Source organism: Sphingomicrobium sp. (genome assembly GCA_036563485.1).
Taxonomy (GTDB): Bacteria; Pseudomonadota; Alphaproteobacteria; order Sphingomonadales; family Sphingomonadaceae; genus Sphingomicrobium.
Map to the genome: position 1 here is coordinate 1001540 of DATCMI010000001.1, position 54904 is coordinate 1056443.

At 66.1% G+C, this 54904-nt stretch carries 60 protein-coding genes and 2 tRNA genes (2 of these 62 cut by a window edge); 24 read left to right on the forward strand and 38 right to left on the reverse strand.

Annotated elements, in window-relative coordinates; genetic code table 11:
• Nucleotides 1–392, forward strand: partial view of a short-chain fatty acyl-CoA regulator family protein gene (locus tag VIL42_05245; protein HEY8592259.1) — the final stretch only. It extends 1027 nt beyond the left edge of the window; 392 of the gene's 1419 nt are visible here — the last part of the coding sequence; the start codon falls outside the window, past its left edge; the stop codon is at nucleotides 390–392.
• Here the strand turns inward: VIL42_05245 and VIL42_05250 are convergent.
• A complete protein-coding gene (locus VIL42_05250) occupies nucleotides 385–1299 on the reverse strand; it encodes a DUF5996 family protein (GenBank protein HEY8592260.1) in 915 nt (304 codons plus the stop codon). The two genes, VIL42_05245 and VIL42_05250, sit on opposite strands and share 8 nt — an antisense overlap.
• Before the next feature lie 60 nt (nucleotides 1300–1359).
• Between VIL42_05250 and pheS the strand changes: the two genes are divergently transcribed.
• Together pheS and pheT are read left to right on the forward strand one after the other, a co-directional pair.
• Nucleotides 1360–2418: a phenylalanine--tRNA ligase subunit alpha gene (gene pheS / locus VIL42_05255; protein HEY8592261.1), complete on the forward strand. Its 1059-nt coding sequence runs from the start codon at nucleotides 1360–1362 to the stop codon at nucleotides 2416–2418.
• Nucleotides 2415–4778 (forward strand): phenylalanine--tRNA ligase subunit beta, encoded by a 2364-nt coding sequence (gene pheT / locus VIL42_05260; protein ID HEY8592262.1) that lies wholly within the window; start codon nucleotides 2415–2417, stop codon nucleotides 4776–4778. The genes pheS and pheT overlap by 4 nt, the downstream gene beginning before the upstream one ends.
• Here the strand turns inward: pheT and VIL42_05265 are convergent.
• Genes VIL42_05265 through ftsE form a run of 4 tightly spaced genes read right to left on the reverse strand, consistent with a single transcriptional unit; the run spans nucleotide 4755 to nucleotide 7562 of the window.
• Nucleotides 4755–5456, reverse strand: a complete 702-nt coding sequence (locus VIL42_05265) for a lysophospholipid acyltransferase family protein (GenBank protein HEY8592263.1) — start codon at nucleotides 5454–5456, stop codon at nucleotides 4755–4757. The two genes, pheT and VIL42_05265, sit on opposite strands and share 24 nt — an antisense overlap.
• Nucleotides 5456–5992, reverse strand: coding sequence for a YdcF family protein (locus VIL42_05270; protein HEY8592264.1), 537 nt, complete (start codon nucleotides 5990–5992; stop codon nucleotides 5456–5458). The genes VIL42_05265 and VIL42_05270 overlap by 1 nt, the downstream gene beginning before the upstream one ends.
• Nucleotides 5989–6858, reverse strand: coding sequence for a hypothetical protein (locus VIL42_05275; protein ID HEY8592265.1), 870 nt, complete (start codon nucleotides 6856–6858; stop codon nucleotides 5989–5991). Before VIL42_05275 ends, VIL42_05270 begins: the two co-directional genes overlap by 4 nt.
• Entirely contained in the window at nucleotides 6858–7562 is a 705-nt protein-coding gene (gene ftsE, locus VIL42_05280; protein ID HEY8592266.1) for a cell division ATP-binding protein FtsE, read from the reverse strand. The genes VIL42_05275 and ftsE overlap by 1 nt, the downstream gene beginning before the upstream one ends.
• A gap of 108 nt (nucleotides 7563–7670) precedes the next feature.
• Here ftsE and VIL42_05285 point away from each other — a divergent pair, with 108 nt between their 5' ends.
• A complete protein-coding gene (locus VIL42_05285) occupies nucleotides 7671–8585 on the forward strand; it encodes a zinc-ribbon domain-containing protein (protein HEY8592267.1) in 915 nt (304 codons plus the stop codon).
• A gap of 4 nt (nucleotides 8586–8589) precedes the next feature.
• On the opposite strand, the gene VIL42_05290 is transcribed toward VIL42_05285, so the two are convergent.
• Nucleotides 8590–8823 carry a hypothetical protein gene (locus VIL42_05290; GenBank protein ID HEY8592268.1) on the reverse strand — a complete coding sequence of 78 codons (234 nt, stop codon included), beginning with the start codon at nucleotides 8821–8823 and terminating at the stop codon, nucleotides 8590–8592.
• A gap of 159 nt (nucleotides 8824–8982) precedes the next feature.
• Here VIL42_05290 and VIL42_05295 point away from each other — a divergent pair.
• Nucleotides 8983–9069 (forward strand) — tRNA-Leu (locus tag VIL42_05295).
• Between the two features lie 58 nt (nucleotides 9070–9127).
• Here the strand turns inward: VIL42_05295 and VIL42_05300 are convergent.
• The 5 genes from VIL42_05300 to VIL42_05320 all read right to left on the reverse strand — a co-directional run bounded on the left by VIL42_05300 (nucleotide 9128) and on the right by VIL42_05320 (nucleotide 14575).
• Complete coding sequence (locus tag VIL42_05300; protein HEY8592269.1) at nucleotides 9128–11830, reverse strand: SdrD B-like domain-containing protein; 2703 nt, start codon at nucleotides 11828–11830, stop codon at nucleotides 9128–9130.
• A gap of 33 nt (nucleotides 11831–11863) precedes the next feature.
• Nucleotides 11864–12691 (reverse strand): molecular chaperone, encoded by an 828-nt coding sequence (locus VIL42_05305; protein ID HEY8592270.1) that lies wholly within the window; start codon nucleotides 12689–12691, stop codon nucleotides 11864–11866.
• A 90-nt stretch (nucleotides 12692–12781) separates the two neighbouring features.
• On the reverse strand, nucleotides 12782–13294 hold the full coding sequence (locus VIL42_05310; GenBank protein ID HEY8592271.1) for a DUF4402 domain-containing protein: 513 nt from the start codon (nucleotides 13292–13294) through the stop codon (nucleotides 12782–12784).
• A 121-nt stretch (nucleotides 13295–13415) separates the two neighbouring features.
• Complete coding sequence (locus VIL42_05315; GenBank protein ID HEY8592272.1) at nucleotides 13416–13949, reverse strand: DUF4402 domain-containing protein; 534 nt, start codon at nucleotides 13947–13949, stop codon at nucleotides 13416–13418.
• A gap of 128 nt (nucleotides 13950–14077) precedes the next feature.
• Complete coding sequence (locus VIL42_05320; protein ID HEY8592273.1) at nucleotides 14078–14575, reverse strand: DUF4402 domain-containing protein; 498 nt, start codon at nucleotides 14573–14575, stop codon at nucleotides 14078–14080.
• 190 nt (nucleotides 14576–14765) lie between these two features.
• Here VIL42_05320 and VIL42_05325 point away from each other — a divergent pair, with 190 nt between their 5' ends.
• Complete coding sequence (locus VIL42_05325) at nucleotides 14766–16847, forward strand: PBP1A family penicillin-binding protein (protein ID HEY8592274.1); 2082 nt, start codon at nucleotides 14766–14768, stop codon at nucleotides 16845–16847.
• Here VIL42_05325 and VIL42_05330 read toward each other — a convergent pair.
• The 10 genes from VIL42_05330 to VIL42_05375 form a co-directional block, all read right to left on the reverse strand.
• Nucleotides 16803–17537, reverse strand: a complete 735-nt coding sequence (locus VIL42_05330) for a YgjP-like metallopeptidase domain-containing protein (protein HEY8592275.1) — start codon at nucleotides 17535–17537, stop codon at nucleotides 16803–16805. The genes VIL42_05325 and VIL42_05330 overlap by 45 nt on opposite strands.
• Nucleotides 17494–17931: a YcgN family cysteine cluster protein gene (locus tag VIL42_05335; GenBank protein HEY8592276.1), complete on the reverse strand. Its 438-nt coding sequence runs from the start codon at nucleotides 17929–17931 to the stop codon at nucleotides 17494–17496. Before VIL42_05335 ends, VIL42_05330 begins: the two co-directional genes overlap by 44 nt.
• Before the next feature lie 67 nt (nucleotides 17932–17998).
• Nucleotides 17999–18484: an MmcB family DNA repair protein gene (locus tag VIL42_05340; protein ID HEY8592277.1), complete on the reverse strand. Its 486-nt coding sequence runs from the start codon at nucleotides 18482–18484 to the stop codon at nucleotides 17999–18001.
• An 87-nt stretch (nucleotides 18485–18571) separates the two neighbouring features.
• Nucleotides 18572–19135 carry a cell wall hydrolase gene (locus VIL42_05345; protein ID HEY8592278.1) on the reverse strand — a complete coding sequence of 188 codons (564 nt, stop codon included), beginning with the start codon at nucleotides 19133–19135 and terminating at the stop codon, nucleotides 18572–18574.
• Between the two features lie 268 nt (nucleotides 19136–19403).
• Nucleotides 19404–19748, reverse strand: a complete 345-nt coding sequence (locus VIL42_05350; protein HEY8592279.1) for a DUF1491 family protein — start codon at nucleotides 19746–19748, stop codon at nucleotides 19404–19406.
• A 2-nt stretch (nucleotides 19749–19750) separates the two neighbouring features.
• On the reverse strand, nucleotides 19751–20245 hold the full coding sequence (locus VIL42_05355) for a PTS sugar transporter subunit IIA (GenBank protein ID HEY8592280.1): 495 nt from the start codon (nucleotides 20243–20245) through the stop codon (nucleotides 19751–19753).
• A 35-nt stretch (nucleotides 20246–20280) separates the two neighbouring features.
• A complete protein-coding gene (locus VIL42_05360; GenBank protein HEY8592281.1) occupies nucleotides 20281–20847 on the reverse strand; it encodes an HPF/RaiA family ribosome-associated protein in 567 nt (188 codons plus the stop codon).
• 53 nt (nucleotides 20848–20900) lie between these two features.
• Complete coding sequence (dnaQ, locus tag VIL42_05365) at nucleotides 20901–21599, reverse strand: DNA polymerase III subunit epsilon (protein HEY8592282.1); 699 nt, start codon at nucleotides 21597–21599, stop codon at nucleotides 20901–20903.
• 8 nt (nucleotides 21600–21607) lie between these two features.
• Nucleotides 21608–22201, reverse strand: coding sequence for a dephospho-CoA kinase (coaE, locus tag VIL42_05370; protein HEY8592283.1), 594 nt, complete (start codon nucleotides 22199–22201; stop codon nucleotides 21608–21610).
• Entirely contained in the window at nucleotides 22198–22770 is a 573-nt protein-coding gene (locus VIL42_05375) for a nucleoside triphosphate pyrophosphatase (GenBank protein ID HEY8592284.1), read from the reverse strand. The genes coaE and VIL42_05375 overlap by 4 nt, the downstream gene beginning before the upstream one ends.
• A 304-nt stretch (nucleotides 22771–23074) precedes the next feature.
• Here VIL42_05375 and hemE point away from each other — a divergent pair, with 304 nt between their 5' ends.
• The 9 genes from hemE to VIL42_05420 all read left to right on the forward strand — a co-directional run bounded on the left by hemE (nucleotide 23075) and on the right by VIL42_05420 (nucleotide 32100).
• Entirely contained in the window at nucleotides 23075–24127 is a 1053-nt protein-coding gene (hemE, locus tag VIL42_05380) for a uroporphyrinogen decarboxylase (protein HEY8592285.1), read from the forward strand.
• The gene (locus VIL42_05385; GenBank protein ID HEY8592286.1) at nucleotides 24124–24576 is read left to right on the forward strand and encodes a CopD family protein; all 453 of its coding nucleotides are present in this window, start codon (nucleotides 24124–24126) and stop codon (nucleotides 24574–24576) included. Before hemE ends, VIL42_05385 begins: the two co-directional genes overlap by 4 nt.
• Nucleotides 24577–24755: 179 nt before the next feature.
• Nucleotides 24756–26012: a transcription termination factor Rho gene (gene rho, locus VIL42_05390; GenBank protein HEY8592287.1), complete on the forward strand. Its 1257-nt coding sequence runs from the start codon at nucleotides 24756–24758 to the stop codon at nucleotides 26010–26012.
• A 54-nt stretch (nucleotides 26013–26066) separates the two neighbouring features.
• Nucleotides 26067–26795 carry a YjbE family putative metal transport protein gene (locus tag VIL42_05395; GenBank protein HEY8592288.1) on the forward strand — a complete coding sequence of 243 codons (729 nt, stop codon included), beginning with the start codon at nucleotides 26067–26069 and terminating at the stop codon, nucleotides 26793–26795.
• Between the two features lie 26 nt (nucleotides 26796–26821).
• The gene (gene mnmE / locus VIL42_05400) at nucleotides 26822–28102 is read left to right on the forward strand and encodes a tRNA uridine-5-carboxymethylaminomethyl(34) synthesis GTPase MnmE (GenBank protein HEY8592289.1); all 1281 of its coding nucleotides are present in this window, start codon (nucleotides 26822–26824) and stop codon (nucleotides 28100–28102) included.
• Between the two features lie 38 nt (nucleotides 28103–28140).
• Nucleotides 28141–29820: a tRNA uridine-5-carboxymethylaminomethyl(34) synthesis enzyme MnmG gene (gene mnmG, locus VIL42_05405; protein ID HEY8592290.1), complete on the forward strand. Its 1680-nt coding sequence runs from the start codon at nucleotides 28141–28143 to the stop codon at nucleotides 29818–29820.
• Entirely contained in the window at nucleotides 29817–30425 is a 609-nt protein-coding gene (rsmG, locus tag VIL42_05410; protein HEY8592291.1) for a 16S rRNA (guanine(527)-N(7))-methyltransferase RsmG, read from the forward strand. Before mnmG ends, rsmG begins: the two co-directional genes overlap by 4 nt.
• A complete protein-coding gene (locus tag VIL42_05415; protein HEY8592292.1) occupies nucleotides 30422–31204 on the forward strand; it encodes a ParA family protein in 783 nt (260 codons plus the stop codon). The genes rsmG and VIL42_05415 overlap by 4 nt, the downstream gene beginning before the upstream one ends.
• The gene (locus tag VIL42_05420; GenBank protein ID HEY8592293.1) at nucleotides 31201–32100 is read left to right on the forward strand and encodes a ParB/RepB/Spo0J family partition protein; all 900 of its coding nucleotides are present in this window, start codon (nucleotides 31201–31203) and stop codon (nucleotides 32098–32100) included. The genes VIL42_05415 and VIL42_05420 overlap by 4 nt, the downstream gene beginning before the upstream one ends.
• Before the next feature lie 3 nt (nucleotides 32101–32103).
• On the opposite strand, the gene holA is transcribed toward VIL42_05420, so the two are convergent.
• The 4 genes from holA to VIL42_05440 are packed head-to-tail and all read right to left on the reverse strand — an operon-like array spanning nucleotide 32104 to nucleotide 36582.
• Nucleotides 32104–33126: a DNA polymerase III subunit delta gene (gene holA / locus VIL42_05425; GenBank protein HEY8592294.1), complete on the reverse strand. Its 1023-nt coding sequence runs from the start codon at nucleotides 33124–33126 to the stop codon at nucleotides 32104–32106.
• Nucleotides 33123–33614, reverse strand: coding sequence for an LPS assembly lipoprotein LptE (lptE, locus tag VIL42_05430; protein ID HEY8592295.1), 492 nt, complete (start codon nucleotides 33612–33614; stop codon nucleotides 33123–33125). Before lptE ends, holA begins: the two co-directional genes overlap by 4 nt.
• Nucleotides 33611–36130 (reverse strand): leucine--tRNA ligase, encoded by a 2520-nt coding sequence (gene leuS / locus VIL42_05435; protein ID HEY8592296.1) that lies wholly within the window; start codon nucleotides 36128–36130, stop codon nucleotides 33611–33613. The genes lptE and leuS overlap by 4 nt, the downstream gene beginning before the upstream one ends.
• A 14-nt stretch (nucleotides 36131–36144) precedes the next feature.
• Nucleotides 36145–36582, reverse strand: a complete 438-nt coding sequence (locus tag VIL42_05440) for a DUF3576 domain-containing protein (GenBank protein ID HEY8592297.1) — start codon at nucleotides 36580–36582, stop codon at nucleotides 36145–36147.
• A gap of 188 nt (nucleotides 36583–36770) precedes the next feature.
• Between VIL42_05440 and VIL42_05445 the strand changes: the two genes are divergently transcribed.
• Nucleotides 36771–37493, forward strand: a complete 723-nt coding sequence (locus tag VIL42_05445) for a porin (protein HEY8592298.1) — start codon at nucleotides 36771–36773, stop codon at nucleotides 37491–37493.
• Here VIL42_05445 and VIL42_05450 read toward each other — a convergent pair.
• Nucleotides 37483–37938 (reverse strand): thiamine phosphate synthase, encoded by a 456-nt coding sequence (locus tag VIL42_05450; protein HEY8592299.1) that lies wholly within the window; start codon nucleotides 37936–37938, stop codon nucleotides 37483–37485. The genes VIL42_05445 and VIL42_05450 overlap by 11 nt on opposite strands.
• Before the next feature lie 23 nt (nucleotides 37939–37961).
• On the opposite strand from VIL42_05450, the gene VIL42_05455 reads away from it, so the two are divergent.
• Entirely contained in the window at nucleotides 37962–38615 is a 654-nt protein-coding gene (locus tag VIL42_05455; protein ID HEY8592300.1) for a YggS family pyridoxal phosphate-dependent enzyme, read from the forward strand.
• Nucleotides 38612–39283 carry an HAD family phosphatase gene (locus VIL42_05460; GenBank protein ID HEY8592301.1) on the forward strand — a complete coding sequence of 224 codons (672 nt, stop codon included), beginning with the start codon at nucleotides 38612–38614 and terminating at the stop codon, nucleotides 39281–39283. Before VIL42_05455 ends, VIL42_05460 begins: the two co-directional genes overlap by 4 nt.
• Here VIL42_05460 and ribA read toward each other — a convergent pair.
• The 4 genes from ribA to VIL42_05480 all read right to left on the reverse strand — a co-directional run bounded on the left by ribA (nucleotide 39280) and on the right by VIL42_05480 (nucleotide 44420).
• Nucleotides 39280–40341, reverse strand: a complete 1062-nt coding sequence (ribA, locus tag VIL42_05465) for a GTP cyclohydrolase II (GenBank protein ID HEY8592302.1) — start codon at nucleotides 40339–40341, stop codon at nucleotides 39280–39282. The two genes, VIL42_05460 and ribA, sit on opposite strands and share 4 nt — an antisense overlap.
• Nucleotides 40338–41132: an exodeoxyribonuclease III gene (locus VIL42_05470; GenBank protein HEY8592303.1), complete on the reverse strand. Its 795-nt coding sequence runs from the start codon at nucleotides 41130–41132 to the stop codon at nucleotides 40338–40340. The genes ribA and VIL42_05470 overlap by 4 nt, the downstream gene beginning before the upstream one ends.
• Before the next feature lie 271 nt (nucleotides 41133–41403).
• Nucleotides 41404–42012: an outer membrane lipoprotein carrier protein LolA gene (locus VIL42_05475; protein HEY8592304.1), complete on the reverse strand. Its 609-nt coding sequence runs from the start codon at nucleotides 42010–42012 to the stop codon at nucleotides 41404–41406.
• 86 nt (nucleotides 42013–42098) lie between these two features.
• Nucleotides 42099–44420 (reverse strand): DNA translocase FtsK 4TM domain-containing protein, encoded by a 2322-nt coding sequence (locus VIL42_05480; protein ID HEY8592305.1) that lies wholly within the window; start codon nucleotides 44418–44420, stop codon nucleotides 42099–42101.
• Between the two features lie 101 nt (nucleotides 44421–44521).
• Between VIL42_05480 and VIL42_05485 the strand changes: the two genes are divergently transcribed.
• Entirely contained in the window at nucleotides 44522–45736 is a 1215-nt protein-coding gene (locus VIL42_05485; protein ID HEY8592306.1) for a UbiH/UbiF/VisC/COQ6 family ubiquinone biosynthesis hydroxylase, read from the forward strand.
• A 3-nt stretch (nucleotides 45737–45739) separates the two neighbouring features.
• Here the strand turns inward: VIL42_05485 and VIL42_05490 are convergent, their stop codons facing one another.
• Both VIL42_05490 and VIL42_05495 read right to left on the reverse strand, forming a co-directional pair.
• On the reverse strand, nucleotides 45740–46366 hold the full coding sequence (locus VIL42_05490) for an LON peptidase substrate-binding domain-containing protein (GenBank protein HEY8592307.1): 627 nt from the start codon (nucleotides 46364–46366) through the stop codon (nucleotides 45740–45742).
• A gap of 5 nt (nucleotides 46367–46371) precedes the next feature.
• A complete protein-coding gene (locus VIL42_05495; GenBank protein HEY8592308.1) occupies nucleotides 46372–47277 on the reverse strand; it encodes a tetratricopeptide repeat protein in 906 nt (301 codons plus the stop codon).
• Nucleotides 47278–47451: 174 nt separating this feature from the next.
• Between VIL42_05495 and VIL42_05500 the strand changes: the two genes are divergently transcribed.
• Nucleotides 47452–47526, forward strand: a tRNA-Gly gene (locus VIL42_05500).
• A 201-nt stretch (nucleotides 47527–47727) separates the two neighbouring features.
• Here the strand turns inward: VIL42_05500 and rplT are convergent.
• The 6 genes from rplT to VIL42_05530 form a co-directional block, all read right to left on the reverse strand.
• On the reverse strand, nucleotides 47728–48117 hold the full coding sequence (rplT, locus tag VIL42_05505; GenBank protein ID HEY8592309.1) for a 50S ribosomal protein L20: 390 nt from the start codon (nucleotides 48115–48117) through the stop codon (nucleotides 47728–47730).
• Nucleotides 48118–48131: 14 nt separating this feature from the next.
• Nucleotides 48132–48335 (reverse strand): 50S ribosomal protein L35, encoded by a 204-nt coding sequence (gene rpmI / locus VIL42_05510; protein HEY8592310.1) that lies wholly within the window; start codon nucleotides 48333–48335, stop codon nucleotides 48132–48134.
• 131 nt (nucleotides 48336–48466) lie between these two features.
• Complete coding sequence (locus tag VIL42_05515; GenBank protein HEY8592311.1) at nucleotides 48467–49117, reverse strand: SDR family oxidoreductase; 651 nt, start codon at nucleotides 49115–49117, stop codon at nucleotides 48467–48469.
• A gap of 31 nt (nucleotides 49118–49148) precedes the next feature.
• On the reverse strand, nucleotides 49149–49724 hold the full coding sequence (locus tag VIL42_05520; GenBank protein HEY8592312.1) for an SOS response-associated peptidase family protein: 576 nt from the start codon (nucleotides 49722–49724) through the stop codon (nucleotides 49149–49151).
• Nucleotides 49725–49745: 21 nt separating this feature from the next.
• The gene (locus tag VIL42_05525) at nucleotides 49746–50402 is read right to left on the reverse strand and encodes a biosynthetic peptidoglycan transglycosylase (protein ID HEY8592313.1); all 657 of its coding nucleotides are present in this window, start codon (nucleotides 50400–50402) and stop codon (nucleotides 49746–49748) included.
• The gene (locus VIL42_05530; protein ID HEY8592314.1) at nucleotides 50402–51337 is read right to left on the reverse strand and encodes a ribose-phosphate pyrophosphokinase; all 936 of its coding nucleotides are present in this window, start codon (nucleotides 51335–51337) and stop codon (nucleotides 50402–50404) included. Before VIL42_05530 ends, VIL42_05525 begins: the two co-directional genes overlap by 1 nt.
• Before the next feature lie 117 nt (nucleotides 51338–51454).
• On the opposite strand from VIL42_05530, the gene VIL42_05535 reads away from it, so the two are divergent.
• The 4 genes in view from VIL42_05535 to ribD are tightly spaced (at most 38 nt apart) and all read left to right on the forward strand, a layout consistent with a single transcriptional unit that may run on beyond the window.
• On the forward strand, nucleotides 51455–53128 hold the full coding sequence (locus tag VIL42_05535) for an NAD+ synthase (protein ID HEY8592315.1): 1674 nt from the start codon (nucleotides 51455–51457) through the stop codon (nucleotides 53126–53128).
• A complete protein-coding gene (gltX, locus tag VIL42_05540; protein HEY8592316.1) occupies nucleotides 53125–54444 on the forward strand; it encodes a glutamate--tRNA ligase in 1320 nt (439 codons plus the stop codon). Before VIL42_05535 ends, gltX begins: the two co-directional genes overlap by 4 nt.
• Nucleotides 54445–54482: 38 nt before the next feature.
• On the forward strand, nucleotides 54483–54806 hold the full coding sequence (locus VIL42_05545; GenBank protein ID HEY8592317.1) for a hypothetical protein: 324 nt from the start codon (nucleotides 54483–54485) through the stop codon (nucleotides 54804–54806).
• A gap of 13 nt (nucleotides 54807–54819) precedes the next feature.
• Nucleotides 54820–54904, forward strand: partial view of a bifunctional diaminohydroxyphosphoribosylaminopyrimidine deaminase/5-amino-6-(5-phosphoribosylamino)uracil reductase RibD gene (ribD, locus tag VIL42_05550; protein ID HEY8592318.1) — the 5' end (the start) only. The gene runs 872 nt beyond the window's last position; the window shows 85 of its 957 coding nt (coding positions 1–85); the start codon lies at nucleotides 54820–54822; its stop codon lies beyond the right edge, outside the window.

Genomic DNA, 54904 nt, shown 5'->3' on the forward strand with positions numbered 1-54904 from the left:
TCCCCTTCTCCCATTTCGGCGGCACCTGTCCGCGCTGGCATCTTCATTCGGCCTTCCAGACCCCTGGGCAGACGCTCCGCCAGCTGATCGAGACTCCCGACGGACAGCGCTTCTTCACGATCAGCCGGACCATCGAGCGGCCGATCCGGCCGGACCTGCGCGACGAAGCGCTGCTGGCAATCGGGCTTGGATGTGACGTCAAGCATGCACATCGCATCGCGTATTCGGACGGCCTCGACCTGGTGAATACGCCGGCGACGCCGGTCGGGCCCGCCTGCGCCATTTGTCCGCGCCTGCAGTGCCCGTATCGGGCGACCGCGCCGGCCGGGCACATGCTCGCGGTGGAAGAAAACCGGAAGACGATTTCGCCTTATCCGTTCGTGCCTAGCTAGGCGGCAGCGGCTCCCGCTCGAGCGCTGCGCGATCCCACTGCGCAAGGTCCGCCGCGACGTCATAGGTCGATTGAAAGAACTCCATCAGCATCCGCTCCGGGTCGGCTGACGCCCGAACTTCCGCATAGGGCAGAACGAACTCGCCGAACGTCTCGTCGAAGCGGCCGTGCTTGATGTCGGCGGCGCGGAAACCCTCCGGTTCGGGATAGATGTAGCTGTAGAAGAAGGGCTCCGCGGCCGTGGCTCCACCCGCCCAGAATCCCGCGCTGCTGACTTCGTGGCTGTAGGCTTCGCGGGTGATCGCGTCGGGCAAGCCCGGGATGCCGCCTGGATGTTCCGGCGCCTTGCGTCCGGAGAAGCGGCTGACCGCCAGGTCGAAGCTTCCCCACCAGAAATGGACCGGGCTCGCCTTTCCGGTGAACCCGGCACGGAAATGATGAAAGGTCGGGAGCATGGCGCCGACGGCGCTGCGAAACCGCTCCGCCGCGCCGCGGTCGTAGACCCGCCGCGCATTGTCCTGCGCAAAGGGCGGCGCTTCCGGGATCTCGTTAGGCTTCCCGTCGAAACTGGACGGCAGGTCGTGCCGCTCCAGCATTGCGACCAAGCGCGCATGCAGGCGAGCCACGGTCCCGGCGTTGAGCGGCAACTCCTCCCGCCCGCCGTCGCTGATCCACAGGACGATCGCGTGGCGGCAGAGGTCGAGGGTCAAAGTGAACGTCCGCCCGCCGCTCGCCTGCGTCGGAATCGTGCCGAGCCCGCGCGCATTGGGCTGGAGCGCCGCATGCCAGCCGTGATTGACCCAGGGTGCGTGCGCGACGCGGATCTTGCCGATCATCTGTGACGCGAGGTGAAGCAGCGCCAGCGTCTCATGATCCCTGTCGACGCTGAGTTCGGGCCAGTCGCTCATCGGCGAGTGCGTAGCATGTCTTTGCAATTTTCGCGCGGGCGCGGCTAAGGCGCTGCGGCCATGTCCGACGCCCTTCTCGACCGCATCGCCGCCGCCGCCGATCTGGCTGAACTCGACTCCGTTCGCGTCGCGCTGCTCGGCAAGTCGGGCGAGATCACGGCGAAGCTGAAGTCGCTTGGGTCAATGGACCCGGACACGCGGGCCGCCGAAGCGCCGAAGATCCACGCTCTTCGCGAATCCGTCACGGCGGCGATCGCGGAACGGAAGGCCGGTCTTGAAGCCGCCGAACTCGATCGCAAGCTGGCGACCGAGAAGATCGACCTCTCGCTGCCGGCGCCGGAAAGCCCGTCCGGCACGGTCCACCCGGTCAGCCAGGTGCTGGACGAGCTCGCCGAAATCTTCGCCGACCTCGGCTTCTCCGTCGCCGAGGGGCCGGAGATCGAAAGCCAATGGTATAATTTCACCGCGCTCAACATGCCGGAGAGCCACCCGGCGCGCGCCATGCACGACACCTTCTACCTCGAAGCGTCCGACGGCGAGGAGCCGAAGGTGCTGCGGACGCATACCTCCCCGGTGCAGATCCGCGGCATGCAGGAACATGGCGCGCCGATCCGCATCATTGCGCCGGGGCGGGTCTACCGGTCCGACAGCGACGCGACCCACACGCCGATGTTCCACCAGATCGAAGGGCTGGTGATCGGCAAGGGCATTCACCTCGGCCATCTCAAATGGACGCTCGAGACCTTCCTCAAGGCATTCTTCGAGCGCGACGACGTCGTGATCCGCATGTTCCCCAGCTACTTCCCCTTCACCGAGCCGTCGGCGGACGTGCAGGTCGGCTGGGGCTGGGAGAAGGGCCGCCGGGTAATCGGCGGCTCCGAAAACTGGATGGAAGTTTTGGGCTCCGGGATGGTTCACCCGCGGGTGATCGCGGCCGCCGGGCTCGATCCCGACGAATGGCAGGGCTTCGCCTTCGGCACCGGCGTCGATCGGCTGGCGATGCTCAAATATGGGATGAACGACCTGCGCGCGTTCTTCGACGGCGATATCCGCTGGCTGAAGCATTACGGATTCCGCTCGCTCCAGGTGCCCACCCTTTCGGCAGGAGTGGGCGCATGAAGTTCACCCTTTCCTGGCTGAAGGATCATCTCGAAACGACCGCGAGCGTCGATGAGATCGCGCATGCGCTGACCTGGCTCGGGCTCGAGGTCGAGGAAATCGTCAACCCGGCAGAAGCGCTGGCGCCATTCCGCGTCGCCAAAGTGCTGACTGCGGAGAAGCACCCGCAGGCCGACAAGCTGCAGGTGCTCACCGTGGACGCCGGCGAAGGTCCGGTCCAGGTGGTCTGCGGCGCGCCCAACGCACGGGCGGGCATGCTCGGCGTTTTCGGCCCGCCTGGCGCTTATGTCCCCGGAAGCGACCTGACGCTGAAGGTGGCGGCGATCCGCGGCGTCGAGAGCCGCGGCATGATGTGCTCGGTGCGCGAGCTTCAGCTCGGCGAGGAGCATGACGGCATCATCGAACTCGCCGCCGATGCGCCGGTCGGCGCGAAGTTCACCGATTATGCGCAGCTCGACGACCCGGTGCTCGACATCGCCGTGCTTCCGAACCGGCCCGATTGCCTTGGCGTTCGCGGCATCGCGCGCGACCTCGCGGCCAAGGGCTTGGGCCAGCTGAAGCCACTCCCCGTGGCCGCGATCTCGCCAATGGGCCCCAACCCGATCTCGATCAGAATCGAAGAGGACAGCGGTTGCGCGGCCTTTGGCGGCCGCCTGATCCGCGGCGTCAAGAACGGGCCCAGCCCCAAGTGGCTGCAGCAGCGGCTTAAGGCCGTCGGGCTGCGGCCGATTTCGGCCCTGGTCGACATCACCAACTTCTTCTCGATCGACCGGGCGCGGCCGCTCCACGTCTATGATGCGGCCAAGCTGAACGGCGGGATCGTCGCCCGGCGCGGCCGCGAGGGCGAGCGCTTCCTGGCGCTCAACGACCATGAATATGAGGTCACGCCGAAGGACTGCGTGATCGCCGACAGCTTCTCGGTGCTCGGCTTCGGCGGCGTCATAGGCGGCGAAGATAGCGGCGTGACCGACGCGACCACGGACGTGTTCCTCGAGTGCGCCTGGTTCGATCCGGAGCAGGTCGCCGGGACCGGCAGGCGGCACATGATCAACACCGATGCGCGCGCCCGCTTTGAACGCGGCGTGGATCCGACGGCGCTCGCGGAGATGATCGAGGCGGCGACCGCGATGATCATCGACTTGTGCGGCGGCGAAGCGACGGAGGCGACGATCGCCAGCACCAGCCGGTGGGCCGAGGTGGTTGCGCCCCGCAGCATAGAGCTTCGGCCGGAGCGCGTGCGCGATCTCGCCGGCCTCGACATCCCGGCCGCCGAGCAGCACGAGATCCTTTCGCGCCTCGGCTTCGCCGTGAACGGCGATCAGGTGGTTCCCCCGGGCTGGCGTCCAGACATCGACGGCGAGGCCGACTTGGTCGAGGAAGTCGCCCGCTTGTACGGCTACGAAAAAGTGCCCTCGACGCCGCTCGATCGCGCACCCGGCGTCGCGACACCGACCGCGACGCGAGCGCAATTGGTGGAGCGGCGCGTCCGCCGCGCGGCGGCATCGCGCGGGCTCGACGAGGCGATCACCTGGAGCTTCATCTCGCAATCGGAAGCGGAGGCGTTCGGCGGCGCAGCCTGGACGCTCGCCAACCCGATCAGCGAGGACATGAAGGTCATGCGCCCGTCGCTGCTGCCGGGGCTTATCGCGGCCGCACGCCGGAACCTCGATCGCGGCGCCTCATCGGTCCGGCTGTTCGAAATCGGCCGCCGCTATCTTGCCGAAGGCGAGCATCCGACCCTGGGGCTGATCCTTGCCGGCGAGAAGCGCGCGCGGGGCTGGCAATCTGGCAAGTCGCAGAGCTTCGATGCCTTCGACGCCAAGGCGGAAGTGCTGGCGCTGCTCGACGCCGCCGGTGCGCCGGTCGACAACCTCCAGGTTTTCCCCGACGCGGGTCCGACGTGGCACCCCGGCCGCTCGGCGACGCTGCGGCTGGGGCCGAAGACCGTGGTTGCGGCGTTCGGCGAGCTTCATCCGGCGCTTCAGAAGAGCATCGATGCACCTGCCGGAGCAGTCGCGGCCGAAATCTATCTCGACGCCATTCCGGCCGGCCGATCTGCAGGACGGACGCGCGGCGCCTTCACGCCGCCTGGCCTGCAGCCCGTGACCCGCGACTTCGCGTTCATCGTTCCCGCTGAAACAAGCGCGGACACGCTGCTCCGCGCCATCCGCGGTGCCGACAAGGCCGCGATCACCGGTGTCCGGCTCTTCGACAGGTTCGAAGCGCCGGAAGGCCTCAGCCTTGCGTTTGAAGTGACGCTGCAACCGGCCGAGAAGAGCTTCACCGACGAGCAGATCGGCGAAATCTCGCGGCGCATCGTCGCCGCGGCCGAGAAGCTAGGCGCCCGGCTCCGCTCCTGACACGAGGAGGTTGATCGCGGTGTGGACGCGCGCCTCGACTTCCTTCCGCGGAAGCCCTGCTGGGATCACCTCGCCGATCTTGAAGTTGATGGTGCCGCCCTGGTGCACGAAGCCGCGGCCCCACAACCGCCCGCTGTCCATCGCGACCGGCACGACGGGCAGGTTGAGCGCACGATACAGCGCGGCAAACCCTGATTTCAGCGGCGGCGTCTCGCCGTGGGGCACCCTGGTGCCTTCCGGATAGATGATGATCCCGCGCCCGCTGGCCACGGCCTTGCGCCCTTGCTCGACCAGCGCGCGCAGCGCCTTGGTGCCCGCCTCTCGATCGACGGCGATGATGCCGTAACGGCGAGTCATCCAGCCGAAGAGGGGGATGTTGGCCAGTTCCCGCTTGATGACGATCACCGGCACGTTGGTGAGGCGCACCATCTCCAGCGTCTCGAACATCGATTCGTGCTTCACGGCGACCAGGTAGGCTCCGGCCGGAACCTGCCCCTCGACTCGAACACGGATGCCGAGGACCCTGCGTGCCAGCCAGTTGTTGAGGTCGGCCCAGGCGCGCACGGCCGCCAGCATCGGCCGTTGCGCAAATAGCCCGCCGCCCAGGCCAATAATGCAGAGCAGGATCGTGGCCGGATAGAAGACCACAGCGTAGATAAGCGACCGGAGCGCCGCCATCAGATGTCCGCCCACACTGCGACGCGGCGCAGCAGATATTTGTTGTACTCGGCGAACAGGATCAGGAAGCTCGGCTCCGTCCGGACCCCGTCGGGCACGATCCTGTATCTATCGCCAAGCACGCGGCGAAATTCGTAGCGGGCACGGCGCATGTGCCAGTCGCTGGTGATCAGCCGCAGCGACTTGAACCGGTGCCTTGCCAGCCAGCGGCCCGCTTCTTCGGCGTTCGAGCGCGTGTCCACCGACTCGCTGCCGAGGTCGACGCAGCATTTGAGGAGAGCGCCGCTGCGCGGGATCCGCCGCGCGAGGTCGCCCTTGGTCACCGCGGGGTCCGCGCCCGCGACGAGCAGCCGGCCCGCCCTACCCTCGCGCAGAACGTCGATTGCATGTTCGATGCGGCCGCTGCCGCCGGTTAGGACGACTGCGGCGTCCGTGTTCTGAACCTTCGCGCCCGCCGGGCGGCCGAGGGTGAAGGCGAACAGCACGAAGCCGATCACGTAAAGCAGAACCAAAGCGGAGCCGAAGCGGGCGATCATAAGGCTTGGCGCAGTGCCGCGAGAACAGCCCTTCGGGCAACCCATGTCGCAAGGGCCGCAAGCGCGAACGGCAGGGCGAGGAGCATCAGCAGGTCGAGCGCGAACAGACGCGCACCGCCGGTGAGATCCCCGACAAACGAGGCCCCGCTCGCCAGCAGCAGGAGGACGATCGCTCCCGCTGCGGCACCCGCCAAGGCACCGATCAGCGCGTCGATGGCGATCTTGCGCTGGAACAGGTGCGTGAGCTGGAGGTCGGTCGCGCCGATCCCGTGCATGACTTCGATGGTGAAGCGGTGAGTGTCGAGGGCGCCGCGGGCGGCCAGCACGACTGCGGCTGCGGCCGCGGCGCTGAGGAGCAGCACCAGGCCGAACGCCAGCCATTGAAGCGCGGTCATCGATCGCAGCAAAGGCGCGACGCGTTCGCGATGGGCGCTGATCCGCGCGTCGGGGGCGACGCTGCGCAGCCGGTTCTGGATCGCCGCAATGTCAATCTCAGGGCCCGCGTCGAAGTTCACCATCCCGGGCACCGGCAAATCGGCGCTATTCGCCGCCGCTCCCAGCCAACGCTCGAGCGTCCGGCGCATTTCCCGCTCCGGCACGGCTTCGACCGCAGTGACGCCCGGAGCGCTCTTCAATGCTGCGACCACCTGCGGCAGGGCCCCTTCCCGGTGTGGTACTTCGACCGAATAGCGGCTCTCGATTGCGCGCGAGAGCGAGCCTGCGGTGTTCGCGAGCGCGAGACCCGTGGCGGCGATCAGCATGATCGAAAAGCTCATGATCGCGATGACCCAGGCCGTCGGACCGCGGAATCGGCTGGTGCCGAGCAGCCGGCGATCGGACGGCGAGGAGAACAGCCAGCCGAGCATCAGCCGCGCCCCGGCGGTGGGTTTCGGAGCATGCCGGTCGGGTCGACCACCCCGCCATTCTCGATACGAATCAGTTGCGCCCCCGGTGTCGCCTTGATGAGCCCAACGTCGTGCGTAGCGACCACGACCGTCGTGCCGAGCCGGTTCAGCGCCGTGAACAGGTGCATCAGCCGCTGCGCCATCTCCGCATCGACATTGCCGGTCGGCTCGTCGGCCACCAGCAGCTCCGGCCGGTTGATCACGGCGCGGGCAATGGCGACGCGCTGCTGCTCACCGCCGGAAAGCGTCGGCGGACGGGCGCTCGCGCGATCGGCCAGGCCCACCCACGCAAGCATTTCCCGTACCGGCCCTTCGACCTCTTCGTCGCTCGCGCCGCCGATCCGCAGCGGCAGGGCTACATTGTCGAAGGCGGAAAGGTGCCGGACCAGCCGGAAATCTTGGAACACCACCCCGATCCGGCGGCGGAACGGCGGCAGCGCCTCGCGCGGCGCTTCGCTGAGCTCTTCGCCGAACAGCCGGATGCGCCCACGCGTCGGCCGCTGTGCCAGGTAGAGGAGCTTCAGCAGCGAGGTCTTGCCGGCGCCGGAGGGCCCGGTGAGGAAATAGAAGCCCCCGTTCGCGAGGCGGAAGTCTAGATCACGCAGAACTTCGGCGCCCGTGCCGTAGCGCAGGCCGACGCTGTCGAATTCCGCAATCGCAGCCAGCTGACGTTCCCTCCCCGCTTGCCCTTGCAAAGCCGCTTGCCTTGCAAAGGCCCATCCGTTGCTGTTTAGCTTGCGCGCACCGTCTCGGAAGAGGGCTTTTGTAACGCGATGATCCTCACCTGTCCGAACTGCGACACGCAATATGTGGTGAAGGACGGCGCGATCCCGCCGGGCGGCAGGCAAGTTCGATGCGCCGCGTGCAAGCATAGCTGGCACCAGGATCCCGAAGAAACCGCTTCTGCCGAAGATATTGGGACGTCCGAGCAAGAACCAGAAGCGTTCGCACCCACGAGCGAAGAGATCGCGCCCGAGGAGCAGCCCGTCGCCGAGGAACAGGTTTCCGAGGAGCGCGAGGACGAGGACGAGAGCTTCGTCGAGGCGACCCTGATCGAACCGCGGTCCGGCCCCGAGGCGGAGGAGCGCGCGTTCGAAGCCGCCCAAGCCGAAGCTCCGCCGGCCGACGAACCCCAGTCCGAAACGTCGACCTACGCCGCCGCGCCGTTTGATATGCGCAAAGCCGAGGAGTCCGACTGGAGCGAGCCGGCCCATGGCGAAGCACAGGACGACGAGTTCAGCCCGTTCGCAGCGACGCCGGAGCCGCAGCGGAAGGGGCGCAATACACTGCTGGCCACCCTCATCATCGTCCTGGTGGTTGTCGCGGCCGCTGCCGCCTTCTGGTTTCTGGCACCCGCCGATTTGAAGGCGAAGCTCGGCATTGGCGCCGCCGGTGCCACGCCGCTCGCGCTCGTCACCACGCATATGGACCGCCAAAGACTAGCGAGCGGCAACGAGACGCTGACCATTAATGGACGGGTGATCAATCCGACCGGCAAGGAGCAGTCCGTTCCGCCGCTCCAGGCGCAGCTCAAGACCAAGGCTGGAGAGGTCGTCTACAGCTGGACGATTGCCCCGCCGGCGCGTTCGCTACCTGCGGGCGCCAGCGCCAGCTTCTACAGCACCGAAGTGGATGTTCCCGCTGGCGGCGACGAGCTGACGATCACGCTCGGCACCAAGGAAAGCTAAAAGCTTACTCGAACTCGATCAGGCGGGCCGGCCGGACCAGTCCGTCTTCCGTCCGTACCTTGCGGTCGCGCGCTTTAGGCGCTTGCGGGTTCTCGTCACCGAACTTCAAGCGCACACCAGAGATAATCCGCACCGATGCGGTCGCCTGTGCGACGGCACCGGACGGTGCCCAGCGCGGCGGCTGGACGGGCGCGGAAAGCGCGGCAGCGGAGGCGACGAGCCAGAGCATGGCGATCACCGTAACGCTTTCCGTTCATAATGGTAAACGGCGCGTTAGGGTTTGTCCCGAAATGGACCGATCTTGCCTGTGTGCGCGCGGCATTGCGCGGGTGCGGGGGCTTTGCTAGGGCGCGCGCCTTGCCAGTGCCGGCGAACCTAAGCCGGCTAAACATGACGTGCGGTCGTGGCGGAACTGGTAGACGCGCAACGTTGAGGTCGTTGTGTCCGAAAGGACGTGGAAGTTCGAGTCTTCTCGACCGCACCATCAAAAGTCAGGGCCAGTCCGGCGGATTGGCTGAACTTTTGATCAGAGCTCCCGACATCTAGCGCAGCGAGCCGGGCCCCGCGCCACTAGTCGCTTGCGCGATTTGCGCGACGGGCGTCGGCTTGACGCTTCCAAGCCTCACGACCGACGTCTTCGCATCGATGGTGAACTGGATCCCCAGCTCGGGGCGGATTTTCGCGGCCGTCGCGGAAGCCGCCGCGACCCGCACGCTGTAATTGCCGTATGCCACCCGTTCGAACAGGAAGAAGCCGTCGTAGTCGGTGCGCGCAGTCGCGATGACTTTTCCGGTCGCGTCGACCAGCTCCAGGTCGACGCCCTCGAACCCGGTGCCGCCGCTCTTGACCAAGGCTCCCTCGACGTCGCCGCCACCGACCAGCGCGATCTGCACCTCGGCAGGAATTCCGGGCCGCGGAACGACGACCTGGAGCGCCTTTTGGGGCACGAGCATCGGGTCTGACAGGCTGGTGAGGTCGACGCCGACGGCGACCGCCTGGTAGGCGGTAAGCCCACCGACGATCGTCGTGCCGTCGCGCCCTGTTGCGCGCTCCGCCTGATGCGTACCGGTGGTAATCAGCGCGCCTTTCTCCCCCGGTTCGCCGGCATCGCGAACGCCATTGTCGTTGAGGTCGCGGTACACGACGGCGCGGACTTCGCCGGCCTGCGCAAGCGGCTGGCGCGACAAGTGAAATCCGTGGCGCGGATCGAGCGAAAAGCTCAAGTTGAGGCCGACGGCGACTGAACCGTCGGTCGCGGCTTCGCCGGTCAAGGCGATGGCCATGCTGTCGAGCCGCCGGATGTGGGAGACGCTCGCCCGCGCGCGGCGGGCCGGGCCATCGTAGGCCAGAGCCCCTTCCCAATTCACTTTGTCGCTTGCAGCCCAGTAGGCCTGGAGTTCGGCGGTGCGGAAGCGCGCCTCGGGCGACACGTCGAATGCCGTCGCGCCGCGAACGCGGACGCCGCCGCCGAAATAGCCGCTGCCGATCAGGTTCAGGCTGGTCGTAGCTGGCAGGCTCTTGCCGCCGGGCACGAGTTGCTTGCTGTACTGGACGCCGGCGGCAAGGTTGAAGCGGTTTAGGCTAGCGGACAGGCGCGTCGCGGCTTCGAGCGTCTTGCTACCGTCCGTGCGATCGCTGAGATGCACGTCAGCGTGCGCCGGAAGCACGGCTCGCCCGATTTTCAGCGGCGCGTCGAGCGCGAGCCGATAGTCCCTGAGGCTCCGGACCGCGCCGCCCTGAAAATGAAAATCTTTTGCAATGAGCGCCTGGGCATTGACGTTGACGCCGCCCAGCTTGCCGATCAGCTGGGCGCGCGCGGCGATGCCGCCGCCGGACTCCCGCGCCGCGCTGACCTCCGCCATCGCGAGCCCGATCGAACGCCGGACCGACCCTTCAACGAAGGTCACGCGCTGATCGTCGATGAGCATTACCCGTGCGAGCGCGGCGACCGACGTGCGCGTGTCGATCCCGTGCTCGAGTGCAACAGTGGCCTGGCTCTTCGCCACGCCTGCCCGGTCGGGCGGCTTCTCGATCATGAAGATGTCGTGCCCGGGCTGGCTGACTCCCGCCCAATACCAGGTCTTGCCGGGCGGCGCATTGTCCTGCCCGACATTGACCAGCTCTTCGCGGGTCCGGGTCTGCCCCTGAGGTCCGTAGAGAACGATCCTGATCCGGTTCTCACCGTAAAGAAGCTGAACATCTTCAAAGGCATAGCGCTGCCCTGACCCGGCCTTCGCGAAGGCGAGAAGCTCATCGTTGCGGTAAAGCTCGGCCTCCCAGCCGGCGGGCAGGTCGCCCTCGAAGCGAGTGCGGTCGAACGCCGTCTGGGTTGTCAGTGGCCGGTTGGTGATGACGGCGCCGCGGCCGAGCGCGGCCGAGCCGGTCAGCTTGCTGTCGAAGCCTTCGACATCGCCGGCGCCGAAGTGGGTCGCTTTGGCAGGGCCCAGCAATTGCGCTTCCGGATCCGAGCGATAGGCGCGCAGGCGCACATTGGTCGGCATCCCCTTCTGGTTGGTCGAAACCTGCGCGTCATACGACAGGCGCGCAATCTCGCCAGCCGCGTACACCGAGGACTGGCGGTCCACGCGAATTCCGTCCTTGGCTCGGTAGGTGACGCCCGCGCTAACCACGAAGTCGAGCGCGGGAGCGCGCCACATGCGATAAGGGACCCTAACCTGCGGCAGAGCCGCAAGATCGAACTTCGCCTTGCCGATGCGTGCGGCGCGGGCTTGCCGCTCCATCGCCAGCTCCACCGGCAGCTTTTCCGCCGCTTCAAGAAGCAGGACGGACCCGGCGGTCATCGGCTTTACTGATATCCCGAACCAGCGTGAGAGGGCGCTCGCCTGAACGCACCAGCCTTCAGGCGTTTCGCGGATCGTCCCGCCGGCGATCGGCTCGCTTCTGGAGCCGAATGTCGCAGTCTGCGCCGCGAGGTCGATTGAAATCCGGTTGGCTTCCTTGAACGCCCAACCGCTCGCCCGTTTCGTACCCAGGTCAACGCGGACCGGCACGTCCAGGGTTGTCAAAAAGTCGCCTAAGACGACACATGTGCCTTCGGGCGCCTGATAGGCGCGCACACCATCGCCAAGCCGAAGCTGGCGAATGGTAACCTCGAGCAGGAACTGGTCGTCGGGGTCCGCGGTCCAGGCGGGCGCTTGGGCGGAAGGCGCAGAAGCGCCGACGCCGCCGGCGCACAGCGCCACCAGCATCGCGGCCTTCCGCCACCATTTCCGGCCGCCCAGCACGGCTTGGATCCTGTTTCGGTCCCGTCCTTGCCTCTAGCGCAGCACCGCCTGGGTCTCGGCGATCTTCTCGGAACCGTCGTTGAAGGTCTCCAGATATTGGACCGTCACGGGGCCGGAGACATCGCCTTTGAACTCGGTGCTGACGGGGATGGTCACCTTGCGCTGGCCAACGTCGGTGTAGACGGCGACGGCCCGCTGGATGGCCACCGGATCCTTGACGCCGGCTTTGAGCACCCGGACCTCGCCAAAGGTCGAGCGGGTGCCCGTCCGGCTGAGCTCGAGCGCGATGGCCGGCTTGCCATCATCCTTTTGAAGCTTGACGTCCGTGATCGCCGCCTTGGCCTGGAGGTTGCCGAGGCGGACGATGACCGGGATGGTGACGCCGTAAACGGGGATAAGCTGCAGGCGCAGTCCCTTGGCCTGCTCGTCTTCCGGCTTGGCGACGGCGGTCGGCGGCGGAACCGCGCGGAACAGCAGGTGCACTCGATATTCGCCGTCGGGCAGGCCCGCCGGAGGACGCGCGGAGATGCGGATCGCCTGCGGCTGGTTCGGCGGCAGAGTCACGCGGCGCGGGGCATAGACGATCATGTCGGCCGCGGCCTTTTCCTGCGGCGTCGGCTCCGTCACCTCGACGAGATTGCCGTCCGGAGTCATCCGGCGGAATTCGACCGATACGCGATAGGTCGCCGGCTCGGTCCCGATATTGTTGAGAACGACTTCGGCGCCCTTGCGTCCGTCCAGCACCAGTCGCGTCGGCGCGACCAGAAGGTCACCGACGCCGGCATGGGCAATGGAGGAGGAGCTGACGATGGCTGCGCCGGCGATCGCCGCGCGGACGATCTTGTTGTTAAGAAAAGGCATTCCGGAAGGTCCCCACTTTCGCTCCCGCGCAGGGAGCTACCGAGGGGATGTTTTGCTCCAGAATGGTTTATTTTCGGTCAACCATAACGCTCATTGGTATTCGGCAATGACGTCGAAGGTGCCCGTATAGTCGCCGCCCGCCGTCGTCGAACTGAGGGTGATGGACCCTCCGAGCTCGAAATTGTTTCCCGGCGCGCCCGACGAGGTCAGTGCGACCGAGGCCGGAGCGTCGACGACCATCTTCAGCGTTTGCGAAGGATCGGTGCTGTTGACGAGAGTCACATCCGGCGCGGTGATGCGGACCACCATCTTGTTCGTGCCCGTCACATTGTATTGGGCAACCCTGGTTGCGCCCGAACAGATCACATTCGCATTTGCGCAGGTGAGCGCGCCGGTCCGTGACAGTGACACCGTCGCTCCCGTCCAGCTGCCTGGCTTCAAGGTGATGGTGCCGAGATCGAGGTTCTGAAGCGACGTGAGAGTCAGCGGCTTGATGATATTTGCCTGAACCGCGGCGCTCTGGGTTGCTGCACGCGCGGGCTCGGCGCGCTGCCCGGCAAGGCACGCGACAGCGATCAGCAGCAATCGGGCATGGCTGGCCATGGTCCCGGTTTTCCACCGGAATGGTTTATTTTCCGTCAACCATGAACGGCAACGAAAAAGGGGCCGCGGTGAGGCGGCCCCTTCGAACGTCGTGCGGGCAGAACCCGCCGATGGTCACGGCTTATTGGTAGGCGGCAGTGACGTTGAAATTGCCGGTGTAGACGCCGTCCGGAGTCGTGTTGGCAACCGTGACTTCGCCGCCGATGTTGAAGGTGCCGGCGCCGGTCGTCGCATCCAGGGTGACAGTCGTCGGGTAATATGCAGCGCCGCCCGAGTCAGTCGTCTTAAGCGTCAGCGTCACGGAACCTGGACCAGTCATGGTGACGTCCGGAGCGCTGATCGTGACCACCTGGCCCTTCGTGCCGGTGAGGTCGTACTTCGCGACGGTCGTCGTGCCCGAGCAGGTGACATTGGCCGCACAGGTGCGGACATTCCCGCTGCTCAGCTTGACGGTTGCACTGTAGGTGCCCGTGCCGGAAAGCACGATGTCGCCGAGGTTGAGGTTCGCGCTGCTGACGAGCGTCAGCGGACGAAGGATGCGGACCTTGGCCGTAGCGTCGGTGCCGGAGGTCACGGCAGCAGCAGCCGGGGTCGCAGCAAAGGCCAGCGCCGCGGCCGTCGCGGCGAGCGACGTCATGCGAAGAAGCTTGTTCATCTTATATTCCCCACTGGTTCAGTTCGCGGCTCCCGGCACTGAGCGCGGTTTACCGTGACGACGCTATTAACCCTGCCCGCTTACATCTTCCCTCAAGGGCATGGTTAATGGCGGCTTAGGGATTGGCCTCACTGATATTCGACGGTGATCGGCATCTCGCCGCGATAATTGCCCTCGGCGTCACCGCTGATTGTCACCCGGCCGCCGAAGCGAAAGCTGAGCTTGCCGGCGGAGTCGAGCTTGGGCAGCGCCGGCAGGTCGGTCATCACTTCGTCGACGCTGATCCGCCCGCCGCTGGTCGAATAAAGGTCGATGCGGCGCGGCATCTCGACACGGACCGCACGCGACGGTTCGCCGCGGACCACTGCACTGCCGACCATCGCGCGTGCGCTCATCAAGGCCACCGCGCCCTCGACGCGGTTGCTGCCGTCGGGCCGGACGACCGCTGCGCCACTGCCGGCTGCAGCAAGAACCAGGCGGTCGAAGTTGAGGTTCGTCTCGATCTCGAGCGTCAGCCCATCCGCATCGCTGCCGCCGTCGCGAGTCGTACTCGGCTGGTCGCACAGGCGGCATTGCGCCGGCGCCGGAGCCACGCTTCCGCCGCCGGCGGCAAGTGCCGCAACCATAAGGGCAAGGAGTCTCGAAGCGCCCATCGACGAGCGGAATAGGGGACGCAGCCTAAAACAGGGTTAACGGCGCGATAACGCCCGCCGCTTGCCGGGCTGCAGCAGCCCTATTGTCGGGTGGGGCGCAGCTTTCTATCCCAGCAGCCCAATGGCTCGCAATCGCTCCGCTCCGTCGAGAGGCTTCTCGTTCATGGGTCTGGTCAAATGGGCGGCCTATGCGGCGTTGCTCGGGATCCTCGGCCTGGTCGTCGCCGTCGCGGTCGCGACCGCTTACCTGCCGAGCTACGGACAGCTGACGCAGCGTTCCGATCTTGGGCAGATGATCCGCGTCCGCGCAGCGAACGGCCAGGTGCTGCTGTCCCTAGGCCCGAGCTTCGGGCGCTGGCTCCGCTACGACCAGATCCCGCCGGAGATGCGGGCGGCGATGATCTCCACCGAGGACCGGCGTTTCCGCAGCCATATCGGCGTCGATCCGCTCGGGATCGGCCGCGCGCTCGGGTCGGCGGTCACCAAGGGCCATCGCGTCCGCGCGACTTCGACCATCACGCAGCAGCTGGCGCGGAACATCTTTCTGACCAACAACCGCAGCTTCGTCCGCAAGATCAAGGAAGCCATCCTGGCGATCGCGCTCGAGCGGAAGTTCGGCAAGGACCAAATCCTCGAACTCTATCTCAACCGCGTCTATTTCGGCGGCGGCGCCTACGGGATCGACGCGGCGTCGCGGAAGTTCTTCGGCCATGGCGCGGATCGCCTAAGCCTCGGCGAAGCAGCGATCATCGCGGGGCTCGTCAAGGCGCCGTCAAACTATTCGCCGACCGCCGATCTCGAGGCCGCCCGCTCGCGCTCTGGCGTCGTCCTGCAGACGATGGTCCGCAACGGCTTCATCAGCGCCGACCAGGCCGCCGCAGTCGATCCCGCGGACGTCAAGATCCAGCAGACCACGAACAACAATAGCGTTCGCTACTTTACCGACTGGGCGCTGCCGCAGCTCGAGACATTGATCGATCAGACCAGCGACCCGATCGACGTCTGGACGACACTCGATCCTGCGCTTCAAGTCGCCGCCGACAAAGCAATCCGTGCGAATGCACCGAGCGGCGCGCAGGGCGCGCTCGTGTCGCTCGACCGCGACGGCGCTGTCCGGGCGATGGTCGGCGGCAAGGATTATGTCGCCTCCATCTACAATCGGGCGACCCAGGCGGAGCGGCAACCAGGATCGGCCTTCAAGCTGTTCGTCTATTTGTCAGCGCTCGAATCGGGCATGAAACCGACCGACACCATCGCCGACGAGCCGGTGACGATCGACGGCTGGACGCCGCGCAACTCGACCCGGACCAACCTCGGCCCGGTGACGCTGCGCGAAGCCTTCTCGCGGTCGATCAACACGATCAGCGCCAAGATCGGCCAGCAGGTCGGCTTCGGCACCATCGCCGATATGGCGCGCCGGTTCGGCATCACCACCCCGATCTCGACCTACCCGTCGATGGTGCTCGGATCGAGCGACGTCCGGCTGATCGAAATAACCCGGGCCTTCGCGTCCGTTGCAAACAAGGGTACGGCGGTGACGCCCTACGGCATCCGCAGGGTCGTCACGGCGGACGGGCGCCTGCTCTACCAGCATGATTCGGACGAGGGCCGGGTGCTCGTGGCGCCTTGGGTGGCGGCGGAAATGACCGACCTTCTGCAGTCGGCGGTCCTCTCCGGAACCGGACGTGCAGCGCAGATCGGCCGGCCCGTCGCCGGCAAGACCGGCACCACCTCCTCGAACAAGGACGGCTGGTTCATCGGCTTCTCGAGCGGGCTGACGACCGGCGTGTGGATGGGACGCGACGATGCGAAGCCGATCGGCGGCCTCCAGGGAGGTACGGCGCCGGCGCGCGCATTCCACGATTTCATGACCGTCGCCGTCGCCAAGCGGCCGGTCGAGCAGTTCGAAACGCGCGTCCCGCTGCCGGACTGGCAGCTGACGCCCGAGGAGCAGCTGTTCGGTGACCCAGGATTTGACCTTAACGGCGTTGGCGCGATGGTGGACGAGAACGGCTTGCCGATCGGTGGGCAGCCGGTCGGCGACCCGAATTACGAGCCGAGCCAACCGATGATCCGCCCGGACGGCACCGGCGACCCGAGCCAGCAGGAGCTCGACCAGGCCTTCCCGCCGCAGCAGCCGTCTCAGCGTCTACCTCAACCCCAGCCGCGGCAGCCTCCGCCGCCGGGGCCGGCCGGGCGCTCACCCCCGCCCGATCAGGCGCAGCCGGGGGCCAATCCGGCGTAGCTCCGACTTGGCGGCGGCGACGCCTTGGCCGAACAGCCGCGCTTCCAGGGTCTTGAACTCAGGGCCGTGATTCATGTGCACAAGGTGTGCGACCTCGTGCGCGGCGACGTAGCGTCGCACCTCCGGCGGGGCGAAGATCAGGCGCCAGCTCATCCGGATCCGCCGTTGCGACGAGCAGCTCCCCCAGCGCGTCGCCGCGTCTCCAACCGTCACGGAGCTCGGCCGAACGCCCGCCTTGAGAGCGAATTCGGCAATGTCGTCCGACATCAATATTCGCGCCCGCCGCTTCAGGAATGCCTCTATACGCGAGGCGAGGCTGGTTTCAGGCCCGCCGCAATGGAGCTCGTTTCCGGCAAGGCGCGGCGTCCGCGGCCAGTCCTCGCGCCAGACAATCGCGACCTCACGGCCCTCGAGCGGGATCGAGCGCCCGGGTGCGAAGGGTTCGCCCGGCAAGGCGCGCGCCATTTGCATGTCGATCCATGCGCGCTGGTCGAGCGCCCAGGCGAGCGCGGACCGGCGGCTGTGGCGCCACGGGCAGGTCAGCTTCAGCGTGCCGGAGGCTTCGTCAAAGCGCAGCCGCAACCGCCGCGCCCCTTTCACGCGCCTGATGTCGATCGGTGCCGGAAGTGCCGATTCCAGGTCGGCTTCAGAGCGGCCGGTCGACCACATGATATTCGAGTTCGCCGGCATCTTCCTCGCTGACCGTCCATCCGCGTGTCGACTGGCCGGCCTCGTGCACGGTCTCGCTGCTGCCGGAGATCAGATAGTGCCATTCCGGCAGCGGCTTGTCTTCGGCCCGCAGCCGGTAGGCGCAGGTTTCGGGAAGCCACTCGAGCTTACCGAGGTTGCTCCGGTCGAGCTTCACGCAGTCGGTGACCCGCTTCATCCGGTGCTTGTAGTCCAGGCAGCGGCCATTCCGCCGGTCGAGCAGCTTGCACGCGACATTGGTCGCGTAGAGGATTCCCGTCTCTTCATCCTCCAGCTTGTGGACACAGCAGCGGCCGCAGCTATCGCACAACGCCTCCCACTCGCCGCGGTCGAGGCTCGTAAGCGGCTTTTCCCAGAATGGCTGACGGGCGTTCATGACTGGCAGCAGATGCGCCCGCGACGCGGGGCAATCAAGGGCCGGTGGATGGCCGTAAGCTGTTGAATTAGCTGAAATCGCCCAGCGATGGGTCGATCTGCGCCGATAAGCGGCGAGCGGCGCGACGGGCGAAGCGGAGCAATTCCGCCTTTCGCCGCGCGGGCGCCAGCGGGCGGTGAGCGGCAGCGCGAACCACGGCCGCATCATAACGGTCGGCGACGATCAGCCCGGCATCGCCGGGAAGGAACCTTTCTTCATCGAGAAGCGGCGCCAGGTGCGGCGGCACCGCCCAGAAGAAGCGGTCGCAATATTCGAGATAGTCCGTCCACTTGCTGTCACCGAGCAGGTCGGACTTGGCGACCTTGATCTCGACGATCGTCAGTCCGCCCTTTGCATCGATTGCCATCAGGTCGGCGCGGCGGCCGTTCGGCAGCGGGACTTCGCAGATGGCGAACAGGTCCTGGCGGCAGAACAGCCGGGTGACGCCGCGCGCGACCTCACCGGCGACCGGCGGCGCATCGGTGAAGCAAAGAGACTCGGGCTGGCTGGCCATCCGCTCCTGCTAGAACAGAACGGCAACAAAAGAAAAGGCGGACGAGGTTGCCCTCGCCCGCCGCCCGCCCGCTTTCGAAAATGATTTTTAGCGGAAGAAGATGTGGTTGCCGATCGACGCGACGCGCTTCAGGCGCCAACCCGGCGACACGTAGCGCGCGTGGAAGAACAGAGCGTTGCCGACTTCCGAATCCTTGAGGTCCTGGTCGACGATCTTCGCGATCGCGACGGCGGTCTGCCACTGGCGGCTCGCCCGCGGCACCTTCGGCAACGTCTTGCCGTGCACGAACGAGAATTGCCCGCGCTGGAACAGCACGCCGCAATAGCTCGACGGGAAGCGCCCGCCGCTTTCGGCGCGATTGGCGATCACCTGACCGACGGCGAGCTGGCCGGCGAGCGGTTCGCTCTTGGATTCGAAATAGATGCCGGTCGCAAGGCATTCGATCTCGCGGCTGCCCGCTTCGGAGCTGCGCAGATCTTCAACCATCGAGGCGAGTGTCTGCTTGCGATCGACCTGCGGCTCGTCGGCGGCTTCAGGCTCAACCACTGCTTCCTGCGGAGCGGGAGGCTGGGCAAGCTGCGGTTGGCCGTTGGGATCGAGCAATTGCTGCACCGGAACCTTGCCAAGGGTCGCGTTAGCAACCGAGACCAAAGGTTCGCTTGAAGGACCGGCCTTGGCCGGCGCAATCAAAGAGGCGGTAAGCGCAGCACAAATCAGCAGCGCCGAACGAATAGAAGCCAAAACTGAAGCCGTATCTCTGCGGTGAACCGCCGTATTTTCGAGCGCCTGTACTTTGCACTACTTCCGCGTGCGCTCGCGGTGATTCCCCGTCTCGCGTGGCATTCCTGGCTATAACTGCCGAGGTAATGCCCCCCGCTCGTGTTGTCGTCAGCGGGTGTCGGGCAGCAACTCTGCCGGGTCAACCCGACGAGGTCGTTTCAGCGATGAACCGTTCGGCGTCCGCGATATCCAGTTCGATTGCCCACAAATCCGCGTCGAAGCGTGCCCGGCGCGCGAGGAAGTCGCTCACATCGGCGGAACTCGCCGATTCGCCCGGCCCGACGCTCTCCCAGCGGTAAGCGCCATCGCTTAACGAGAGCACCCGCTCAAGACACCGGACATGAGCGCCGCGGCTCGCGACGAACAGAAGGATCGACCCCCGCTCGGCATCGCCTTTTCGCAGCACGGTTGCGAAATCGCCCCCCGTAGCAGCGCGCCGGAGGATCGCGCTCACTTCAACGTGCGCGGGGAGGCGCTCGTCCACCCTTAGGCGGCGTCGCGCTCGTCGGCGGCCAGCAGCACCGCAGCCAGTGCGTCCCGACTGCGCGCGCCCCGCATCTTCTCGAGCGTTGCGGCATTGCGCGTGATCCGGCTGATCGCCGCCAGCGCCTTCAGGTGCTCGGCGCCGGAGTCGGGTGGCGAGAGGAGCAGGAACACCAGGTCGACTGGCCGCCCGTCGATCGCCTTATAGTCGAGCGGCTCAGCCACCCGCGCAAACAGGCAGTAGATTTGCTTCAGCCCCTCGACCTTGCCGTGGGGGATCGCAACGCCCTGGCCAAAGCCGGTCGAGCCGAGTTGTTCGCGTTCGACGAGGCTGGCGAGGATCTCCGCCGCATCAAGGCCGAGCCGCTGTGCCGCGACATTGGCGAGCTGCTGGAGAAGCGTCTTCTTGTTCCCGCCCGGCAGCGCTGGCTTGATCGCGTCGAAATCCAGGAAGTCGGAAAGGTGCATGACAAGGACTCGGGTGACCGCGGCAGCCACATGCCCGCCGCTCTGTTTGAATGCTTTGCCGGGGCTCAGGCGTCGTGCGGTTCGACCCAGCCGATGTTCCCGTCTTCGCGGCGGTAGATCATGTTGTACTCCCCCGTCGCGCTGTTCTTGAACAGCAGCGCCGTGGTGTTCCTGAGATCCATCAGCATGACGGCGTCCGAGACGCTCGATTCCGGGATGTCCACGCGGGTCTCGGCAATGATTGCCGGCGCGTCGGCTGCCTCGGCTTCTTCGGGCCCGGGCGAGAAGATCCGGTAGCCGGCATTCTCGACCACGGGACGCGCGCCGTCGTCGACCTTGTGGTCCTTCAACCGGCTCATGTAGCGGCGAAGCTGCTTTTCGATGCGGTCGGCCGCGCCATTGAACGCCATTTCAGGCTCACGGGCGCTGTGAGAGGCCTTGAGGACGACGCCGTTCACAATGGGGGCGACGATGTTGCACGAAAAGCCATTGTCTCCGCCCGGCTCGAACGTGACGTTCGCGCCAATGGCCCGGGAGAAATACTTTTCGGTGATTTCAGCCATGCGGCGTTGCGCGAGGTCATGCACCGAATCGCTGGTGTCGACCTGATGATCTGCAACGCGAATGTCCACTTGGCCTGCTCCTTCCGTAATCGGGGCCGCTTAGGACCGCCGAAAAGCTGGCGTCAACTGACCCCGGCGAAGCGTGCCCAAAGCGGATTGACGAACTGAGCCATAAACGCGCGGTGCCGTTCTAGTTCCTCATCGGCAGGCGCATGGGGGCGCGGGATTCTCGGTTCGCGGACCGTTACCGAGCCGGAAGATTCCTGCACCTTGACCTGCTCGGTGTCGGCAACGAGCCCGAGCCCGATCTGCCGCCCGCCGGTCAGCTCGACATAGACTTGCGCGAGGAGCTGCGCGTCGAGCAGTGCGCCGTGCTTGACGCGGTGGCTGCGGTCCACGCCGAAGCGCATGCACAAGGCGTCGAGGCTATGCTTCGCGCCAGGGTGCTTGCTGCGCGCGAGCACCAAGGTGTCGACCATCCGGCTGATGCAGACGCTCGGCCGGCCGCAGCGCTCGAGCTCATGGTTGAGGAACCCGAAATCGAAGCTGGCATTGTGCGCGACGAGCGGCGAATCCTCGAGGAAGTCGAGCAGCTCTTCCGCCTTTTCGGAGAAACGCGGCTTGTCCGACAGGAAGATCGTCGACAGCCCATGCACGGCTTCCGCCTCGAACGGCATGTCGCGCTCGGGGTTGAAGTAGGCGTGGAAGTGCCGGCCTGTCTCGACACGGTTGAAGATCTCGACGCAGCCGATCTCGACCATCCGGTCGCCGGCCAGCGGGCTCAACCCCGTAGTTTCCGTATCGAAGACGATTTCCCGCACGGCCGAAATTATCCTCCTTTGAGGATTCCGAGACAAGCGAGAATGTCGCGCACCTGGCCCTCAGTTGTGGATAGGTCGCACCCTGTATCGACGACAAAATCCGCGCGCCCGCGCTTCTCCGCATCCGGCATCTGGCGGGCGAGAATGGCCTCGAGCTTGTCCGGGCTCATGCCGGGCCGCTGGAGGACCCGAGCGCGCTGCACCTCGGCAGGCGCGGATACCACAACGATCTTGTCGAACTCGCCTTCCCCGCCAGTCTCGAACAGCAAAGGAATGTCGAACAACAGAGCCGGCGCATCGGCATGTACATCAATAAAACGGCGCCGCGCCTTCTGAACGGCAGGATGAACCGCGCTTTCGAGCAGCTGCAATTTCTCCGGATCGCCAAGTACCGCCGCCGCCAGAGCATCGCGGTCGAGAACGCCGTCCGTCACTGTCCCCGCAAAAAGCTCGCCAATCTGTTGGAGCAGAGGCGAGCCGTCGGACTGCAGCTTGCGCACCTCAGCATCGGCATCGAACACCGGCACTCCAGCGGCTTCGAACATCTTCGCCACCGTCGACTTGCCCATGCCGATCGAGCCGGTGAGACCGATCTTGATCATGCGGCGATCAACCCGCGGTCGCGCAAGGCGCCGAGCAAAGGCAGAAGCGGCATGCCCAGGATGGTGAAATAGCTGCCGTCGATGCGGTCGAACAATTGCACCCCGCGGCCCTCCATCCGGAACACGCCGACGCAATAGCCGACCTCCGGCCATTCGGCGTCGAGATAGGCGCCGATGAAGGCGTCGCTCAGCGGCCGCACCGATAATTCCGCCGTGTCTGCGATGCTCCATTCAACAGTGCCACCGCGGGCAAGAGCGACAGCGCTCGTCAACCGCATGGTCTTGCCGGAAAAGAAACGCAGGTGCTCCGCCGCCTCATCCCGGTCGTGCGGCTTGTTGAACTGGCGGCCCTCAACCGCAACCACACTGTCGCTGCCGATCACCCAGGCTTCTCCTGCGACGCTGCTCGCCTTGGCCTTGGCAAGCTCGAGCGCGATGGTGGCCGGATCATCGAGGCGCTGCTTGAGGACGTCTTCGTCCACGTCAGGTTTCACAGCTTCATAGCGGACGCCGGCAGCATCGAGCATCTGGCGGCGAATGGCGCTGGTGGAAGCGAGGATCAGGCTCAAGGAACAACCTTGTGGAAAAAGGGCAAAGGAATCGTAGCGCGAGGCTGGGGAGCGCCTCAACCAATGATTCCGCGCACGCCCGCCGAGCTTTGTTCAACGATTAATCCACGGGGACGAAAACTGCCCCCAGCCTGTGAATCATGGGAGCAGCTCAGCGCGACTCGCGGACTTCTCAGGGGAGGGTGGCACAAGGCCCTTGTTGGCAATTTCGGGAGCCGCGCCTAAACCCCGCGCTTCACCGCCCAATCACATCATCAATCTTCTTCTATAAATATATAAAAGAAGAGAAGAGGAGTGGCTTTCCATGCCTTCCGAGCTTCCGAACACGCCTGCGGCCAAGCCCCTGCTGGCGGTCCTCAAAGGCGAGCGGGTCGGCCCGCCGCCCATGTGGATGATGCGCCAGGCCGGGCGCTATCTGCCGGAATATCGGGCGCTGCGGGCGGAGAAGGGAAGCTTCCTCAACCTCGTCTACGCTCCGGACGCCGCGGCGGAGATCACGCTTCAGCCGCTCAAGCGTTTCCCGGAGCTCGACGCCGCCATCCTCTTCTCCGATATTCTGATCGTTCCCTTCGCGGTCGGTCAGAACCTGACCTTCATCGCCGGCGAGGGGCCGCGGCTGACACCGCCGCTGGGCTCAGCGGCACTCAACGACCTGACGCCGGTGCTCGCGCGGCTGGAGCCGATCTATGAAACCGTGCGCAAGGTGAAGGCGCAGCTTGCCGCCGAAAAGACGCTGATCGGCTTTGCGGGCAGTCCCTGGACCGTTGCGACCTACATGATCGCCGGCGAGGGCAGCCGCGACCAGGCCGACGCGCGACGCATGGCCTATGCCGACCCGCAGCGTTTCGGCGAGATCATCGGCCGGATCGAGGAAGTCACGCTCGACTATCTGTCGCGGCAGATCGACGCCGGCGCGGAGGCAGTGCAGCTGTTCGATAGCTGGGCAGGCAGTTTGTCGCCGAGCCAGTTCGAGCAATGGGTGATTGCGCCGACCGCAAGGCTGACGGCGGCGCTTCACGAGCGGCACCCGGGCGTGCCCGTAATCGGCTTTCCCAAGGGCGCCGGTGGCAAGCTCCCCGCTTACGCACGCGAGACCGGCGTCGATGCCATAGGTGTCGACGAGACGGTCGACCCGGCCTGGGCTGCGCGCGAACTTCCGGCTGGGCTGCCCGTCCAGGGGAACCTGGACCCATTGGCGCTGATTGCCGGCGGTGAGACTTTGGACAGCGCAGTCGATCGCGTCCTTGACGCCTTCGCCGGACGCCCGCACATCTTCAACCTGGGGCACGGAATCCTGCAGGACACGCCGATCGCGCATGTCGAGCAGCTGATCCGGCGGGTGAAAGGCAAAGAGTGAGCGATTTCGTCGGCTGGCTGGGCGCCGCTTATCTGTGGGTCAAGGCCGCGCATCTGACCTTCGTCATCTTCTGGATGGCGGGCCTGTTCCTGCTTCCCCGCTTCTACGTCTACCATCAGGAGACCGGCGTCGGATCGCCGGAGGACCGCGCCTGGATCGAACGGGAATCGCGAGTCCGGTCGATCATCCTGACGCCCGCGATGATCCTGGTTTGGGTGCTCGGGCTGATGCTCGCCTTTCACATCGATGCGTTCAGCCAAGGCTGGTTCCACGCCAAGCTTGCGCTGGTCGTCGCCTTGAGCGCCTATCAGGGCTGGCTTGGCGCCTATGGCAAGAAACTGGCTCGGGGGGAGCGGCCGCTCTCCGGCAAGGCGGTGCGGATGATCAACGAAGTGCCGGGCATCGCCGCGGCGATCATCGTCGTCCTGGTGATCGTCAAACCGTTCTAGTTCCGCGTCCCGATGCGCAGTGCTGATTGACAGCGGCGCCGGCCAGACATACCTCGAATCCCACGCGGCCGCGGTGAGTTCATGCGCCGGCCACGCTTCCCATTAGCGGCGTCCTGCCGCCTCCGGCTTTGACGACAGTTTGTAAGCTCGAGCACCAAATCCCAAGAAAAGACTGTTCCATGCACTTGAAAGAATTGAAGAAGAAAGCCCCCGCCGAGCTCGTCGCAATGGCCGAGGAGATGGGCGTCGAGGGTGCATCGACCCTGCGCAAGCAGGACTTGATGTTCTCGATCCTCAAGGTCCAGGCCGAAAACGGCGCCGAGATCATGGGGTCGGGCACCATTGAGGTGCTGAACGATGGCTTCGGCTTCCTGCGTTCGCCCGAGGCCAACTATCTCGCTGGGCCAGACGACATCTATGTCGCGCCGCAGATGGTGCGCCGCTTTGGCCTCCGCACCGGCGATACGGTCGAAGGCGAGATCCGGGGGCCCAAGGAAGGCGAGCGTTATTTCGCGCTGACCCGCGTCACCACGATCAATTTCGACGATCCCGACCAGGTTCGTCATCGCGTCAATTTCGACAATCTGACGCCGCTCTATCCGGACGAGAAGCTCAAGCTCGACACGCTTGACCCGACCATCAAGGACAAGTCGGCGCGGGTGATCGATATCGTCTCGCCGCTCGGCAAGGGCCAGCGCGCGCTGATCGTCGCGCCGCCGCGCACCGGCAAGACGGTGCTCCTGCAGAACATCGCTCGGGCGATCACCGACAACAATCCGGAGGTCATCCTGATCGTCCTGCTCATCGACGAGCGGCCGGAAGAAGTCACCGACATGCAGCGCTCGGTCAATGGCGAGGTCATCTCCTCGACCTTCGACGAGCCGGCGCAGCGCCACGTCCAGGTCGCCGAAATGGTGATCGAAAAGGCCAAGCGCCTGGTCGAGCACAAGAAGGACGTCGTGATCCTCCTCGACTCGATCACGCGTCTCGGCCGCGCCTACAACACGGTGGTGCCGAGCTCCGGCAAGGTGCTGACCGGCGGCGTCGACGCCAATGCGCTGCAGCGTCCGAAGCGCTTCTTCGGCGCGGCCCGCAATATCGAAGAGGGCGGTTCGCTTTCGATTATCGCCACGGCGCTGATCGACACCGGCTCGAAGATGGACGAGGTCATCTTCGAAGAGTTCAAGGGCACCGGTAACAGCGAAATCGTGCTCGACCGCAAGGTCAGCGATAAGCGCATCTTCCCGTCGCTCGACGTGGGCAAGTCCGGCACCCGCAAGGAAGAGCTGCTGGTCGACCAGAACGTCCTTACCAAGATGTGGGTGCTACGCCGCATCCTGATGCAGATGGGCACCGTCGACGCGATGCAGTTCCTTCTCGACAAGATGAAGGACGCTAAGTCGAACGAGGACTTCTTCGCCAGCATGAATCAGTAGGCGTTTGACGGTTCAGGTCAGAAGAGCCGTGGCTGAAAGGGACACCCAGCGTTGATCATCGACCTCCTCATGGCCGCCGCGCCTGCCGCCGCATCTGAAGGCTTCGGCGGGGTCGGCGGCATGTGGGACGCGATCGTTCGGGACTTTTCGAACATCACGGAGCCGGCGGCGTTCGCCGCCTTCGTCCAGGTACTGATGATCGACCTGGTGCTCGCTGGAGACAATGCGATCGTCGTCGGAGCGCTCGCTGCGGGCCTGTCGGCCGCGGAACGGCGCAAGGTCATCTTCATCGGCGTGATCGCAGCGCTTGTACTGCGAATCATCTTCGCCCTCGTCGTCACCCAGCTCCTGCAGGTGGTCGGCCTGATCATGGTCGGCGGCCTGCTGTTGCTGTGGGTGGCTTGGAAGATGTGGCGCGACCTTCATCACGGCAATGAGAGCGCCGGCTCGCCCGAGATTGAGGGCGATGAGCATAGCGGCGTTAGGTCAGCGAAGAGCTTTGCGGGCGCGGTGTGGGCGGTCGCGGTCGCCGACGTTTCGATGAGCTTGGACAATGTCCTCGCCGTAGCGGGTGCTGCACGCGAGCACCCGGGCATCCTCATCGTCGGCCTGATCTTCGCCGTCGCACTGATGGGTATCGCTGCAAACGTGATCGCCAAATATATCGAGCGCTACCGGTGGATCGCCTACGTAGGCCTGGTCGTGATCGTCTATGTGGCTGGCAAGATGATCTACGACGGCTGGGTCGATCCGCGGGTCGGCATCGGCACGCTCTTCGCCTAGCGGCTGCGCTGCCGTAGAGGGCAGCGGTGGCTGAAAGCACCATCTTCGCTTTGTCCAGCGGGCGCCCGCCAGCGGCCGTGGCGATTATCCGCGTGAGCGGCCCTGGAGCTCACGACGCAGGCCGAGCCCTTGCAGGGACGCTACCGGAGCCGAGGACTGCTGCCGTGCGGGAACTGCGGCATCCTGGCAACGGAGAGCTCCTGGACGAAGCACTGGTGCTGCGGTTCGACGCGCCGGCGAGCGCGACTGGCGAAGATGTCGTGGAATTGCAGTGCCATGGCGGCCGCGCAGTCGTGGACGCCGTGCTTGACGCCTTGGCGTCACTTCCTGGACTGCGGGCCGCGCAACCGGGCGAATTCACGCGACGCGCTTTCGCTAGCGGCCGGATCGATCTTACCGAAGCGGAAGGGCTCGCCGACCTCCTCGAGGCCGAGACCGAAACGCAGCGCAAGGCAGCGCTTGCGCTTGCCGAGGGCGGACTGCGCAAGCAGGTCGCCGAGTGGCAGGAGCGGCTGCTTGGTCTGTCCGCGGCGGCAGAGCGGGCGATCGACTATGATGACGAGGATGAAGCGCCTGATCCTGCGCTCGCTCGCGGCTGCGGCGCTCTTGCGCAGGAGCTCGAAGCGTGGCTCGCAAAGCCCCCCGCCGAGCGGCTGAAAGACGGCATCCGGGTCGTGGTCGCCGGTCCGCCGAATGCCGGGAAGTCCAGCCTTCTCAATGCGATAGCCGGGGAAGAGCGAGCGATCGTCACGCCGATTGCAGGAACGACGCGGGACCACATCGAGGTCCCGCTCAGCCTCGCTGGCGTTCCGTTGATACTTACCGACACAGCAGGGCTTCGCGAGGCGGACGACCAGGTCGAGGCGATCGGCGTTGCCCGCGCGGAGGCATTGATCGATGCAGCCGACATCCTTTTGTGGCTGGGGGCGCCGGAGGATGCCCCTGCTCACCCGAGGTGCCTTCTGGTTCACTCCAAGGCCGATCTGCCGGAGCGCGCGGATGCGCCGACGGGGTCGTTTCAGCTTTCCTCGATGACCGGGTCCGGGATCGATCGCCTTTTGGAGCAGGTGGTCCACCTCGCCCGCTCGCTTCTACCGACGGAGGGGGCGGTCGCGCTGAACCGCCGCCAGTCCGAACAGCTCCGCATCGCGGCAGTGTCCCTAGCGAGTGCCGCCTCCGCAGCTGAGGCGATCATCATCGCTGAGGAGCTCCGGTCCGCGCGAGCCGCCTTCGATCGCGTGACGGGCCGTGCCGGGGTGGAGGATGTCCTCGACGCGCTCTTCTCCCGCTTTTGCCTGGGCAAGTAGCGTTTCACGTGAAACGCTGATGGTGTAAGGCGCTGGCCATGCACGACGTTCTGGTGATCGGCGCCGGCCATGCCGGGTGCGAAGCTGCGGCTGCGGCCGCACGCCGTGGCGCGCGTGTGGCGCTGCTGACGTTCCGGCGTCAGGATCTCGGACAGATGTCCTGTAACCCGTCGATTGGCGGCGTCGGCAAGGGGCACCTCGTACGCGAGCTCGATGTCTTCGACGGCATTATGGCGCGCGCCGCAGATCGGGCCGCCATTCAGCGGCGCATGCTCAACCGCAGCAAGGGCCCGGCCGTGTGGGGCCCGCGCGTCCAGGCCGACCGGAAGCTTTACCAGCGCGCGGTGGCTGACTCGATGGAGGAGAGCGGTGTCGACGTCGTCATCGCCGAGGCCATCGGGCTCATCATCGCTGGCGGGCGAGTCACCGGCGTCAGGACAAGTGTCGGCGATCTGTCCTGCCGCGCCGTTGTGGTCGCGACGGGCACATTCCTCGATGCGCGCATGTTCGTCGGGGAGCGCGTTCTTGAGGGCGGACGGCAGGGCGAGCGCTCTGCGGTCCCACTCGCGTCGCAGGTCCGCGAGATTGGACTCGGCCAGGGCCGTCTCAAGACCGGGACGCCGCCGCGTCTGGACGGACGCACCATCGATTGGTCGCGTCTTGTCGAGCAGCCCAGCGATGCGGACGCCTGGACGATGTCATCGCTCGACGATGGCGTCCGGCTCCCACAGCTTCGCTGTGCGATCACGCGCACAAGCGAGAAGGCGCATGACATCATCCGCGCGAACTTTGATCGTTCGCCGCTGTTTGCGGGCGCGATCGAAGGCCGAGGGCCGCGTTATTGCCCCTCAATCGAGGACAAGGTGAAGCGGTTCGGCGATCGGGACGGTCACCAGATCTTTCTCGAGCCGGAGGGTCTCGACGATGCGCTCGTCTATCCCAACGGCATCTCGACTTCGCTCCCCGCGGATGTCCAGCAGGCGTTCGTACAAGCGATCCCGGGCCTCGAACGAGCAGTGATCGCTCGGCCGGGCTATGCGGTCGAATATGAATATGTCGACCCGCGCAGGCTCAACCAAAGCCTGGAAGTGCGGGACATCCCGGGCTTGTTCCTTGCTGGCCAGATCAACGGTACTACCGGCTATGAGGAAGCCGCAGCTCAAGGGCTGGTGGCGGGCCTCAATGCGTCGGCGGCCGCACTAAGCCTGGATGAGGTTCGCTTCGACCGCCGTAGCTCGTACATCGGGGTCATGGTCGACGATCTGACGCTGCAAGGTGTCAGTGAGCCGTACCGCATGATGACGGCGCGCGCCGAGTATCGGCTCGTGTTGCGAGCCGATAATTCAACAACGCGGTTGGGCCAGACCGCTTTGGCTGCGGGCTGTATCGGCGATCGCAGAGCAGTGCACATACAGGCGCACCTGGATGCTCGGACGAGGTCCGGTTGGGCCGAAACGGCCGAAGGTCAGGCAGACATGCTCTATGCGCCTTACGTAGAGCGCCAGCAGCGCGAGTGGGACGCCATTCGACGCGACGCGCGCATATGGATACCGCCCCAGTTCGACTATCGATCAGTCCCTGGCCTATCGACGGAGATGGTCGAACGATTGGTAGCTGCGGGTCCGGAGACGCTGGACCAGGTCTCGCGCGTCCCAGGGATTACTCCGGCGGCAGTAGCTGCCGTCTATGTAGCCGCAAGTCGTCGCGCAGCCGCATGATCGAGCGACTCGAGCAGGTCACAGGGCGGCCTGTTTCACGTGAAACAATCGAACGGCTCGAGGCCTATGTTGCGCTGTTGCGGGACGAGAGCCGCCGCCAAAACTTGGTTTCTGCGGCGACGCTCGACCAAATCTGGGAACGCCACATTGTCGACTCTGCGCAGCTCGTTCGGTTCGCAGAGGAGCCACAGGCTTCGTGGATCGACATTGGATCGGGAGCAGGCCTGCCGGGCGTTGTGATCGCCTGCATGGTTGAAGGTCCCGTCACTCTTGTCGAGCCGCGCCGCCTGCGCGCCGATTTTCTCCACAAGGCCTGCGAATCGCTCCGCATCGACGCCAATGTGATCTGCGGCAAGGCCGAGCGCGTCGAGGGAAAGTTCGACGTGATCACCGGACGCGCTGTCGCGGTACTCGCTCGCTTTCTTGAGATATCCCAGCATCTGTCCACAGGAAAAAGCCTGTGGGTGCTGCCCAAGGGACGAAGTGCCCAGACCGAACTGGCCGACGCCCGGCGCGCGTGGCAAGGTGTGTTTCACGTGGAACCAAGTGTCACCGACGCCGAGTCCTTCATCGTTGTCGGTACGGGGGTGAGGGCGAAACAATGATCCGCATCGCGGTTGCGAACCAAAAGGGCGGGGTCGGCAAGACCACGACCTGCATCAACCTCGCCACGGCACTCGCCGCAATCGGTTGGCGCGTCCTCCTGGTCGATCTCGATCCGCAGGGAAATGCCTCAACCGGGGTTGGTATCTCTGCCTCACATCGCACGCTGTCGAGCTATGATGTCTTGATCGGCAGGGCGTCGGCCTCAGAAGCGGCGGTGGCGACGCGTGTCCCGCGGCTCGACCTACTCCCGGCCACTGTCGACCTGTCCGGCGCGGAGGTGGAGATGGTCTCCCTCGAAGATCGCGCCCACCGCCTGGACAAAGCCTTGGCGGCGGCGGGGCCGCAGCGCTGGGACATCTGCCTGATCGACTGCCCGCCATCGCTCGGACTGCTTACCGTCAATGCGCTTGTCGCTGCACGGCACTTGCTCGTGCCCCTGCAGTGCGAATTCTTCGCGCTCGAGGGGCTTAGCCAGCTCCTTCAGACCGTCGAACGTATTCGCACCGCCTTCAACCCGGAACTGAGCATCCTCGGCGTAGCGCTGACGATGTTTGATCGCCGTAATAATCTCTCGCAGGCTGTTGCCGAAGATGTGCGGGCGTGCCTGGGCGCGGCAGTGTTCGATACAATTGTGCCACGGAACGTGCGTTTGTCGGAGGCGCCGAGCCATGGCCTGCCGGCGCTGATCTACGACCTCAAATGCCCCGGCTCCGAAGCTTATGTCCGCTTGGCGCGGGAGTTGATCGGGCGCCTGCCGCAGATCGCGGAGGCGGCATGAGCGCCGAGCGGCCGGCGAAAGGCCTCGGCATGGGTCTCTCGGCCCTGCTCGGTGAAGCCACGCGCAGTCCGGCTGCGGAGAGCGGCGCCGACGAAGGCTCGGGTGTCCGCGAAGTCGAGCTTTCGCGCATTCACCGCAATCCCGAGCAGCCGCGCACCCATTTCAGCGAGGAGGCGCTCGACGAGCTTGCCGATTCAATCCGTCAACGCGGCGTGCTCCAGCCGATCCTGCTGAGGCGCGACGGCGACGGGTTCATGATTGTCGCCGGCGAGCGCCGTTGGCGCGCCGCGCAGCGTGCGCAGCTGCACAAGATCCCGGCCATTGTCCGCGACATCGACGAGAATACGACGGCCGAGCTGGCGCTGATCGAGAATATCCAGCGGCAGGACTTAAACGCGCTCGAGGAGGCCGAGGGCTACCGGCAACTGATCAAGCGCTACGGCCACACGCAGGACGCGGTCGCCGGCATCGTCCACAAGTCGCGAAGCCATGTCGCCAATCTGCTGCGCCTGCTCGAACTGCCCGAGTTCGTGAGGCAATCGCTATTGAAAGGCGATATCAGCATGGGCCACGCTCGCGCTGTCGCGGCGTCCGAGGACCCTGAAGCGCTCACGCGCGAGGTCATTCGCCATGGCTGGTCGGTGCGTCGCACGGAGCAGGAGGCAAAGAAAGTAAGGCCGGGCGCCGGGATCGACTTCGGGCGCGCCGCCGCGCGGAGAGCGGCAGCCGGACCCGTCAATGCGGACCTTGCTGCGCTCGAGCGCCAATTGAGCGACATGCTCGGCCTCAAGGTCCAGGTTGCGCACAAGGGGCAGGGTGGTGCCGTCACCCTCAGCTACTCGAGCCTCGATCAGCTCGACATGATCTGCCAGCGGCTGAGCGGAGAGCCGATCTAGGCTTCAGCGGCCGGCGCTGCGCGCCTTGCGAGCAATCGCCAGCAACTCTTCTCCCAACGCTTCACGCTGTGGGGCGGGGCTGAACATGAAGGATCGCTCGAGGGCACCGGCCCGCTCGGCAACCGTCGCCAGATCGTGCGCCGTCCAGGTACGCAGCATTCGCTCCACCGCCGGTTTGTCCTTCCAGAACAATGATTTGCCAAGTGACGCCAAGACGGCATCCAGTCGTTCGCCGCGCTCGACCCGGGCCCGGGCAGGCGTGAGCATCAGCAGCCGGCGCTGAAGAGCGCGAATGGCCGGAATGGCTTCAGAACCCTGGGCCGGGAGCCGGGCGACGGTTTCGGAAAGGCCCGCAATGTCTCCCGTCAGCGCCATGTCGCCAAGCTTGAGGATGTCTTCCTCATTGCTGTCTGCCCCGACGTCGTCGACAGCGTCGAGTTCCAGGTCCTTCGGCGCATGAGGCGACGCGCCGACGTACAGGGCGAGCTTTTCGAGTTCCTGGGCAACGATCGCCTGGTCGTTGGCGCAGCTCTCGGCCAGCCGCGCAGCCACGGGCGGGCTGATCTTCAGGCCGTAGCGGCGCCCGAGTTCCGAAACGACGCGGAGCGCATCATTGCCCTCCGGCGGATAGGCCGTGAAAGCTTGAGCGTCCCGCGACGCTTCCGCGAGCTTGAGGAGCGCGGAGCTCTTCGTCAGCGCGCCGGCAATCGCCACCACCGGGCTTTCGATCGACGGCGCGGCAAGCAGCGCCTCTACGCCGTCGGCGATTTCGTTGCTGGCTGGCTCGATCCAGATCAGCCGGCGCTCGCCGAACAGGCTAAGCGCCGCCGCTTCATCGGCCAGCAGCGCCGGATTGGCCCTTACTTCCCCGCTGCTCACCGCGAGTTTCGCGGCGCCGAGGGCTGCAAGCAGCCGAGCCGCAAGCGCGCGCGACTGCGATTCGTCCGGGCCGCAGAACAGATAGAAGCGGGTCGCGCGATCGGGCTGGTCGACGACGCGGGCGATCGACTGCTTTGCGACTTTCACCTTGTGCGCGCGGCGTAGACCGCGAGCCGTGCAACGATCTGGTCGGCGAGGATTCGTGAAAGGTTTTCCAGCGCTGTCTGCTCGGCAGCGACGGTCGCATATTCGCTGCTGACCGTATCGATGCTGACGTCCGACCCTGCAGTCGCGTCGAGCACGGTCGTTCCATTCGCCAGATCCACGAGCTGGTAGCGGGCGCGGAGGGTGCGGCGTTCCTGGGTAGCGGCGCGTTCGGCGCGAAGGCCGTACAGGGTCAAATTATCGTCCAGCTTCACATCCAGCCGGTACCGCGGCGTTCCGCTCCCCGTCCGCGTCAGGCGGTCGACAAGCTTGGTCCGCACCAGCCACCCAGGCTGGCCGGGAATGGGCGCGACCTCGACCGACTGGAGCACGCCTGCGACCGGGCCGTCGTTCCCGCCGGCGTAGAGTGGGCGAAGCCCGCAGCCCGTCAGGGGCAGCAGCAAGGCGGCGATCATCAGGCGCGGCTTCATGCGACGATGTTCACCAGCCTGTCCGGAACCACAATCACTTTTCGCGGAGCGGCGCCGGCAAGCTGCCGCTGCACATTCTCCGACGCGAGCGCCAAGGCTTCGGCCGCGCCGCGGTCGAGCCCCCGCGGCGCAGTCAACGTGTCGCGGAGCTTGCCGTTGACCTGCACGGCCAGGGTCACCTGATCTTCGACCAGCATGGCCGGGTCGAACGTCGGCCAGGCCGCGTCGGCGATCAGTCCCTGCTCGCCCATGGCGGACCAGCATTCCTCGGCGAGGTGCGGGGCCATCGGCGCGACCAGCAAGACGAGCGTGCGAACCGCCTGCCCCCGGGAGGCGGATGGCTTCGCCTTTTCGATGGCGGTCACCAGTTCATAGAGCTGTGCGACGGCCTTGTTGAACTGGAGCCCATCGATGGCTTCGCCGACGGCCGCGACGGCGCGGTGCCATTTGCGGTCGAGCGCTTCGTCCGTGCCTTCGGCCGTCAGATCCGCAGTTGCCAGGCGCCAGACGCGCTGGACGAAGCGGGCGGCGCCCTCAATTCCCCCGACCGACCATTCGAGGTCCCGTTCGGGCGGGCTGTCGGACAGCATGAACCAGCGAACTGCGTCCGCGCCATATTCATCGAGGATCGGTTCGGGATCGACGGTGTTGCGCTTCGACTTGGACATCTTCTCGACGCGGCCGAGCGTCACCGGCTGTCCGCTTTCGATGTGGATCCAGTCGTCGCCGTTGCGCTTCACTTCATCGGGGCTGAGCCAGCTACCGTCACCCGCGCGATAGGTCTCGTGCGTGACCATGCCCTGGGTGAACAAGCCACGGAACGGCTCGGCGACGGAAAGCCTGCCGATCCGCTGCAAAGCGCGCGTCCAGAACCGGGCGTAGAGGAGGTGAAGGATCGCGTGCTCGACGCCCCCGATATATTGCGCGACCGGCAGCCACTTTTCGGCTTCCGAAGGGTCGAACGGCCTGTCGGACGGCTGGCTGGCGAAACGGATGAAGTACCAGCTCGAATCGACGAAGGTATCGAGCGTGTCTGTCTCTCGCCGCGCCGCGCCGCCACAGCTCGGGCAGTCGACATTCTTCCACGACGCGTGGCGGTCCAGCGGGTTGCCGGGAATGTCGAAGCTGACGTCCTCGGGAAGAACCACCGGCAGCTGATCACGTGGGACCGGCACCGCTCCGCACCCGCTGCAGTGGATGATCGGGATCGGTGTGCCCCAGTAGCGCTGGCGCGAGACGCCCCAGTCGCGAAGACGGTATTGCGTGGTGCCCTGGCCCCAGCCGGCTTCCTCGGCCCTGCGGATGATCTCCGCGGCGGCCTGCTCGGTCGTCAGTCCGTCGAGGAAGCGCGAGTTGACGGCGATGCCGGGCGCATTCTCTGCCGCGTCGCCGATCGGCTGACTCGCTACGTCGGAAGCAGCAGCAACGACGCGGCGAATTGGGAGGTGATATTGCTTCGCAAATTCGAAATCGCGCTGATCGTGCCCGGGCACACCGAAAATGGCCCCCGTACCGTAGTCCATGAGCACGAAGTTCGCGATGTAGACCGGCAGCCGCCACTGGGGGTCTAGCGGGTGGACGACCTCGAAGCTGGTGGCGAAGCCCTTCTTCTCCGCGGTCTCCAGCTCCGCTGCCGTGGTGCCGCCCTTCTTGCATTCGGCGATGAACGCCGCCGCTTCTGGGTTCGCCGCTGCCGCTGCCTGGGCGATCGGATGATCGGCAGCGACCGCCACGAAGCTCGCGCCGAAGATCGTGTCGGGCCGGGTCGTGAAGACTTCGACGCTGTCGATGTCGCCGGCAGGCTGCGCGAGGCGGAAGCGGAATTGCAGCCCGGGGCTCTTGCCGATCCAGTTCTCCTGCATCAGCCGAACCTTTTCCGGCCAGGCGTCCAGCTCCCCGAGGCCTTCGAGCAATTCTTCTGCGAAGTCGGTGATCTTCAGGAACCACTGGCTGAGCTTGCGCCGCTCGACCGGGGCTCCGGAGCGCCACCCGCGGCCATCGATGACCTGCTCGTTGGCGAGCACGGTGATGTCGACCGGGTCCCAATTGACCTCGCTTTCCTTGCGGTAGACCAGCCCGGCGTCGAACAGGTCGAGGAACAGCGCCTGCTCGTGACCGTAGTAAGCGGGATCGCAGGTGGCGAGCTCGCGGCTCCAATCGAGGGCGAAGCCGATGCGCTTCAGCTGATCGCGCATCGTTGCGATGTTGGCCCAGGTCCATTCCCCCGGGTGCACCTTGCGCTCCATGGCCGCATTTTCGGCTGGCATGCCGAACGCGTCCCAACCCATCGGGTGGAGAACCTCGTGGCCCTGCATCCGGCGATAGCGGGCGATCACGTCGCCCATCGTGTAGTTGCGGACGTGGCCCATGTGGATGCGCCCCGACGGATAGGGGAACATCTCGAGGACGTAGGTCTTGGGCTTGTTGCTGTTGCTGTCGGCAGTGAAGCAGGCTTCGTCGGCCCACCGCGCCTGCCACCGGCGGTCGGCCGCGACCGGGTCGAAACGCCCGCTCATGTCAGCAGCTTGCCTTAGCGCGCGAGGGGAACGCGCCGCAGGTCACGGGCGCGGGTGAGGATGATGTCCTCAAGCTTCTGCACCGTGGCCGCCGCTACCGGCGCATCGACCCAGGCTCCGTTCTGGTTCACCTGCCGGGCCGCCGACACGCGCAGCGCATCGGCGCGCAGCTCAGGGTCGAGGATCGCGACGGTCAGCTTGACGCGCTCGCCGGGCGCCCGCGGATTGGAATACCAGTCGGTGATGATCACTCCGCTGCTCGGGTTGGCCTGAAGCAGGGGAGCGAACGAGACGGTGTCCACCGCCGCGCGCCACAAGTAGCTGTTCACCGCAATCGTGGTCATGCGCGCCGGCGCGAGCTTGGCCGGAGCAGCGTTCCTGTTCCGGGCGCAGCCGGTGCTTGCGAGGGCAGCCGCAACCAAGACGGCGGCAGTGACGTGCAGACGATTCATCGGCGGTCCTTGATCAGACGAAAGCTTCACAGCCGGCGTTATAGCGGACACACTAGTCCCGCAAGCACCGGTCCCGGCAGCGGCTATGTGGTTCCACGGCAACAGGGGCTGAACGAATCGACTCCGGACATGGAACCTTCAGGTTCGCCGGACTATATCGACTCGCGGAACAGGGAGTTCTTCAGTTGGTGAAGATCGCGAAGAGCAGGGAAGCAGCCGTCGCTGCGGCAGTTGCCGCGGCGGGCCTCGTCTTGACCCCCGCGTTCGCAGCACCGTCCGCGAAGAAGCGCCCGGCGCCCGTTTCGCTCAGCTTTGACGCTCTGTCGACGTTCACGCCGGCCAATGGCGATCCCAAGCTCGCGGCTGCGCTGGCCGGTAAGAGCCTGGCGCTCACCGACTTCCAGTTCACGCCCGCTGCGGCAAAGGGCCGCCCGTCGCAGATCCGAGTCGCGATCCGTGCTCGCGGCAATGCGCCGAAGACCATGCTCGCACAGGCCAGCGCTCCGGTGCCGGCGACCGCCGCAGTCACTTCGCTGAACCCGACCAGCTATAATCTTGGCGTTGCCGTCGGCTGGAAGCGCCTCGCCGTGTCCGGCGACGTCGCCAAGGTGAAGAGCGCCGATCCGGCGCTTGGCAGCCGCGAAACCGCAGTGGTCGGTGTCAGCTACTCGCTCAAGCGCTTCACCGGCCGTGTTGCGGTTGGTGCCGACAAGGCGGACGGACGTCCGCTCCCGGCGCTTCGCCAGGGCGATACCTATTCGGTCGACGTCGGCGCGTCTTATGCGCTTTCGCGGCGCGTCGCCCTCACCGGCGGCGTCCGCTACAATGTCGAGCGCGATCGCTTGTCGGCGCTTCAGGACGACCGCCGCGACAGCCAGGCCGTCTACGTCGGCACCGCGTTCAAGTTCTAAACGCCGAAATCCCTGCCCATCCGCTGAAGCCCAGCCGCGCCACGCGCGCGTAGCGCTTTGCGTCCATCCCGCCGAGTGCAACCAGCCGTCGACCGCCAAGCCGCGCGACCGCTGCTGCCTGCATGCGCCCAAGCGGCTGCCAGTCCGGGTGGCTGCGCGTCGGGTACAACGGCGACAGCATGATGATGTCGGTCCTTCGCAGCAAAGCGCGCCGCAGTTCCTTGATGTTGTGAACCCGCGCGGCCGCTCCGGGCGCTTCTTCAGTGACAGTCAGGCGCCGAAGCGCCGCGATGTACCGCAGGCGCAGCATTTGGGATGAGACGAGGGGCACCAGCACGAGGATTCCGCTTCCGGCTGGCAGCTGCCGCGCGAGCTCGAGCACCTCCGCGCTGTTCGCATCGGTGACGAGGAGCCAGCGGCTTGGACTGGTCTGGCGGCGCGGCATGGCGGTTCCTATAGCGGCGAGCGATGGCACAGGCGGCACAAAGACGACAGCAGATCCTCGACCGGCTCGCCCGCGCCGCCGAGATCGCCAGACGCGACCCCGCGGACGTTCAACTGATTGCGGTCAGCAAGGGCCGCTCGGCGGAAGAGATCGCGCCGCTGATCGACGCGGGGCAGCGCGACTTCGGAGAGAGCCGCGTCCAGGAGGCGCTCGGCAAATGGCCGGCCCTGCTGGCAGCGAACGATGGCCTCAGGCTCCACTGCATCGGCCGCTTGCAGTCGAACAAGGCGGCTGAAGCGCTCGAGTTCTTCGACACGATCCAGTCGGTAGACCGCCGCTCACTCCTGGAAGCACTGATCAAGGAAGCGGGCGATCGAACCCCTAGCGTCTACGTCCAGGTCAACATCGGCGAGGAGGAACAGAAGGGCGGCTGCGCAATCGGCGAAGTGGGCGACCTTGTGGAAGCCGTTCGCCGATCGGCCCTGCCGCTCGCCGGGCTGATGGCGATTCCACCTCTGGGCGTAGAGCCGGCGCCCTACTTCGCCTTGCTTGCCAAACTCGCGCGGCGGCATGACGTCACAGGCTTGAGCATTGGTATGTCAGGCGATTTCGAAGCGGCGGTGATGCTCGGCGCGACCGCGGTGCGGGTGGGCACCGCCTTGTTCGAGGAATCATGATCCCCTTCGATGCCCTGATCTTCGACTTCGACGGCGTTCTGCTCGAAAGCGAGCTGCCGATGAACCAAATCATCGCCGACGTGCTTACGGACCTTGGCCATCCAACCACGCTCGACGATGCGCTTCAACATTCTGTCGGGCACACCGGGCGTGAGGTGTTCCGCATCATGGAGCAGCGCATCGGCGGGCCCTTGCCGGACGAATTCCACACGAACATGCGTGAAGCGGGCGCGCGCGTGCTTGCGGAAGGGCTGGCCCCGGTCGCCGGCGCGATCGAGTTCATCGAGGGGCTGCCGTCGGAGATTCCGAAGGCAGTTGCGTCATCGAGTTCGACCAGATGGATCCGCACCCACCTCGACCATCTGGGGCTGCGATCCGCGTTCGAGCCCCACATTTACAGCGGCAGGGAGCACGTCGAGCGCGGCAAGCCTGAACCCGACCTCTACATCCATGCGGCGCGAGCGCTTGGGGTGCCGATCGAGCGGACGGCCATCATCGAAGACTCGCGCGTGGGCGCCATCGGCGCGCTCGCCTCAGGCGGAACGGTGATCGGTCTCGCGGCCGGGAGCCACTGCCGCGATGGCCATGAGGAAATGCTGCGTGGCCTCGGCGTGGAGCACGTCGCGCATAGCTTTGACGACGTGAGCCGAATGCTCGGACTCGCCTAGACGAGCAGATGACCGCTGCGCTTGCGCTTTGTCGCGAGATAGTCGGCATTGTGGGGATTGGCAGGCATCTGATGGGCGACCCGTTCCGCGACCGCGATGCCGGCGGCTTCCAAGCCCCTCACCTTCTCGGGGTTGTTCGTCAGCAGCCGCACCTCGGCGATGCCGAGCGCACGAAGCATTGCGGCGGCGTGGCCGTAGTCCCGCTCGTCGTCGGCGAAGCCGAGCCGGCGGTTCGCATCCACCGTGTCGAGTCCCTGGTCCTGCAGCGAATAAGCGCGGATCTTGTTGGCGAGGCCGATTCCGCGGCCCTCCTGGCGGAGGTAGAGCAGCACGCCGCCGCCCGCATTGCCGATGATCCGTAAGGCTTGCTTCAGCTGTTGCCCGCAATCGCACTTGAGCGATCCGAACACGTCGCCGGTCAGGCACTCGCTGTGCAAGCGGATCAGCGGCGGCTTTCCGGCAAAGGCGCCGACCACCAGTCCGACATGCTCCTGCCCGTCATCGGAGGCGCGAAACGCGACGATCTGCGTTGGCGGCAATTCGTCGAGCGGAAGCTTTGCTCGTGCCACGATCTCGACCGCCGGGTGGCGGCGCTGCTCAGCGACTTCGGCAGCGGCAACCTCCGGATCGCCATCGACGGGTTCGAGCATCCACAGCGCCGGAAGGAGCCCTGCCGACCTCGCGAGCGACAGTGCCGCCTCGGCCGTCTCCACGCATGCCCCGCCGACCGGCTGGAGTGGCCCCAGCGGGCCACGGTCGAGGTCGCGCGCCGGATCGGCGATCGCCTTCGCGGCCGCGGCGTCGAGCCACGGGGCCCGCTCGATGATGACCGGGTTCGCCGGGTCGGCGGCGTCGCGCTCGTTCGCCAGCTTCAGCGCGGCTGCACGATTGCCGCTGATCAGCAGCCGCGCTGTGCGCCCGGCGTCGCGCAGCTCAAGTAACTCCGCGCTCGTGGTTTCGACTGCTGCGGCAGTGAAGTCCGCCGAGCCAATGATTCGGACGGGGCGGCCGGCGCGCAGCAGCGCAATGGCGCGCCGAACGGCCTCCCCTCCGGTCAAACCTCAATCTCGCAGATCAGCGGGACATGGTCTGAAGGCCGCTCCCACGCACGGCACGGCTCGAGGACATAATGGGCGGCAAGGTGGGATCCCAGTTCCGGCGAGCACCACATGTGGTCGAGCCGCCGGCCGCGGTCGTTCTTGGTCCAGTCGGCCGAGCGATAGCTCCACCAAGTAAAACAGCGGCCGGGCGCCGGATGGAAGCGGCGGCCGATGTCGATCCAGCGATGGGCGTCTTGAAGACGAGTCAGCGCCTCGACCTCGACCGGCGTATGGCTGACGACCGTAAGCAGCGCCTTGTGGCTCCACACGTCGCATTCCAGCGGCGCGACGTTGAAATCGCCGACGATGATGGTCGGCTCATTCAGGCCGTCCGACCAGCGCGTCATCCGCTCGATAAAGTCGAGCTTCTGGCCGAACTTGGGATTGAGCGTGCGGTCGGGCGTGTCGCCGCCCGCCGGCACATAGACGTTCTCGAGCCGGATCCCGCACGGCAGCCGAACGCCAATGTGCCGCGCTTCGCCATTGTCCTGCCAGTCGTGCTTGCCGGGATCGGCAAGAGGCACGCGGCTGAGGATCGCGACTCCGTGATGCATCCGCTGGCCGTTCAGCTGCCGATGGACATAGCCGTGCCGGTCGAACATCTCGCCTGGGAAGATGCTGTCCAGCACCTTGGTTTCCTGGAGGCACAGGATGTCGGGCTGCTCCTCGACGATCAGGCGTTCGACCAGCCCGGCCCGCGCGCGCACCGAGTTGATGTTCCAGGATGCAATTTTCAGCTTATTGCCCACGCGTCCCGCTTAGCCCGCTTGGCCCCACAAGAAAAAGGCCCCCGCTCCGCCGCCTTCCCGCTTGCGGGAAGAACACAAAGAAAAGGCCCCCGCTCCGGGGGCATGGAGCGAGGGCCGACCGAGCGTTGTCACGCAAGGGATCCAGCCGGCCCGGGTAACAGGGGGAAACCCCAAGCATTGGCGGGATCGAGTTTCCATCTAAACCCGTCAGCCTGACGGGGCGATGAACAAGTCGCAAATCGAAACTGTTGTTCGCGAAGTTTTTCGCGCCCTACTTCTTTTTCTGCGGCTCGCGGTAGGTGAAGGCGCTTTCCGGCACCGCGACATTGTAGCGGACATTCGACAGCTTCACCTTGGTCAACCGGTTCTGCCCGTCGATGGCGGTCCAGCCGTAGAGCTGGAGGCCGCCGGGCGCCGCGCCGTTGCGCAGGAAAACCAGCGTCAGCGATCCGAAGTTCGACGGGTCCTTGGCGGCAACCGCCACCACGTTCGGATTGCCGCTCTTCACGATCTTGGCGCGTCCCTTCAAGTCGGGCGAGCCCGACAGCAGCACGCCGAGCGGCGTCCTGTTGAGCGGCCAGCCGGACTTCTGTCCGACCTGATAGTCGATCAGGTTCAGGCGCTTGCCGTCGGCGACCAGCAGCAGGTCGCCGCTGCCGTACTGGAACCGCACCTTGCCCGGGCGCTTCATCTTCATCGTGCCGGCGGCCGAGCGGCCCTTGGCATCAGTCTGGACGAAGTTCGCCGTCATCGTGTCGACGGCGGTGATGTGCGCTTTCAGCTTGGCCAAATCGGGCGAGTCGGCGGCAGCGCTGGGCGCGGCGACGGCAACGAGCGCGATCGGCGCAAGCGCGCGCGCGAGTTTCGTCGGAAAAGTCATGTCAAAGCTCCTGGATTGTTGCGCCAGGGTCTGGCGTTCCGCCATTGAATGCGCACTGAACCTTGCGGTTCCGTTCCGTTCAGGTCTCAGATCGGGTGCCCATCGGTGTCGATCAGGACTTCGCGGCGGCCGACATGGTCCGGCTGCCCGACCAGCCCGTCCTTTTCCATCCGTTCGATCAGCCGCGCGGCGCTGTTGTAGCCGACGCGAAGCTGCCGCTGCAGGTAGGAGGTCGAGGCCTTCTGGCTTTCGGCAACGATCTGGATAGCCTTGCGATAGAGCTGGGTCTCGGCATCCTCTTCGCCCGTCGGCTGCCCGTCGAACAGATAGCCGCCGTCCTCCGGCTCCTCGGTGACGGCCTGGACGTAGTCCGGGGTGCCCTGCTTGCGCCAATGCTCGGCCACCGCGCGGACTTCCTCGTCGCTGACGAACGGACCATGGACGCGGATGATCTGCTTGCCGCCCGGCATGTAGAGCATGTCGCCCTTGCCGAGCAGCTGCTCGGCGCCCTGTTCGCCAAGGATGGTGCGGCTGTCGATCTTGCTGGTGACCTGGAAGCTGACGCGGGTCGGCAGGTTCGCCTTGATGACGCCGGTGATGACGTCGACCGAGGGACGCTGCGTCGCCATGATCAGGTGGATGCCGGCGGCGCGCGCCTTTTGGGCGAGGCGCTGGATCAGGAATTCGACTTCCTTGCCCGCGGTCATCATCAGGTCGGCGAGCTCGTCGACGACGACGACGATCTGGGGCAGCACCTCGTAGTCGAACTCTTCGTCCTCATAGACCGGCTGGCCGGTGTCGCCGTCATAGCCGGTCTGGATGCGACGCTTGAGTTTCGAGCCCTTGGCGCGTGCCTCGCGCACCTTGGCGTTGAAGCTCGGCAGCGCGCGAACGCCAAGGTTGGCCATCTTGCGATAGCGCTCCTCCATCTGCTCGACCGCCCATTTCAGCGCGCGCACCGCCTTGCCGGGCTCGGTCACGACAGGGGCGAGGAGGTGGGGGATGTCGTCGTAGATGCTGAGCTCCAGCATCTTCGGGTCGATCATGATCATTTTGCACTCGTCCGGACCGTACCGGTAGAGCAGCGACAGGATCATGCAGTTGAGGCCGACTGACTTGCCGGAGCCGGTGGTCCCCGCGACCAGCAGGTGCGGCATCGGCGCGAGGTCGGCGATTACGGGGTCGCCGGCGATATTCTTGCCCAGGATCAGCGGCAGCGACATGTTCTGGTCTTCGAAGGCCTGGCTGCCGACGAGTTCGGACAGCGAGACCATCTCCCGCTTCGGATTGGGAAGCTCGATGCCGATGACGCTACGGCCCGGAATGGTCGCAACGCGCGCCGACAGGGCCGACATGTTGCGGGCAATGTCATCGGCGAGGGCGATGACGCGGCTGGCCTTGATCCCGCTGGCGGGCTCCAGTTCGTACATGGTGACAACGGGGCCGGGCCGCACCTCGATGATCTCGCCCCGGACGTTGAAGTCTTCGAGCACGGTTTCGAGAAGCCGCGCGTTGCGCTCGAGCCCGGCGCGATCGATCTGCTGGCGGCCTTCCTTGGGCGGCGGCGACAAGAGGTCGAGGGTCGGCAGCTGGAAATTGTCGCCCAGCGCAAGGCTCGGCTGGGACGCGGGCTTGCGGTCCTTCGGCCGGGCGGCTGCGAGGACCGGCTTCGCCGCCTCGGCGACGGCGACCGTCGGACGTGTGCGCGGCGGCGCGGCGGACACGGCTTTGTCTTCCTTGATCTGAGTCGCGCGCGGCGCAGCGCGCGGTTCGCGCGGGTTCCGTTTGAACAGGCTGCCGAACCAGCCCCGTTCATCACTGCTCAGCCCGAGTGCGAGGTAGCCCAGCGTCAGCCCGGCGATCGCGAGTAGAAGCAGCGTGGCAAGGCGCGTCGGCCCGGCGATCTGCGGGTTCGGGATCAAGCCGATCAGCGAATTGACGCCATGCGCCGCCGCGAGGCCGAACGCCCCGCCCCAGCCGCCGGGGAGACCGGACACGGCCGACCCGCTGGTCAGCCCAAGCGCAGTGCCGACGAGGATCGCGCCGCCAGCCGCGACGAGGAGACCGCGACCCACCCGCCCGGCGGGCTGGAGCCGAAGCATGCGGATCCCTGCGATTGCGACGACCGGCAGGAACAGCGCCGAGCCGATGCCGAACAGCAGCAGCAACGCGTCACTGAAATAGGCGCCCCCCGTGCCAAGCCAGTTCGACGCCTGCCCGCCCGCGGCCGTGGTCAGCGACGCATCGGTCGGGCTGTGGGTCGCGAGCGCAACGGCGGCCGCGACGCTGAGCAGCAGCAGCAATGCGCCGATGCTGCGTACGGCAAAGCGCCGCACTGCGCCGCTTAGCGCGTCGCGCCAGTCAGGTGCCAGGTCGCGCTTCGACGTGCGCGCGGCAACACTCGCCATTGTCCCACCCCATGCAAATCAGAAGCTAAGAATCCCCCAGCCGGACTCCGCGGTCAAGCGAACTTCTTGGCGTCACTGCGTCGCGCGCGTAGGGCGGCGGCATGGATCGCGCAGACGTCATCATCTTCGGCGGCGGCCTGGTCGGGCTCGCGCTCGCTTCGGCCCTAGATTCGAGTGGCCTTTCTGCCATCGTCGTCGATCCCGCCGATCCGGCGCCCCGCGCGGCCGCATCGTTCGACGGCCGGACGAGCGCGGTGTCCTCGAGTTCGATGCGGATGCTGGAGACGATCGGCGTCGCTGACCACCTGCAGCAGCCCGGTTGTCCGATCTGGCGGATCGCGGTCGCGGATGGCCTGGAGCCCGGCGGCCTTCACTTCGACCCCGACGATCAGGAGCCGCTCGGCTTCATGCACGAGAACCGCAGCCTTCTCGCCGCACTTCAGGCGCGGGCCGAAGCTGGGAAGAACGTGGCGATTTTCTGGAAGTCTCGGGTCGCATCCGCCGACCGAACGGCGGCTGGCGTGAAAGTCGTCCTAGACGACGGACGCGTCCTTCAGGCGCCGCTGCTGATCGGCGCTGACGGCCGCAACTCGGCGACGCGCGATGCCGGGGGCATCAACATGGCGCGGTGGAAGTACAACCATCAGGCGATCGTCTCGGTGCTCCGCCACGAACGGCCCCACGAGCATGTCGCCTACGAAATCTTCTATCCGACGGGGCCGTTCGCGCTGCTGCCGATGAACGACGACGAGGCGGGCCACCGATCGGCGATCGTCTGGTCGGTGCCGCAGGCCGACGCCGCCGGCTGGCTTTCGCTCAGCGACGAGGATTTCGCCGCCGAAGCGCAGGCAGCAATGGGCGGCTTCCTCGGCAATGTCGCGATGCTGGCGCCGCGCTCATCTTATCCGCTCGGCTTCCACCACGCGGCGCAGATCACGGCCGAGCGCTTGGCGCTGGTCGGCGACGCCGCGCACGCCATTCACCCGATTGCTGGCCAGGGTCTCAACCTCGGCTTCCGCGATGCCGCGGCGCTCGCCCAGGTGCTGGTCGAAGGCGCCAGGCTCGGACTCGACCTCGGCGACCGGCAGTTGCTCGACCGTTACCAGCGCTGGCGTTCACTCGACGCGCTGTCCGTCGCTTTCGCGACCGATACGCTGACGCGGATCTTCGGCGTGCCGGGCCGCACCGCGTCGGGCATTCGCCGCTTCGGCATGGGGCTGGTCGGGCGCATCTCGCCGCTTCGCAACAAGCTGATGAGCGAAGCGCGCGGCACCAGCGGCGACCTCCCGCTGCTGCTCAGAGGCCTGCCGATCTAGACCTTACTGAAGGGTGGGTTCGACCTCGACGCCGCCGGTGATGGCGGCTCGGTGGAATTGCATCAGCTGGACCAGCAGGTCGGCGCGACCGTCGAGCGTCGCCTGTTCCAGCAGCGCCTGCTTCGCCCCCACGTCGAACGGTGCGACCTGGGCGATCGCGTTGACCAGCATCTCGTCATCGAGCCGGCTGACCGCCGCCCAATCGACGACGAGCCCCATCGCATCCCCGAGCCGCCGCGCTTCCTGCTCGACTTCCGCGCGCTGGCCGAGTGACAGCGGGTCCGGCTCATCGTCGTCGAAGGCTTCGATGTCGGCGTCGGCGCAGCGGTAAGGAGCCTCGGGTTTAGGCTCCCGCTCGATCCGGAACCGGTTGGTGCCGAGAAGGACGATGTTGAAGCGTCCGTCCTCAAGCTCCTCCATGCCGACAATCTCGCCGACGCAGCCGACGTTATAAAGCGGCGCCTTGTTGTCGTCGTCGATCCGGTGCGGCTGGATCATCGCAATGCGGCCGGCGCCATCGACGGCGTCCCGCACCATCTCCCGGTAGCGCGGCTCGAAAATGTGCAGCGGCAGCTGGGATCGAGGAAACAGGAGCGCTCCCGGTAGAGGGAACAGGGGAACGCGGATCATCCGGCTCATGTGAACAGGAGCGCGGACAAGCGGCGGCGCTGGGCGCTGGACCAGGGGTCTTCCAGACCCTGCGCTTCCAGGAGCTGAAGAAATTTCTGCCGCGCCGCGCCATCGTTCCACTCGCGGTCGCGGCGGACGATCTCGAGTAAGGCGTCGGCCGCACCGTCCCGGTCCCCCGCGCCCATTTTCGCGGAGGCGAGTTCGAACCGCGCCTCGTGGTCGTCGGGGTCCGCGGCCAGGCGAGCTTCCAGCGGTCCGGTCTCCGCCTTCGGAGCGGTTGCGACTTCCAGCGCGGCTCGGGCGCGGGCGATCTCCGGCTTCTTCGCAAGCTCGTCCGAGACGGAGTCGAGGAGCGCGCGCGCCTCGTCGGTCTGGCCGGCTGCGATCTGGGCGCGCGCAAGCCCGCCGATCACCTCCGGCTTTTCGGGCGCCATTTCGCGGATCTGCTCGAAAATGTTCACGGCGCGGGAGGCGTCGCCCTCGTCGAGCACCTGCTCGGCCATGGCGATCAGCGGCTCTATCTCCGCTTCCACCGCGGCGCCTTCGCCCTCGATGTGAAGCTGGGCGAGCAGCTGGTCGAGCACCTTCTTGATCTGACCTTCGGAGCGGTAGTTGGTAAGGTCGGCGACCGGCTGCCCGCGATAGATCGCGTATACGGTCGGGATGGACTGGATCCGGAACTGCGCCGCGAGCATCTTATCCTTGTCGACGTCGATCTTGGCGAGCCTGACGCCCTTGTCGGCATAATCGGCTGCAACCTTGTCGAGGACCGGCGAGAGCTGCTTGCACGGGCCGCACCATTCCGCCCAGAAATCGAGGATGACCAGCGAGGTCATCGACGGCTGCATCACTTCGGCCTCGAATCGCTGGATTGATTCGCGCTCGGCTTCGCTCAGGCCCAGGGTTGCCACGTCTCGCTGTTGCTCCTTGTCACTCGACGAGGGCTCATATGGTCCGCTGTGCCGGTGGTCACAAGCCGTGCGCGAGAGAGCCTTGCAGGAGCCGACATGAGCGTGCTAGGCGCGCGCCTCACCTCAGCCGCAGGGCGCCACGCGAAGCGTGCCGCCGAGCGGCTCAGCTGTCGAGCGGGCGTAGCTCAGGGGTAGAGCACAACCTTGCCAAGGTTGGGGTCGAGGGTTCGAATCCCTTCGCCCGCTCCAGCAATTCACTGAACCGAATGAACCGGATAACGAACCCCTCAGGGGGCGGGTGAGCATAGGCGTCGGCCGGTTCGCTGCACAGCAGGGGGCGAGGGCAGCGCGCCAAGCGGCTGAGCGAATGCGCACCGACGCCGCTGAGTAAATAAAAAAGGGCGCCGCGGACCAGCCGGGCGCCCTTTTCTATTCTTTAGCGGACGAGTCTTAAGCGGCCTTCGCCTCGCTGTTCGGCGCATGCTTCTCGAGCGCGCCCTTCGCCTGAGCGATGATGGCGCTGAACGCTTCCGCTTCGTGCATCGCGATGTCCGCGAGCACCTTGCGGTCGAGCGTGATGCCGGCGAGGTTCAGCGCGTGGATGAACTGACCGTAGGTCAGGCCTTCGGCGCGAACCGCGGCGTTGATGCGCTGGATCCACAAAGCGCGGAAGCTCCGCTTCTTCACCTTGCGGTCGCGATAGGCGTACTGCCCGGCCTTCTCGACGGCCTGGCGGGCGATTCGGATCGTGTTCTTGCGACGGCCGTAATAGCCCTTCGCCAGTTCCAGGATTCGCTTGTGCTTTGCGCGGGTGGTTACACCCCGTTTAACGCGTGCCATGTCTCGCTAGCTCCTTATTTCAGGCCGTAGGGGGCCCAGGCCTTCACGCGCGCCGTATCGGCGTCGGCGAGGACTTCGGTGCCGCGGTTCTGGCGGATATATTTGGCGTTGTGGCTGATCAGGCGGTGGCGCTTGCCGGCGACACCATGCTTGATCTTGCCCGTCGCCGTGAGCTTGAAGCGCTTCTTGACGCCGCTCTTGGTCTTGAGCTTCGGCATTTTCGTCTCCTTTGTGCGTCTCTGGGACGCGACGTTATCCAACCGCCACGGCATGCCTTCAGGCCGGGCCATTGGTTTTCCAACGATCTGGAAAGCGCGCGCCTATAGAGGGCAAGGCGCGCTAAGGCAACCTACCAGCCGTGGCGCGAGCCGTCGCGTTTCAGGAACGCGCCACTGTCGTCGGGCCCCAGCCGGTCGAAGAGGCGCCGCATGTCGCCGACGCTTTGCTCGACCGGCAAGGGCGCGCCGCTGCCGCCCATCCGCGTCTTGACCCAACCCGGATCGACGACGGCGGCGATGACGCCGCGCTCCCGCGCTTCGAGCGCCAGGTTGCTCCACGCCATGTTCAGCGCCGCTTTCGACGTGCGGTACGGCACCCATCCGCCGTCATTTTCCGTGATGCTTCCCATGCCGCTCGACAAAGCCAGCATCTTGCCGCCGTCGTTCATGCGCGGGAGCAGCGCGCGGCCGAGCTGGTAGGGCGCGATCATGTTGACCATCATCATCGCTTGCCACTCGCGGGCGTTTTCCGCCCCTTGGGTGTTCATCGGCTGGTTCGTGCCGGCATTGGCGATGAACAGGTCGAGCGGTTCGCTGACGCGGAACGCGGCGACGCCGTCGGCCTCCGAGAGGTCGAGCGCTTCGACACGGACGCCGAGCGCGTCCAGCTCGGGGCTGGACTGGCGGGCGGTCGCGATCACCTCCCACCCGTCGGCTGCATATTGGCGGGCGAACTCGAGGCCGATTCCGCGGTTCGTGCCGGTGATCAGGACTGTTGGCATATGTCGCTAACCCGCCGGGGAGCGACTTGTTTCAGGCGCCGACGACTTCGAGGTCTCCGGCCGCGCTCGGCGCCAGCATGTCGAGCGAGCGCGCGGAGCCCTCGAGCCATTGGCGCCACGTCTCCGGCCTCAGCAGCGCAATCTGCCGGCCGTGGTAAGGCTCGATGTCCGGCCCGGGCGGCACCGTCAGCAAAGTGAAGGCTTCGCCGACCTCGGGATCCGCCCGCAATAGGCCGGCTATTGCGAACTGTCCGCCGCCCGGCGGACGGAACAGCCAGCAGTCCTTGCGCTTCTGCTTCGGGTCCTTGGGCGCGGTGTGCTCGTAGAAGCCGTCGGCGATCACCAGGCAGCGGTCCTTGCCGAACTCGCGGCCGTCGGACCGCATGTTGAAGACCGGCTTGCCGTTGGGCGCAGGCCACGACCAGCGGCGCTCGACCAGCTCCGCAGTGCCGCCGATCCAGCGGACGACCGGCGCTCGGTCGGTGATCCGGATGTCGCGCGGCTGCATGTTCGGGATGCCTTCGGGGAAGGCCAGCGGCACCTGGATGTCGGCAAACAGCCGCCGGATCTCGTCCGGGCCTTTTTCCAGCCGGTAGAGATTGCACATCGGCTTACCCTCGCTCCCTGATCACGCGCAGGATGCATAACGGACGTCGCGCACAGCTGTCGGTGCGCACTTACCGGTGAGCATCTTCTGAATGCGCCGCACCCGCTCGCGGTTTGCCTCTGCATGGCGGAGCGGGCTGAGCTCGTTGGGCGCGATCGTCATCGCCACTAGGCTGAGGAACTGCTCGTCCGAAAGCTGCCGGAACTCGCGGCCATGATAGGTCCGCGCGGCGGCCGCATATCCGGTTAGCTGGCGCCCGCCCGCGCGCCCGAAATAGGCATGATTGAGATAGGCGCGCAGCTGCTCATCCTTGCTTAGCGCCGGGTCGAAGACGAAGCGGGCGATCAGGCTTTGTTCGATTTTCGCGAAGCCCGGCTTGAACCCGCGATCGAAGTAAAGCCGCTTCACCAGCGCCTGGGTAATCGTCGTAGCGCCTTGTCCGGGGGTCGAGAAATCGACGCCCCGATGCTCATAGAAACCCGGATCCTCGACCTTCAGCAGCATCGCTTTGCGCTGCGGCGGCAGGTCGCTCGGCTGGAGCTCGCCGGACCGCGCGGTCGCAAGCGCAGCGGGCGTGCGCTCATGGGCACGGACTAGAGCGAACGCTTCCCAAAGCACGAATGCCAGCACTAGGGCGCAAAGCGCGTAGAGCAGATGGCGGCCCGGCCGGCGCCTCATCAGTCGAAGAGGCTGGAGACCGAGGCTTCGTCGGAAATGCGTTTGATCGCCTCGGCGAGCAACGGCGCGATGGTCAGCCGGCGGATGTTGCTGTCCTTGGGGTCGGGCTCGCCGGTCCAGATGGTGTCGGTCACGACCAGTTCGCTAAGCTCCGACTTGGCCACTCGGGCGATGGCGCCGCCCGACAGCACGCCATGGGTGCAATAAGCGAAAACTTCAGTCGCGCCCTGCTGCTTGAGCGCCGCGGCGGCGTTGCAGAGTGTGCCGGCCGAATCGACGATGTCGTCGACCAGGATGCAGGTGCGCCCGGCGACGTCGCCGATGATGTTCATCACTTCCGATTCGCCCGCCCGCTCGCGGCGCTTGTCGACGATCGCCAGCGGGGCGTTGTTGAGGCGCTTGGCGAGACCGCGGGCGCGCACCACGCCGCCCACGTCCGGCGAAACCACCATCAGCTCCTTGCCGCCGAAGCGCGCGTGGATGTCGGTGGCGATGACCGGCGAGGCGAAGAGGTTGTCCGTAGGGATGTCGAAAAAGCCCTGAATCTGCCCCGCATGCAGGTCGATCGACAGGACGCGATTGGCCCCCGCGGTGGTGATGAGGTTGGCGACCAGCTTGGCCGAGATCGGCGTCCGCGGGCCAGGCTTCCGGTCCTGCCGCGCATAGCCGAAATAGGGGAGTACCGCGGTGATCCGCTTGGCCGAGGCGCGCCGCAGGGCGTCGATGCAGATCAGCAGCTCCATCAGATTGTCGTTGGCCGGGTAGCTCGTCGATTGGACCACGAACACGTCCTCGCCGCGGACATTCTCGTTGATCTCGACGAACACTTCCTCGTCGGCGAAGCGGCGGACGCTCGCATCGGTGAGCGGCATTTCGAGATAGTCGGAGATCGCCCGCGCCAGCGGCAGGTTCGAGTTCCCGGCAAGCAGTTTCATGTCGGTCATTCCCCGCAGCGGATGCTCGGCGCTTTAGCGAGCGAGTCGCGCCGGCGTAAAGGCGCGTCCTCATGATACGAGGATTGCTAGGCAGTGTTCGTGCGTTAAAGCGCCGCCATGGCCGCCGACGCACCCGAACAGCTCCGCATCGCCCTTGTCCAGATGAACCAAAGGGTCGGCGATCTTGCCGCCAATGCGGCGGCGATGCTGGAGATGCGGCGGCGGGCCGAAGGCGCCGATTTGCTGATGGTGCCGGAGCTGCAGCTGACCGGCTATCCCCCGGAGGACCTGCTGCTGAAGCCGGAGTTCGTCCGCCGCACGCACGAATGGACCGACCGGCTGGTCGCCGCGACGATCGAGCCCGGGCCTGCGCTCTTGTTCGGCACGGTCGTGAGCGAAGGCGGCCTCAACTACAATGCAATGGTGCTCGCCGATGGCGGCCGGGTGATCGGGCGGACGCTGAAGCGCGAGCTGCCAAATTACGGCACCTTCGACGAGAAGCGCGTCTTCGCCGCCGGACCGCTCCCCGAACCGATGCTGTTCCGCGGCGTGAAGATCGGGGTTCCGGTCTGTGAGGACATCTGGCTGGAAACGGTCTGCGCGCACCTCGCCGACGCCGGCGCCGATTTCATGCTGGTCCCGAACGGCAGCCCCTATGAGCTGGACAAGGACGACACGCGGTACCGGCTCGTCCGCAACAGGGCGCTCCAGACCTCGCTGGCGATCGCTTATCTGAACCGCGTCGGCGGCCAGGACGAGCTGGTGTTCGACGGCTCCTCCTTCATCGTCCATCCGGACGGCGAGCGGGTCGTCCAGCTGTGCGACTGGGAAGAGGCGCTGTTGATGACCGACTGGCAGCGCACGCCGGAAGGCTGGCGCTGCATGACCCGCGAAGCCCACGACCTCGATGCCTTTCCGGAGGACGTCTACCGCGCGATGATGGTGGGGCTGCAGGATTATGTGCAGCGCAACGGCTTTGCCGGAGTCATCCTCGGCCTGTCCGGCGGTATCGACAGCGCCCTCTCCGCGGCTGTCGCGGTCGATGCGCTGGGGCCGGAGCGCGTGCGCGGCGTGATGATGCCGTCCAAATATACCAGTGACACCAGCCTTGAGGATGCTCGAGAGAACGCACGCATGCTGGGCTGCCGCCATGACGTCATTTCGATCGCGCCTGCCGTCGCGGCGGTCGACGAGATGCTTCCGGACATGAGCGGGCTGGCCGCGGAAAACGTCCAGGCGCGGCTGCGCATGGTAACCTTGATGGCGCTTTCGAACTCGAGCGGCGAAATGCTGCTGACCACCGGCAACAAGAGCGAGATGAGCGTCGGTTATGCGACGCTCTATGGCGACATGGCCGGTGGCTATTCGGTGCTGAAGGACGCTTACAAGACGACCGTGTTCGCTTTGTCCCGGTGGCGGAATGCGAAGAAGCCCGACAAGGCGCTCGGCCCCGACGGGCCGGTGATGCCAGACCGGATCATCACCAAGCCGCCGACGGCCGAGCTTCGCCCCGACCAGAAGGACGAGGACAGCCTGCCGCCTTATTCGCTGCTCGACCGCATCCTCGAAGGTTTCGTCGAAAAGGAAATGTCGGTCCCAGAGGTGGCGGCGTCCACCGGAGCGGACATCGCGCTGGTCGCCGACATCGAATCCAAGCTGTTGAAGGCTGAATATAAGCGCCGCCAGGCACCGCCTGGCGTGAAGATTGGCACGCGCAATTTCGGCCGCGACCGTCGCTATCCGATCAGCAATTTCTTCCACAGCGGCCCCGAAACCGACCTGCCGCGATGAGCGTCACCCTCCGCTTCGCGCCGTCGCCCACGGGCCGGCTCCACGTCGGCAACATCCGCACGGCGCTCCACAACTTCCTGTTCGCGCGGAAAAACGGTGGCACCTTCGTCCTTAGGATAGACGACACCGACCGGGAGCGGTCGACGGCCGAGTTCGACCGCCTGATCCGAGACGACCTCGACTGGCTGGGGCTTACGCCCGACAAGGTCATCCGCCAGTCGGAGCGCTTCGATCTCTACGAACGCGAGTTCGAGCGGCTGAAGGCGGCTGGGCGGGTCTACGCCTGCTACGAGACGCCCGAGGAGCTCGACCTTCGCCGCAAGGTGCTGCTCGGGCGCGGCCTCCCGCCGGTCTATGAGCGCAAGCCGGCGGACGCCCCCGTACCCGATGGGCGCCGCCCGCACTGGCGCTTCCGCCTCGATCATGACGCGCCGATCGCCTGGACCGACCTCATCCGCGGCGAGCAGAAATTCGACCCCAAGCTATTGAGCGATCCGGTCGTACGGCGGGAGGACGGCAGCTGGCTCTACCTGCTGCCGAGCGTAATCGACGACGTGGATCTCGGCATCACTCATGTCGTGCGGGGCGAGGACCATGTGTCGAACAGCGCCGCGCAGATCCAGATGTTCGAGGCGCTCGGCGCCAGCCCACCGCAATTCGCCCATGAGGCACTGCTGGTCGCCGCCGAAGGCAAGCTATCGAAGCGGCTCGGCTCTTATGGTGCCGAACATCTGCGCGAGGAGGGTGTCGAGCCCATGGCCCTGCTCGACGTGCTGGCGCGCATCGGCACGTCGCAGCCGGTCGAGCCGATCCCGTCCTTGGAGGAGCTGGCGGCGACGTTCGAATTTTCGACCTTCGGCCGCGCACCTGCCCACTTTGATCCGCACGAGGTCGAGCTGGTCAACGCAAGGCTTCTCCACCGTCTAAGCTATGCGGACGTCGCCGACCGCCTGCCGGCCGACGCGACGGAACAAGACTGGCTGGCTCTTCGCGGCAACCTAGAACGAATTGGCGACTTCAGCCGCTGGTTCACCATCCTCCACGGCGATGTGGAACCGCCAGAGCTCGGTCACGAGGAGCGGCTGCTGGTCAAGCAGGCGGCCGCGATCGCCGAGACGCTTGACTGGAACGAAGAGCCTTGGCGCCGCCTCACCGGCGAGCTGAAGGGAATTACCGGCAAGAAGGGACGCGAGCTGTTCCACCCGCTGCGCCTCGCGCTGACCGGGCTCGACAGTGGTCCGGAAATGGCTCCCCTCGTCGCCGCCATGGGCAAAGAGCGCGTCGTCCGCCGCCTCGAAGCCGCCGTGCGCCGCTGAGGCTGGCGGACGGGGCGCGCGCGCCTTATCTTTACGCAATGTCCTGGTTTCCAAAGCCCTCGTCGCCGACTGCCGCCCTGAAGGACCTGCGTGCGTTCATGCGCCAGCGCAGCCGTGAGCAAGTGATCGGCGCCGGCGTCGCGCTTGGCCTCACTGGTCTCATCCTCGTCGGCTTCTCGCTCGACACCGAGGACGCGATGAAGCCGCCGCCGCAGGTCGTCGTGGTCGACCTCTATCCCTCGAATCGCACCGACGCCGACATCATCGCCGACCAGAAGAAGGACCAGGCGGCCTACGAAGCGGCGAAGAAGGAAAAGATGCGGCAGTTCAAAGAGCTCGAGAAAAGATTCGGGATTGAGTGACGACAGAGCTTGGATGGCCGAGGCCGTCGCGCTCGGGAATGAAGCGCGCGGCCAAAGCGCGCCCAACCCGAACGTCGGCTGCATCATCGTCTCCAGCT

Bases quoted from the DNA above. Each gene is read 5' to 3' on its own strand.
- VIL42_05250 (HEY8592260.1), bottom strand. From the start codon at position 1,299: ATGAGCGACTGGCCCGAACTCAGCGTCGACAGGGATCATGAGACGCTG.
- pheS (HEY8592261.1), top strand. From the start codon at position 1,360: ATGTCCGACGCCCTTCTCGACCGCATCGCCGCCGCCGCCGATCTGGCT.
- pheT (HEY8592262.1), top strand. From the start codon at position 2,415: ATGAAGTTCACCCTTTCCTGGCTGAAGGATCATCTCGAAACGACCGCG.
- VIL42_05265 (HEY8592263.1), bottom strand. From the start codon at position 5,456: ATGGCGGCGCTCCGGTCGCTTATCTACGCTGTGGTCTTCTATCCGGCC.
- VIL42_05270 (HEY8592264.1), bottom strand. From the start codon at position 5,992: ATGATCGCCCGCTTCGGCTCCGCTTTGGTTCTGCTTTACGTGATCGGC.
- VIL42_05275 (HEY8592265.1), bottom strand. From the start codon at position 6,858: ATGCTCGGCTGGCTGTTCTCCTCGCCGTCCGATCGCCGGCTGCTCGGC.
- VIL42_05285 (HEY8592267.1), top strand. From the start codon at position 7,671: ATGATCCTCACCTGTCCGAACTGCGACACGCAATATGTGGTGAAGGAC.
- VIL42_05305 (HEY8592270.1), bottom strand. From the start codon at position 12,691: ATGCCTTTTCTTAACAACAAGATCGTCCGCGCGGCGATCGCCGGCGCA.
- VIL42_05310 (HEY8592271.1), bottom strand. From the start codon at position 13,294: ATGGCCAGCCATGCCCGATTGCTGCTGATCGCTGTCGCGTGCCTTGCC.
- VIL42_05315 (HEY8592272.1), bottom strand. From the start codon at position 13,949: ATGAACAAGCTTCTTCGCATGACGTCGCTCGCCGCGACGGCCGCGGCG.
- VIL42_05320 (HEY8592273.1), bottom strand. From the start codon at position 14,575: ATGGTTGCGGCACTTGCCGCCGGCGGCGGAAGCGTGGCTCCGGCGCCG.
- VIL42_05325 (HEY8592274.1), top strand. From the start codon at position 14,766: ATGGGTCTGGTCAAATGGGCGGCCTATGCGGCGTTGCTCGGGATCCTC.
- VIL42_05330 (HEY8592275.1), bottom strand. From the start codon at position 17,537: ATGCCGGCGAACTCGAATATCATGTGGTCGACCGGCCGCTCTGAAGCC.
- VIL42_05335 (HEY8592276.1), bottom strand. From the start codon at position 17,931: ATGAACGCCCGTCAGCCATTCTGGGAAAAGCCGCTTACGAGCCTCGAC.
- VIL42_05340 (HEY8592277.1), bottom strand. From the start codon at position 18,484: ATGGCCAGCCAGCCCGAGTCTCTTTGCTTCACCGATGCGCCGCCGGTC.
- coaE (HEY8592283.1), bottom strand. From the start codon at position 22,201: ATGATCAAGATCGGTCTCACCGGCTCGATCGGCATGGGCAAGTCGACG.
- hemE (HEY8592285.1), top strand. From the start codon at position 23,075: ATGCCTTCCGAGCTTCCGAACACGCCTGCGGCCAAGCCCCTGCTGGCG.
- rho (HEY8592287.1), top strand. From the start codon at position 24,756: ATGCACTTGAAAGAATTGAAGAAGAAAGCCCCCGCCGAGCTCGTCGCA.
- mnmG (HEY8592290.1), top strand. From the start codon at position 28,141: ATGCACGACGTTCTGGTGATCGGCGCCGGCCATGCCGGGTGCGAAGCT.
- rsmG (HEY8592291.1), top strand. From the start codon at position 29,817: ATGATCGAGCGACTCGAGCAGGTCACAGGGCGGCCTGTTTCACGTGAA.
- VIL42_05415 (HEY8592292.1), top strand. From the start codon at position 30,422: ATGATCCGCATCGCGGTTGCGAACCAAAAGGGCGGGGTCGGCAAGACC.
- VIL42_05420 (HEY8592293.1), top strand. From the start codon at position 31,201: ATGAGCGCCGAGCGGCCGGCGAAAGGCCTCGGCATGGGTCTCTCGGCC.
- lptE (HEY8592295.1), bottom strand. From the start codon at position 33,614: ATGAAGCCGCGCCTGATGATCGCCGCCTTGCTGCTGCCCCTGACGGGC.
- leuS (HEY8592296.1), bottom strand. From the start codon at position 36,130: ATGAGCGGGCGTTTCGACCCGGTCGCGGCCGACCGCCGGTGGCAGGCG.
- VIL42_05440 (HEY8592297.1), bottom strand. From the start codon at position 36,582: ATGAATCGTCTGCACGTCACTGCCGCCGTCTTGGTTGCGGCTGCCCTC.
- VIL42_05450 (HEY8592299.1), bottom strand. From the start codon at position 37,938: ATGCCGCGCCGCCAGACCAGTCCAAGCCGCTGGCTCCTCGTCACCGAT.
- VIL42_05455 (HEY8592300.1), top strand. From the start codon at position 37,962: ATGGCACAGGCGGCACAAAGACGACAGCAGATCCTCGACCGGCTCGCC.
- VIL42_05460 (HEY8592301.1), top strand. From the start codon at position 38,612: ATGATCCCCTTCGATGCCCTGATCTTCGACTTCGACGGCGTTCTGCTC.
- VIL42_05475 (HEY8592304.1), bottom strand. From the start codon at position 42,012: ATGACTTTTCCGACGAAACTCGCGCGCGCGCTTGCGCCGATCGCGCTC.
- VIL42_05480 (HEY8592305.1), bottom strand. From the start codon at position 44,420: ATGGCGAGTGTTGCCGCGCGCACGTCGAAGCGCGACCTGGCACCTGAC.
- VIL42_05485 (HEY8592306.1), top strand. From the start codon at position 44,522: ATGGATCGCGCAGACGTCATCATCTTCGGCGGCGGCCTGGTCGGGCTC.
- VIL42_05490 (HEY8592307.1), bottom strand. From the start codon at position 46,366: ATGATCCGCGTTCCCCTGTTCCCTCTACCGGGAGCGCTCCTGTTTCCT.
- rplT (HEY8592309.1), bottom strand. From the start codon at position 48,117: ATGGCACGCGTTAAACGGGGTGTAACCACCCGCGCAAAGCACAAGCGA.
- rpmI (HEY8592310.1), bottom strand. From the start codon at position 48,335: ATGCCGAAGCTCAAGACCAAGAGCGGCGTCAAGAAGCGCTTCAAGCTC.
- VIL42_05515 (HEY8592311.1), bottom strand. From the start codon at position 49,117: ATGCCAACAGTCCTGATCACCGGCACGAACCGCGGAATCGGCCTCGAG.
- VIL42_05520 (HEY8592312.1), bottom strand. From the start codon at position 49,724: ATGTGCAATCTCTACCGGCTGGAAAAAGGCCCGGACGAGATCCGGCGG.
- VIL42_05525 (HEY8592313.1), bottom strand. From the start codon at position 50,402: ATGAGGCGCCGGCCGGGCCGCCATCTGCTCTACGCGCTTTGCGCCCTA.
- VIL42_05530 (HEY8592314.1), bottom strand. From the start codon at position 51,337: ATGAAACTGCTTGCCGGGAACTCGAACCTGCCGCTGGCGCGGGCGATC.
- VIL42_05535 (HEY8592315.1), top strand. From the start codon at position 51,455: ATGGCCGCCGACGCACCCGAACAGCTCCGCATCGCCCTTGTCCAGATG.
- gltX (HEY8592316.1), top strand. From the start codon at position 53,125: ATGAGCGTCACCCTCCGCTTCGCGCCGTCGCCCACGGGCCGGCTCCAC.
- VIL42_05545 (HEY8592317.1), top strand. From the start codon at position 54,483: ATGTCCTGGTTTCCAAAGCCCTCGTCGCCGACTGCCGCCCTGAAGGAC.